The sequence below is a fragment of the Streptomyces sp. UC4497 genome, from assembly GCF_054871485.1.
Genome location: NZ_JBTYHB010000050.1, coordinates 1 through 54,738, shown reverse-complemented (window position 1 = coordinate 54,738; position 54,738 = coordinate 1). Strand labels below are relative to the sequence as shown.

Genomic DNA, 54,738 nt, shown 5'->3' with positions numbered 1-54,738 from the left:
GTACGACTCCGGTGCGAGTATTCGGGCATTGGCCGAGGAAACCGGTCGCTCGTATGGCTTTGTGCACCGGATGCTGAGCGAATCCGGGGTCACGCTGCGGGGTCGCGGCGGGGCCACGCGAGGCAAGAACAAGGCCGCGTCGGCCTGACCCTCGCAGGGCTCGTTGGGTTCAAAGGCTCCAACTGACCACCCGGTCGGTCCGCTGTCCGGCCGGGTGGTTACTGTGCAGTCACTTACGTCCCGTACGACTACGTGCCGTACGGCTGCGCAGACCCGGAGGTCCAGATGAACCTGCCCGCACCGCTGCTCGACAAGGACGGCGTCCGGCTCACCGTCGACGATGCGATCGCCACGGTCAGCCTGACCAACCCGGACAAGCGCAACGTCCAGAGTCCCGCTCTGTGGCGGGCGTTGGGCGAGGCCGGGCGTGCTCTGCCGGGGTCCGTGCGGGTCGTCGTGGTGCGCGCCGAGGGCAAGTCCTTCTCCGCGGGCCTCGACCGTCAGGCCTTCACGCCCGAGGGCTTCGACGGTGAGCCGTCCTTCATCGACCTGGCACGCGGCGACGACGACGTCCTCGACGCGACGATCGCCGAGTACCAGGACGCGTTCACCTGGCTGCGGCGCAGCGACATCCTGTCCGTCGCCGCGGTGCAGGGGCATGCCATCGGGGCCGGGTTCCAGCTCGCCCTCTCCTGCGATCTGCGCGTCGTCGCCGACGACGTGCAGTTCGCCATGCGCGAGACCAGCCTCGGCCTGGTGCCGGACCTGACGGGCACGCATCCGCTCGTCTCGCTGGTCGGCTACGCGCGCGCCCTCGAAATCTGCGTCACCGGCCGCTACGTCCACGCCGACGAGGCCGTCAGCAGCGGCCTGGCCAACGTGTCCGTCCCCGCGGGCGAACTCGCGGGCGCGACCCAGGACCTGGTCGCGGCCCTCGTCGCCGCGCCCCGCGACGCCGTGATCGAGACGAAGGCACTGCTCCAGGGCGTCACCGACCGCACCCTCGACGAGCAGCGCACCGCGGAACGAGCGGCGCAAGGCCGCCGCCTCCGCGACCTGGCGGGCCTCGGCGACTGAGAGCCACTCCAGCCCGCCCGGCGCCTTTCAGCCCGCCCGGCATCTTTCAGCCCGTCCGGCGTTTGAGGACAGGGGGGTCTGGGGGCGCAGCCCCCAGGGACGGGACGGGAAGGGGCGGCGGGGGCGATCTACGTCGTGAGCTCCGTGACCAGCACCGCAACAGTCGGATTGTTCGGGATCGCCCTGGCCACGGCCACCCGGACGGCCCCGGTCACCTCGATGGCGCGAGTGTCCGCCGCCACCGCCAGCTCCACACGTACATGGCGACGGGGGAGGGACGCCTCACCGGGCTGCTCCTCGATGTGGACCGCCCGCCCCAGACCACCGAGCGCCCCGGTCAACCGCGTCACCCCCGGCACCCCGAGCACCGCCTCCGCCACCCGTTCGGCGTCCCCGGAGCCACCGCCCGACTTCGGACCGGGCGCCGGCTCCGGCTCATCCGTGGAACCGGCCCCCGCTTCCACCACCTGATCGGCCTCATCGAGCAGCGCCGTGACCTGGAGGTCGACCTCCGCCACCACCAGGCCGACCCGCTCCGCCGCCCCCGCGAGCGCCTCCCTCAGCCGATCGGCGGCAACCGGCAGCGGTTCCTCGGCCGTCGCCGCACAGTCCGCCGTGAGCCGCAACGGCCCCGGCGGCAGCGCGCTCGGCGGGGCCGGCACCGAGGGCTCCTCCGCCGCGTCGGGGTCGGCGAGACCGAGGCGCAGCGCGCCGAGACGTACGCCGCGCACCCCTTGAACCGCACGGCGCAGCGCCTGTGTTGCTGCCGGTTCCGTGATCCACGCACCGTCACCGGGCCCGCCGAGCGGCAACAGCCTGCCGAGCCCCAGCTGCGTACGCACTGCCTGTGTCCATCGATCAGCCGTCATTGCCCCAGGCTGCCCCATACCGGGCGCGCCTTCGCGCAAGCGCACTTAATGTGGGCAAAAGAAAGCAGCACCCCACCGAGATCCCACCTCACCGAGGGGACGGCCCGATGAGTGACACCGCGCAGAAGCCGGGCGAGACGCCCGGTTCGACCGCAGCCAGGACCAATGTGACCAAGCGGGGCAGTGGCGACCCCGCCAGCAGGGGACGGACCACCATCGCCGACGGTGTCGTCGAGAAGATCGCGGGCCTCGCGGCGCGCGACGTCGACGGCGTCCACGCCATGGGCAGCGGCATCTCCCGCACGTTCGGCGCGGTGCGCGACCGGGTGCCCGGCGGTACCAAGTCCGTGTCGCGCGGCGTGAAGGCCGAGGTCGGCGAGGTGCAGACGGCGCTCGACCTGGAGATCGTCGTCGAGTACGGCGTGTCGATCGCGGACACCGCGCGCGGCGTGCGGGAAAACGTGATCACGGCCGTCGAGCGGATGACCGGGCTCGAGGTCGTCGAGGTCAACATCGCCGTCAGCGACGTGAAGCTGCCGGACGAGGAGGACGAAGAGCCGGAGTCACGGCTCCAATGAGATCTGTGGGCGTAGCTACGGGCTTCCCTAGGAGGAGCGCACGATGAATCTGGCCGTGGTCGGCATGATCGCCGGCATGGCCCTCGGATTCGCCGGTTACTTCGGCGGCTTCGGGGCCTTCCTGCTGGTGGCGGCGCTCGGCGCCATCGGTTTCGTCGCGGGCCGGTTCCTGGAAGGGGACCTGGAAGTCGGCGAGTTCTTCCGTTCGCGCGGCGATCGGCGGGGGTGACCGATGGCGGCACAGGTCGCGCCGGCCGAGCGCGGCGCGACCCGGATCGCCGACCGGGTCGTCGCGAAGATCGCCGCGCACGCGGCACGAGAGGCACTCGACCGGATCCCCGAGGACGGGGCGGCGCCGGGAGCCACGGTCACCGTGCGGCAGGACAGCGCGCGGGTCCGGATCAGCCTTGAGCTGGAGTACCCGACGGACATCGGCCGCCAGTGCGGTGCCGTGCGTCGTCAAGTGTCCGAGCGGGTAAGGGAGTTGGCGGGAATGGAAGTGCCCGAGGTGGCCGTCCAGGTCGAGCGGTTGCACTCGGCGCACACCCGTGGAACGGACCGGGGGAGGATCCGATGAGCGAACCCACCCGGCCGATTCCGGTGGTCGAGCGGGAGGAGAGCGAGCTCGACCAGTCGGCGTCCGCCGCGTCGTACGAGCCGCACCCCACGCTGGAGAGCGAACAGAAGGCGAGCCGCTTCTGGTCGGGGCGGCGCGTCCCCGCGGCGCTCGTGGCCCTGGTGATCCTGGCCGCCGCGGGGCTGCTGCTCTACGACGTGGCCGCCGTGCGGGCGGGACACGCGTCCATGCAGTGGCGGAAGACGCTCGCCGACGAGCTCTCCACGCGGCCCCTCGACGACACCGCCGTCCTCATCGGCGCGGGCGTCGCGGCCGCGCTCGGCCTGTGGCTGATCGTGCTCGCGGTGACGCCGGGACTGCGTGCCCTGCTGCCGATGCGCCACACCCATCCGGAGGTCCGCGCGGTGCTGCACCGCGACGCCGCCGCGATGGTGCTGCGCGACCGGGCCATGGAGGTGGCCGGCGTGCAGTCCGCACGGGTCCGTGTGAAGCGCCGCAAGGTGGATGTGCGGGCGCTCTCGCACTTCCGTGAACTCGACGACGTACGGGCCGACTTGGACGCCACACTCGGCGACGGGATCAAGCAGCTCGGGCTCGGCAGGGCCCCCGGCCTCTCCGTGCGTGTCGCGCGGCCGGGGAAGAAAGGGTGAGCGGCGTGCTCAGAACCGTCAACCGGATCGTGCTCGGGGTGCTCGGGCTCGTCCTCGTGGTCGGCGGCGGCTCGGTGCTCGCCGTCGGGCTCGGGGTGAAGCCGCCGTCGTGGTGGATCCACGACGGCCCCGACGACGTGCTGGTCAGCGATGCCGACCGGGCGCGCTGGCACGACGAGGGCTGGTTCTGGCCGACGGTGATCGCCGTGCTCGCCGTCGTCGTGCTGCTCGCCCTGTGGTGGCTGGTGGCCCAGCTGCGGCGCCGCAGGCTCGCCGAGGTGCTGGTCGACAGCGGCGACGGCGAGGGCGCGCTGCTGCGGGGCCGGGCCCTGGAGAACGTCCTCGCGAGCGGCGCGGAGTCCCTGGACGGGGTCGACCGGGCCGGTGTGCGGCTGACCGGCCGCCGCTCCGCTCCGCAGGCCCGCGCGAACCTCACCCTTGAGCCGCACGCGGTTCCCGGCGAGGCGCTGAGGCTGCTGAGCCAGGACTCCCTGAGGCAGGCGAGGGAGTCGGCGGGCCTGGAGGAACTCCCGACGGAGGTCCGCCTGCGGGCGGTCAAGCACCGTGCGGAACGGGTGAGTTGAGCCCGCTCAGCATGTGAGCACGAGCACAGTTCGAGCCCGTCCGGCGATCGACGCCGGACGGGCTCGATTTCTTCTTTCAGATGTCAGAACCCGTGCCGGAAGCCGCCGTCCACCGGCAGCATCACACCGGTGAGGTACGACGCGGCGGGCGAAAGGAAGAACGCCGCGGCCCGCCCGAACTCCGCCGGAGTCCCGTACCGCCGCAGCGGGATACGGGACTCCTGCGCCGTCCGCGCCGCCTCCGGATCCGCCGCGAGACCGTCCAGCTCGCGCACCCGGTCCGTGTCGATACGCGCGGGCAGCAGCCCCACGACCCGAATGCCCCGCGGTCCCAGCTCGTCCGCGAGGGACTTGGCGAAACCGGCCAGCCCGGGACGCAGCCCGTTCGAGATGGTCAGCCCAGGGATCGGCTCATGTACGGAGCCGGACAGCACGAATCCGATGACCCCGCCCTCGTCCAGCTGCGCCGCGGCCGCCCGCGCGAGCCGCACCGCCCCGAGGAACACGGACTCGAACGCGGCCGTCCACTGCTCGTCCGTGTTGTCGGCGACGAAGCCGGGCGCGGGCCCGCCGACGCTCACCAGAATCCCGTCGAAGCCGCCGAACTGCTCGCGGGCCGCCGCGATGAGCCGCTCGGCGACGTCCGGGTCGGCGTTGTCGGCGGCGACGCCGTAGGCGTTCGGCCCGAGTTCGGCCGCCGCCTCCTTGGCCTTCTGGTCGTCGCGTCCGCTGATGACGACCTTGGCGCCGTCGGCGACCAGCTCGCGCGCGGCCGCGTTGCCGAGGCCCCGCGTCGCGCCGGTGACTACGTACACACGGTTCTTCAGTCCAAGATCCATGGCCCTATCCTCCCTCTCCCTCGTCGGCCGTGCCGAACAGGGTCAGCGCCGTGCCCACGAGGCCGATATGGCTGAACGCCTGCGGAAAATTGCCGAGCTGCCGGCCGGCCACGGGGTCGTACTCCTCGGCGAGCAGCCCCACGTCGTTGCGGAGCGCCACGAGCCGTTCGAACAGCTCGCGCGCCTCCTTCGTGCGCCCCGTCATGTGCAGCGCGTCCGCGAGCCAGAACGAGCAGACGAGGAAGGCGCCCTCCTGGCCCGGCAGCCCGTCGACGACGGCCTCGTCCGCGCTGTAGCGGCGCACGAGACCGTCGTACGACAGCTCGTCGCGGACCGCGTCGACCGTGCCGAGCACGCGCGGGTCGTCCGGTGGCAGAAAGCCCACGCGCGGGATGAGCAGCAGCGCGGCGTCCAGTTCGGACGAGCCGTAGGACTGGGTGAACGTGCCGCGCTCCGCGTCGTAGCCGCGCTCGCACACCTCACGGTGGACGGCGTCGCGCAGCTTGCGCAGCCGGTCGATGTCGCCGGGCAGCCGCGGGTCGTCCTCCATGGCGCGCACGGTGCGGTCGGCGGCGACCCACACCATCACCTTCGAGTGCACGAAGTGCCGTCGCGGCCCGCGCACCTCCCACAGCCCCTCGTCGGGCTCGCGCCACGCCTCCTCCAGGAAGTCGAGCAGCGCCAACTGCAGCCGCCAGGCGTGCGAGCCGGCCTGAAGGCCCTCGCGGCGGGCGAGCGCGAGGGAGTCGACGACCTCGCCGTACACGTCCAGCTGGAGCTGGTGCGCGGCGTCGTTGCCCGCGCGCACGGGGCGGGAGTCGTGGTAGCCGCTCAGCCAGTCGAGCTCCTGCTCGGGAAGGCGCCGCTCACCCGCGAGTCCGTACATGATCTGCAGGTCGGCCGGGTCGCCCGCGGCGGCCCGCAGCAGCCAGTTGCGCCAGGCCTCGGCCTCGTCGAGATACCCGGCCGAGAGCAGCGCGCCGAGCGTCAGGGTCGAATCGCGCAGCCAGCAGTACCGGTAGTCCCAGTTCCGTACGCCGCCGATCTCCTCGGGCAGCGAGGAGGTGGGGGCGGCCACGATGCCGCCGGTCGGCGCGAAGATGAGGGCCTTCAGCGTGAGGAGGGAGCGGAGCACGGCCTCCCGATGCGGGCCTTCGTAGCGGCAGCGGTCCGCCCATGCCTGCCAGTCCTCCAGGCTGTGCCGCAGCGACTCGTGCGGGTCGATCAGCTGCGGGCGCTGCTCGTGCGAGGGATGCCAGGTCAGGACGAAGGCGACGGTCTCGCCGGCCTCGACCGTGAACTCCGAGTGGGTGCCGAAGTCCTCGCCCCACGTGTGGACGTCCGGTTCGCTGCGCAGCCATGCCGAGTCCGGGCCCGCGACGGCGACCCGGTGCCCGTCGCAGCGGCGCATCCACGGCACGACGGAGCCGTAGTCGAAGCGCAGGCGCAGCGTGCCGCGCAGGGTGACGCGTCCGCTGAGGCCCTCGACGATGCGGACGACGTCCGGGGCCTCGTCGCGCTGCGGCATGAAGTCGGTGACGCGGACGCTGCCGTCCGGCGTCTCCCACTCGGTGTCGAGCACGAGGGAACCGGGGCGGTACGCGCGCGTGGTGCAGTGTTCGGCCCCTTTGGGCGCGAGCCGCCAGTGGCCGTTCTCCTCGCTGCCGAGCAGCGCGGCGAAACAGGCGGGGGAGTCGAAGTGGGGCAGGCACAGCCAGTCGATCGACCCGTCCCTGCCGACGAGCGCGGCGGTCTGGTGGTCACCGATGAGGGCGTAATCCTCGATATGTGGGCGCACACGCCATGGGTTCCCCGTCATCGGCCCGGGGTTGCATCACATTTCGGGTGGGCCACTTTTCGGGTGGGGCCCGCGAGGCACTCGGTCAGGCGACGGCGGCCGGCGTCTCCGCCTCGGAGGTGGCCGCCTCTTCCTTGCGACGCCGTTCCCGCAGCTCGCGCCGCACCAGCACCACCCAGCCCACGGGCACCGCGGCGGCGAACAGCCACCACTGGATGGCGTACGCGTAGTTCAGCGCGGAGTCCTCCTTGCCGGGGGCTCCGACCAGCTCGGGGGTTCCGCTCTTCGATTCGGGCGCGGTCTGGGCGACGTAGCCGCCGAGCACCGTTTCGCCGAGGCGCTCGGCCTCCTGCTTGCTGTTGATCAGCATGACCTGCCGGTCGGGCAGGTCCTTGATGTCCTTGATGCCGCTGGCCTCGGTCGTCTCGTTGGGCATCAGACGGCCGGTGACGGTGGTCTCGCCGCGCGGCGGGGCGGGGACCTTCGGGAAGGAGGTCTGCGCCCCGTTCGCCGGGATCCAGCCGCGGTTGACCAGCACGACCTTGCCGTCCTTCAGGACGAACGGGGTCAGGACGTGGTAGCCGACCTCTTCGTTGGAGTTGACGCGGCGCCGCACCACGACCTCGTCGTCGGTGTCGAAGCGGCCCTTCGCGGTCACCGAGCGGTACCGCTCGTGGCTGTTGACGACGTGGCCGGGGGACGCCAGGTCCTCCACGGGTACGGGCTTCGCGTTGAGCGCGTCCGTGACCAGCTGATTCCTGGCATCGCGCTCGTGGTAGCGGTCCATCTGCCAGATGCCCAGCCGGATCATCGTGGGGATGAGGACGAGGGCGACCAGGGTGAGGATCACCCACTGCCGGGTCAACAGGAAGCGGTACACCCCATGACCGTACAGCGGCGGGCATGGGGTGCTTTCAGTGGGGTGCGCCCGATTGTGGCGGGCGTGTGCCGAAGGGTTCAGACGTTGTCGACGATGCCCACCTTCCCCTCCGCGCGGGAGCAGTGCGCCCCGCAGAACCAGTGCCCCTCGACCTCGACGCCCTGCCCGATGATGCGGCACCGGCAGTGCTCGCAGATCGGCGCCATGCGGTGAATGGCGCAGCTGAAGCAGTCGAAGACGTGGACCGCTCCCTGGGCATGGACCTCGAAGGACATGCCGTAGTCGTTTCCGCAGACTTCACAACGTGCCATGCGCCACAGGGTGGGTGCCCGAAGCGGCGCCGGGCGAGCGGTGCGGGGGCGAGTCGCCCCGCGTTCACCCGTCTGCCCGGACCGGTGGCCTACGCGACTGGCCCACGCGTGTGGCCTACGTGTGCGGTCTACGCGCCGTCCGCCGGCGCCACGTCCTGCAACAGCTGCCCGAACGCCGCCTCGTCCATGACCGGCGTCCCGAACTGCTTCGCCTTCACGACCTTCGACGTGTACGAGTCCGGGTCATTGGTCACCAGGAGGCTGGTGAGCCGGGACAGGCTCGTCGCCACATGGAGGCCCGCATCTACGGCCCGGTCCTCCAGGAGCTCACGGTCGACCGATGTGTCCCCAGAGAACGCCACCCGCATGCCCTGCTTGAGCGGCCTGCCCGGCTCGTAGCGACCCGGGTTCGGGTACGGGCAGGCCGGGCGCTTGCGCGAGGCGCGCCACGTGCCCCCGCCGCCTCCCCGGTAGGAGGAGGACCCGGGCTGACGCGGCACCGAACCCTCCGACCACTCGGTGAGCGGACGGCATTCGAGCAGCGGCAGCCGCACATTGTCCGCCGCGGCCGTGCGCAGGCTCGGGCGGAACGCCTCCGCGAGCACGCGCGCGTCGTCCAGCGCGTTGTGCGCTTGCTCCTGTACGACGCCGAAGTGCGCCGCGAGGGACTCCAGCTTGTGGTTGGGCAGCGGCAGGCCCAGCTCCTTGGAGAGCGCGATGGTGCACAGGCGCTGGCGGACCGGGGCGGTGCGCTCCGCGCGCGCGTACTCGCGGGCGATCATCGACCAGTCGAAGACCGCGTTGTGCGCGACCAGGACGCGGTCCGCGAGGCGTGCGGCGAACTCTTCGGCGATGTCCGAGAACAGCGGGGCGGACGTCAGCACGTCCGTCGTCAGGCCGTGGATCCACACGGGTCCCGGGTCGCGCTGCGGGTTGACCAGCGTGTACCAGTGGTCCTCGACATCGCCCCGCGCGTCCAGGCGGTAGACGGCGGCGGAGATGATCCGGTCGTCCCGGGACAGGCCGGTGGTCTCCACGTCGACGACCGCGTATCCCTGCGGATACGCGGCCGGCCAGGAGGCTGCGGACGCTGCGGTCGGATGGTCTTCGAGCATGGTCCCAGAGGATACGGGCCGTGACTGACACTCCGGTCGCCGCCTGCCCCGCGAGCCGTGTCGCGGATCACGTCGAGGCTCAAGTGGGCGGCTCCAGGAGCGACTTCACCAGGGCGCGTACCGAAGTTGTGAAGATCCGCTCCGGGTCGGCGGGCGCGGCGAGCGCGCGGGCCAGCACCCGGTCCTCCTCCGCCGTGCCCGCGCCCCAGAGTTCCTCCTCGCGCGGGTGCTGCGCCGGGGCGCGCTCCCGGTTCCGCTCGACGAGGACGTGGCCGACGACCTGGAAGAGGACCGCGCGCACGGCCTCCGCGGCGGGCGTCCCGCGCAGCCCTGCGGCGTGCACCTCGTGGACAAGCGCCTGCTGTGCGGGCAGGAACATCCGCTCGGTGAGGCCCCGTTCATGGACCATCGCGATCAGATGCGGGTGGGCGCGCAGCCGGCGGCGCAGCGTGCGCGCGACGGAGAGGACGCGGTCCTGTGGCGTGGCCCCGCGGGGTCGGAAGCCGCCGAGGTCGGCGACGGTCCGCTCCACGAGAGCGTCGAGCAGGGACTCGCGGTTGCCGACGTGCCAGTAGATCGACGTGACGGCCGTGCCCAGTTCGGCCGCGAGCTTGCGCATGGTGAGCGCCTGCGGGCCGTGCTGCTTGACGAGATCGGCGGCCACCGCGACGACCTCTTCGCGGGTGAGCGGCGCGCGTGCCGTCATGCCTCGCCCTCCCCGTCTCCCGCGGTCTCCATGTCATCGACCGGCCGGTGCATGTCTCTTTACCCTTCATCGCCGCCGGTGTAACTGTGTTACAGGCGCCTCGCGAACGACCGAACGACCCCCATCACGTCTCGTACGAAGGGTGGTACGACATGGCACGCGTACGGTACGGAGCGCGCAGTGAGGCGGAGATCGCCGCTTCGCGCTCGGCGAGCAGCAAGCTTCCCGACATCTGGTCCACGGGTGTGGTGGCCGTGTGGGAATCCGATCCGGACGCGGTGGCCGCGGTGCTGCCGCCGCCGCTGAAGCCCACGGGCCGGCCCCTGGTGCGGGCCAACATCAGCAAGGTCGACCTGCCGGGCTATCCGCTCGGCGCGGGCTCGGTGGCCGTCGCCGCCGAGCACGGGGGAGTGGAGGGCTGGTATCCGCTCGTCATGCCGATGACGCACGAGCGGGCGCTGATCGGAGGCCGCGAGGTCTTCGGCGAACCGAAGAAGCTCGGCGAGGTCACGGTGGAGCGCGACGGGCTCGTCGTGAAGGCGGCGCTCGCGCGGCACGGCATCGCGTTCGTGGAGGTGCGCGGCGCGGTGAGCGAGAGCCTGCCGCTGCCCGAGCCGTCGCAGAAGACGGACTTCTACTTCAAGTTCCTTCCAGGGGTGGACGGTTCGGGCTTCGACGCGGAGCCGGTCCTCGTGCACTGCCTGCGCAACGAGAAGGTCAGGAAGCTGGAGCGGATCACCGGGGACATTGTCCTGCGGGAGTCCATGTACGACCCGATCGTCGACCTCCCGGTGCGGTCCCTGGTGGAGATCACCATCGGCGAGAAGACCACCGACCAGAAGGGCAAGGTCGTCGAGCGGGTCAGCGCCGAGGCCCTGCTCCCGTACATCCACCAGCGCTACGACGACCCGCAGCAGATCCACGACGGCCCGCCCGAGGGGAGCGCCTGACATGGAGCTGCGATCGGGACAGGTCGCCGTCGTCACGGGCGCGGCGAGCGGGATCGGGCTCGCCATGGCGCGGCGGTTCGCGGCGGACGGCCTGAAGGTGGTTCTTGCCGACGTCGAGAAGGGCGCCCTGGAGAGCGCTGCCGAGGAGCTGCGCCGTGGGGGCGCGACCGTGCACGCGCGCGTGGTCGACGTCGGCGAGCGCGAGCAGGTCATGGACCTGGCGGCGGACACGTACGCGACGTTCGGCGCCTGCCATGTGCTGTGCAACAACGCGGGTGTCGGCTCGGGTGCCGAGGGCCGGATGTGGCAGCACGAACCGAACGACTGGAAGTGGGCGTTCAACGTCAATGTGTGGGGTGTCTTTCACGGCATCCAGGCCTTCGTGCCGCGCATGATCGAGGGTGGCGAGCCCGGCCACATCGTCAACACGTCCTCAGGGGACGGCGGCATCGCGCCGCTGCCGACGGCGTCCGTGTACGCGGTGACGAAGGCGGCCGTCGTGACCATGACCGAGTCGCTGTACGCGCATCTGAAGGCGGAGCACGCGCGCGTGGGCGCGTCCGTGCTGTTCCCCGGCCCCCACATGTTGCGCACGGGCCTGTGGGAGTCGCACCGCAACCGGCCCGACCGGTTCGCGAAGGAGCGTCCACGTAAGACGCCGTACCGCAGCCTCGACCAGTGGGAGGCCGCCATGAAGGAGGCCGGGAACGAGGTCGAGTTCACGCCCGTGGAGGAGGTCGCCGACTTCGTCGCGGAGGGCATCGCGGCGGACCGGTTCTGGCTGCTTCCCGAGAGCGAGCACAGCGACAAGCAGATCCGGGGGCGGTCCCAGTCGATGCTGGACCGGGCGAACCCGGCGTATCTGGAGAGCTTCATTCTCGATTGAGCACGGAGGGAAGTGTGATGACCGACCAAGACCCGTACCTGATCATCTCCTCCGACTGCCACGCCGGGCTGCCCACCGAGGAGTACCGGCCCTACTTGGACAGCCGTTTCCACCGCGACTTCGACGAATTCCTCGGCGAGCGGGACAAGCGCCGCGAGGAGGCGACCCGGCTCGGCATCCGCAACGACGCGTTCGCCGCCAAGTGGTTCGAGGACAACGAAGAGGGCCTGCGCGGCGGCTGGGACTCCGCGCAGCGCCTCAAGGAGCTCGACGGCGACGGGGTGGCCGCCGAGGTCGTCTTCCCCGACGCGGACGCCGTGGACAGCCAGACGGCGGCGCCCTTCGGTGTCGGCCTCGGCCTCTCCGGCGACCAGGACCCCGAGCTCGGCATGGCGGGCGCGCAGGCCCACAACCGCTGGCTCGCCGAGTTCGTCGGGCAGAACCCCGAACGGCACTGCGGCGTCGCCCTGCTGCCCGTCACCGCCGACCCGGACAAGGTCGTCGCCGAGATCCACCGCGCCAAGGAGTCGGGGCTCGGCGCCCTGATGATCCCCTCCATGTGGGTCGACCAGGACCCGTACCACGCGCGCCGCTACGACCCCGTGTGGGCGGCGGCGGCCGAGTGCGGGATGCCGGTGGTGACGCACTCGGGAGCGGCGCCGCGGCACGAGTACGGCGACCATCTCGGCATCTACGTAAGCGAAGTGACGTGGTGGCCGGCCCGGCCGCTCTGGTTCCTGCTGTGGTCGGGCGCCTTCGAGCGGCACCCGGGGCTGAAGTTCGGTGTCGCCGAGTCCGGCTGCTGGTGGCTGCCGAACCTGCTGTGGTTCATGGACCGCCTCTACCTGGGCGCGCACGGCGGCAAGAAGCTGTCCCCGTTCGCCGAGCTGAAGCGCTCCCCGGCGGAGTATCTGGACCGGCAGGTCTTCGTCTGCGCCACCAACACCAAGCGCCGCGAACTCGCCCAGCGCTACGAGATCGGCGTCGACAACATCCTGTGGGGCAGCGACTTCCCGCACCCCGAAGGGACCTGGCCCGACACGCGCGCGTGGTTGCAGAAGACGTTCCACGACATCCCGGTCTCCGAGACCCGGCGGATGCTCGGCCTGTCCGCCGCCGAGGTGTTCGGCTTCGACACCGCGAAGCTGGCGCCGCTCGCGGCCCGCATCGGCCCGACCCCGGCCGACCTCGGCCAGGACGCCGACCAGAGCGCCGTGGAGGCGTCCTGGGCGCGTTCGCGCGAGGTGGGCCGGCACTGGCTGACCGAGAACGACTTCCCGAACATCGGGGTGACCCCATGAGCCCTTCTCAGGACATGAGCCCTTCCGGCGACCGGTACACCGTCATCTCCGCCGACTGCCACGCGGGCGCCGATCTCCTCGACTACAAGCCGTACTTGGAGGCGCGCCACCACGACGCGTTCGACGCGTGGGCGGCCGGCTACGTGAACCCGTACGCGGACCTGCTCGCCGACACCGCCGATCGGAACTGGAACTCCGAGAGGCGCGTCGAGGAGCTGGAGCGGGACGGCATCGTCGCCGAGGTCGTCTTCCCGAACACCATCCCGCCGTTCTTCCCGTCCGCCTCGCTCATGGCACCGGCGCCCACGCGTGAGGAGTTCGAGCAGCGCTGGGCCGGCCTGCGCGCCCACAACCGGTGGCTTGCGGACTTCTGCGCCGCCGCTCCCGGCCGCAGGGCGGGGGTCTTCCAGATCCTGCTCAACGACGTCGACGAGGCCGTCAAGGAGATCCGCTGGGCGGCCGAAGCGGGCCTGAAGGGCGGCCTGTTGCTGCCCGGCACGCCGCCGGGCTCGGGCCTCCCGGAGCTCTACTCGTCGACGTACGACCCGATCTGGCGGACCTGCGCCGAACTCGGCGTCCCGGTCAACCACCACGCTGGTTCGGCGTCCCCGCCGCTCGGCGAGGAGCCGGCAGCCCGCGCGGTCTTCATGGTCGAGACGACGTGGTTCTCGCACCGCGCCCTGTGGCACCTCGTCTTCGGCGGCGCCTTCCGTAAGCACCCCGACCTGAGGCTCGTCCTCACCGAGCAGGGCTCGGGCTGGATCCCCGGCGTCCTGGACATGCTGGACTACTACCACGCACGTCTGGTCCGCGCGGCTACGAAGGCGAACACGGCCGAAGCCAAGTTCGGTGTCGGGCTCGCCGACTCGATGGGGGAACGCCCCTCTACTGTGTGGCGCGAGAACTGCTACGTAGGCGCGAGTTTCATGCGGCCCCACGAAGTGCCCCTGCGGGACCGGATCGGCCTCGACAAGATCATGTGGGGCAGCGACTACCCGCACGACGAGGGCACGCACCCGTACACGCGCGAAGGCCTGCGCATCGCCTACGCGGGGCTTCCGAAGGACGAGATCGCCGCGATGGTCGGCGGCAACGTGGCCCGCGTCTACGGGTTCGATCTCGGCCTCCTCGACCCCATCGCGGCGCGCGTGGGCCCCACGGTCGCGGAGATCGACGAACCGCTCAAGGAACCGCCCGCGGACGCGACGAGTCCGGTGTTCGCGCCGGGGGCGTCGGTACGCGTGTGGTGATCCGCCGGGTGGCATGCTCACCGCGTGACGGAACCCGGAGCGCAATCCACCCATGACGAGTCCCACGGCGGCGCGCTCGGCTCGCGGCTCAACTGGCTGCGCGCCGCCGTGCTCGGCGCCAACGACGGCGTGGTCTCCACCGCGGGCCTCGTCGTCGGCGTCGCCGGGGCCACCGACGACCGCTCCACGCTGCTCACGGCCGGGCTCGCCGGGCTGCTCGCCGGATCGATGTCCATGGCGGCCGGCGAGTACGTCTCCGTGTCCACACAGCGCGACTCCGAGAAGGCGGCCATCGCCATGGAGAAGCGCGAGCTGAAGGAACAGCCGGAGGCTGAACTGGAAGAACTCACCGACCTGTTGGAGGAGCGCGGGCTCAGCCGGGAGGTGGCCCGCGAGGCCGCCGAGCAGCTCACCGAACGGGACGCGCTGCGCGCCCACGCGCGCGTGGAACTCGGCATCGACCCCGACGACCTCACCAACCCGTGGCACGCGGCTTGGGCCAGCTTTCTTGCCTTCACGGCGGGCGCGCTGCTGCCGCTGCTCGCCATCGTCCTGCCGCCCTCCGCGTGGCGGCTGCCCGTCACGGTCGGCTCCGTACTCGTCGCGCTCGCCCTCACCGGCTACAGCAGCGCCCGGACGGGCAGCGCGGCGGTGCGGCCCGCGGTGTGGCGCAACGTGGGCGGGGGAGCGCTCGCGATGGCCGTCACGTATGCGGCGGGTTCTTTGTTGGGTGCGGCCGGAGTTTGATCCCTTACCGCCAGTAATACTTGTCGGTAACTACCTATAGCCGGGGGCAGGTCAGGGCACTTACGGTGCACGCATGCCGTCCCCGAACCTGCCCGATGCCGTGCTGTGGTCGATCCCCGCCTTCGTGCTGCTCACGATCGTGGAGATCATCAGCGTCCGGATCCACCCCGACGAGGATGCCGCCGGCTACGAGACCAAGGACGCGGCGACCAGCGTCACCATGGGGCTCGGAAGCCTGGTCTTCGACTTCCTGTGGAAGATCCCGATCGTCGCGATCTACACGGCGGTCTACGAACTGACACCGCTGCACGTGCCCGTCCTGTGGTGGACGATCCCGCTGATGCTGCTCGGCCAGGACTTCTTCTACTACTGGTCGCACCGCGGGCACCACGTGATCCGCATCCTGTGGGCGTGCCACGTGGTGCACCACTCCAGCCGTAGGTTCAACCTCACCACGGCGCTGCGGCAGCCCTGGACGAGCCTGACCGTGTGGCCGTTCTACCTGCCGCTCATCGCGCTCGGCGTGCACCCGGCGGCGCTCGCGTTCTGCTCCTCGGTCAACCTCGTGTACCAGTTCTGGATCCACACCGAGCGCATCGACAAGATGTGGCGGCCCTTCGAGTTCGTCTTCAACACGCCCTCCCACCACCGCGTCCACCACGCCTCCCAAGGCGGCTACCTGGACCGGAACTTCGGCGGGATCCTCATCGTCTGGGACCGGCTCTTCGGGTCGTGGGTGGCGGAGGTCGAGCGCCCCGAGTTCGGGCTCACCAAGAACATCGGCACGTACAACCCGCTGCGCGTCGCCACCCACGAGTACGCGGCCATCGCCAAGGACTTGAGGGCCGCGACCAGTTGGCGCGAGCGGGCCGGGAGGGTCTTCCGGGGGCCGGGATGGAAGCCGGAGCCCGTCGCCGCCACGAACGCCCCGCAGAAGGTCACCGAGGGCGCCGCGTGAGGCCTGCCGCCGCGATGTGGCGCGCCGGGTTCTTCGTGGCGTGCGCCGCCGACCTCGTCGCGCTGCTCGCGGGCGCGGAGGGCGCGCACGTCGTCCTCAAGCCCCTGCTCATGCCGCTGCTCGTGGCGTACGTGATCGCGTGCCGCGGCCCCCGGCTGCTGTGTGCCGCCCTGCTGCTGGGGTGGTGCGGCGACGTGCTGCTGCTGTTCGACCAGGACACCGTTTTCCTCGCCGGGATGGGCGCCTTCGCCGTCGGGCACGTCTGCTATCTGGTGCTGTTCAAGCGGCAGGGGACGGCACGCGCGCGTGGTGCGCTGCTCGGGGCCGCCTACGGCGTCGCGCTCGTCGTGACGGTGACCGCCCTGTGGCCCGATCTGCCGGCGGACATGCGCGTGCCGGTCGCCGCGTACAGCGTGCTGCTGACCTGTATGGCTTTCGCGTCCTCCCGGCTCGGGGTGGCGGCGGGCGTCGGTGGCGCGCTGTTCCTGCTCTCGGACTCGCTCATCGCCATGGGCGTCGCCGACTGGCCCGCCCTGCCGCGCCCCGACTTCTGGATCATGGGCACCTACGTAGCGGCCCAGTACCTGCTCGCCCGTGGCGTGCTCGGGGAGCGGGCCGCGGCCCCTTCGGCGTACCGTGAAAGGCGCGTCGAAACCCGGCGCGTCGCTCACTGACCTGCATCGATTGCAGGACCTGCACGAAGGAACACCCCATGCGCGCCACCACCATCCACGCCCCGTACGACATGCGCGTGGAGGACGTTCCGGACGCCGCCGTCGCGCTGCCCACGGACGCCGTGGTGCGGGTCCTGCGCGCCTGCATCTGCGGCAGCGACCTCTGGGCCTACCGGGGCGAGGCCGCGCGGCAGCCCGGGCAGCGCATCGGGCACGAGTTCCTCGGCGTCGTCGAGGAGACCGGCTCCGAGGTGTCCGTCTTCAAGCGCGGGGACCTGGTCGTCGCGCCCTTCATGTGGTCGGACGGGGTGTGCGACTACTGCCGCGAGGGCCTGACCACGTCGTGCGAGCACGGCGGGTTCTGGGGCGCGGTCGGCCATGACGGAGGCCAGGGCGAGGCCGTGCGCGTCCCCTTCGCCGACGGCACGCTTGTCGCGCTGCCCGCCGACGCCGCCTCCGACGACCGTCTGCTGACCGCCCTCCTGACGCTGTCCGACGTGCTGGGCACCGGCCACCACGCGGCGCTCGGCGCGGGCGTGCGCAAGGGCGCGACCGTCGCCGTCGTCGGGGACGGCGCCGTGGGCCTGTGCGGAGTCCTCGCGGCCCACCGGCTCGGCGCCGAGCGGATCATCGCGCTCGGCCGCCACCAGGTGCGTACGGACATCGCACGGCGCTTCGGCGCCACGGACGTCGTCGCGGAGCGCGGCGAGGCGGCGGTCGCTGCGGTCCGCGAACTCACCGGCGGCCAGGGCGCGCACTCCGTGATCGAAGCGGTCGGCACCGAGCAGTCCATGAACACCGCCGTGAACATCACCCGCGACGGCGGCGCCATCGGCTTCGTCGGCGTCCCGCACGGCAGCGGCAGCGGAGTCGACCTGCGCGTCATGTTCGACCACAACATCGCGCTGCGGGGCGGCGTCGCCCCCGTCCGCACGTACATCCCGGAGCTGCTGCCCGACGTCCTGGACGGGACCATCGACCCGTCGCCGGTCTTCGACATGACGGTCGACATGGAGGGTGTGCCGGGCGGCTACAAGGCGATGGACGAGCGCACCGCCCTGAAGGTGCTCGTCACCAACTAGGGCCTGTACGGGGCGCCTCCACGGAGGCGCCGGCTCACCAGCGGATCGGCACCGGCAGCGCCGTCAGCGCCGCCGACACCGCCACCACGACCGCCAGGACCACGACCTCCGCACGCGCGGGCGCGTAGGCCTTCGTGCGGTCCGGGGCGCGACGCAGGCGCAGCCGCGCCGCCAGGGCGAGGCCCGCGACGACGGCGACGAGGAGCACCTTAGCGAGCAGCACGCGCCCGTAGGCCGTCGTCGTCAGCTGGTCGACGACCGTGCTCGGCGGCATCCGGCGCAGCGTGCTGCACACGCCCGTCGCCGTGATGGCCGCGAGCAGTACCGCGGCCACGCGCGCGTAGAGGCCGAGCAGCGCCGTGCCCGCCTCGGGGGCGCTCGTGCGCCAGGCGTACGTCGTGCGCAGTACGTACAGCAGTCCGCCCACCCACAGGGCGGCGCAGATCAGATGGACCAGGGTGAGACCCGAGCCGAGCAGCGCGCTGTCCTCGGCCGCGGGGTGCGCCCGCAGCGCCTCCGCCACGGCCACGGCGGTCAGCGGGAGGAGCGCGGTCGTGGGACGCCGCCAGCGGGCGCACAGGGCCGCGAGCAGAAAGCCGTTGACCTCCACGAGCGCGAGCGTGCCGTCACGGGTGCCGCCCAGGCCGCCGATGTCCAGCGCCGCGACGCTGTGCGGGATCAGGTTCCCGGAGGCCACCACGGAGGCGAGCCCGAGCGCCGCCGCGAACCCCGCCCACGGCGCGTACGCCGACCAGGTGCGGGGCGGCTCCCGGTTCGGGTCCACCCTGCGCGCGAGGAACCCGGCGAACACCTCGCCCAGCTGGACGCACAACGCCGCGAACAGGACCGTGCGCAGGAGCGCGATCACGCCGACGCCGGGCGCCGATGCCTCCCCGGTGCCGTCGAGCGCGGCGCGCGGTCCGAGCAGCGGGATCAGTGCGGCCACGGCCACGAGTACGAGCACGGCGACGGCTCGCCCCGCGCCGGGTCTGCGCAGGGAGACGTCGGCCCCGACGGGAACGGGCGCCTCGGTGGGCGGCGGTATGGAACTCACCACTGGATCTTCACCAGGCGGCGCGGATCCCGGCAAGCGCAGACCTACAAGTGGGGCATGCGAATCCGGACCATGTGCGGACGGTGCCGCGTCCGGGTCCGGGCCCGGGTGGTCCGGGGCTGCGCTGCGTCGGTTCACGTCTACGTAGGACGCGATTTCGCGCCCCCGCGGTTCACCCCGCCGGCAGCCACCCGGCCCCGTCCGTGCCCCAGCACCCGGGAGGGCGCGCCCAGTTGGCCGGTCCTCCGTCGAACGACAGGGGCGGCAGGGCGTGCCGCAGGCGCCCGACCGGGCTGTCCGCCTCGGTCAGCCAGGCGGCCGGATCGTCCGCCACGTACGGCTCCGCGGGCTCGCCGTACCCACTCGGGTGCGCCCCCTGCACGAGCCAGGCCGCCGTCTGCGCGAGCGCGAGCCGCACCACCCGCGAACCGCCCTGCGCCGTCTGCTCGGTGAGCGCGCGCAGCACCGCTGCCGCGAGCAGATAGCCCGTACCGTGGTCGAGCGCCTGCGCGGGCAGCGCCCCGGGGCGCCCGGGGGAGCCCTCCGTCGCCGCGATGCCCGCCGCCACCTGGACGAGGCTGTCGAAGCCGCGCCGCCCGCTCCACGGCCCGTACCCGCCCCAGGCCGACAGCGCCGCCACCACGAGCCCCGGCCGCCGCTCGGCGAGCGCCTCCGGAGCGAGCCCGAACCGGTCGAGCGCGCCCGGCCGGTACCCCGTGACCACCACGTCCGCGCCCGCGAGCAGTTCGTCGAACGTCCGCCGGTCCGCCCCGTCCGTCAGGTCGAGCCGGGTCGAGCGCTTGCCGAAGCCGGTGTCGGCGTGCGCGTCCGCCGCCTCGGGCAGCTGCGGCGCGTCCACCCGCAGCACGTCCGCGCCGAGCAGCGCCAGGGTGCGCGTGGCGACAGGACCCGCGATGACGCGGGTGAGGTCGAGGACCCGGATCCCGGCCGCGGGCGAGAGCACTCCGCGCGACAGCACCCGGTCCTGCGCCGAGTCGACCCGGTCGAGCGTCAGGAGCGGACGAGAGGCCACCTGAGCGCCCTGCGGATGCGCTGCCCACTCCTCGGGCGTGCGCAGCGCGACGGCCAGCCCTCCGGCCGCGTAGACCGTCTCCTCGACCTCGGGCGCGGAGCGCTCCGCGAGCAGCGGCGCCACCTCGTCCACGGTCGCGTCCACGCCGACCCCGAGGGCCGCGCACAGCCGCGCCCGGTGGTGCGGATAGTTCGCGTGGGTGCGCAGCCAGCCGTCCCGCGTGCGCCAGAAGCGTGACAGCGGCGCGAAGTTCACCGGCGCGCGCCCGTCGATCAGCAGATGCCGCTCGCTGGTGAACGCCGTGGCCACCGCGCCGTCGTCGACCCGCACCCGGATGGCGCCGAGGGAGTGCCTCGCGCGCGTGGCGGCCAGTTCGGCGGCGGCGAGTGAGCAGCAGGCGACGACGGATCTCGCCAGGTCGACGGCGGGGAGGCGGGCGGGCAGCGCACCCGCGCGCGTGTGGTACGAGACGCGGGCGAGCAGGGCGGGGTCGCCGCCGAGCGCCGCCCACGCGGCCCGGGTGTCGACCGGTACATGGGGCGCATGTGTCATGTCCGCACTATCGCGCAGCACCTGGCCCCGGCACACGGGCGGCACACACAGGGGACGGGTGGCGTGCGCCACCCGTCCCCTGCCCGCCTCGCATGTTCCTTACGGATTACGTCACTTGACGGCCTTCAGCGCGTCGACGATCCCGTACCCGTAGAAGCCGTTGCGCCGCTCGGTGCCCTCGCAGACCGCGTCGACCGTGCCGTCGCCGTCACCGTCGTACGCGGTCGGGCACGCCTCCTTGTCGGCCTGCGCCTTCATCAGGGACTGGAGCTGCGCCGGAGTGGCCTTCGGGTGCGTCGACTTGAGGAGCGCGGCGACGCCCGCGGCGTGCGGCGATGCCATCGACGTGCCCTGAAGCCAGCCGTACTGGTTGCCCGGCATCGTCGACAGGATGCGGCCGTTCTTCGACGGGGTGTCCGCCGGGATCTGGTACTTGTCGCCGCCCGGCGCCGCGATGTCGATGACACCGTTGCCGTACGTCGAGTAGTACGACTTGGCCTTGTTCACGCCCGTCGCGCTCACCGTGACGACACCCGGCAGCTGGGTCGGGATGTCGAAGCAGGTGTGCGGGTCGATCGTGCGGTTCACCGGCGTCGAGTCGTCGGGGCTGGAGTCGTCCACGATCGCGTCGGAGTCGAGGTCGTGGTTGGAGTTGCCCGCCGACGCCAGGTTCAGGGTGCCCTTCTTCTGGGCGTACAGCTGGGCCCGGTTGACCGCGTCGACGATGGCCCGCTGGTCGGGGTCGTCCATGCAGTTGTAGAGCCAAGGGTCCACGTAGTAGCTGTTGTTGGTGACCTCGATGCCGTGGTCGGCCGCGAACACGAAGGCGCAGACCACGCTCTCCGGGTAGAACAGCTCGCTGACCGGGTCCGCCACCTTGATGCCCGCGACCTTCACGCCCGGCGCGACACCGGCGACACCGATCCCGTTGCGCGCGGCGGCGATCTCACCGGCGACGTGCGTGCCGTGGTAGTGGTCCGGGTTCGCGGGACGCCAGGCGCCCGGCGAGGCGTCCGCCTTGCCGCCGACGCAGTTCGCGGACTGCGAGGCGGAGAAGTTCGGGGCGAGGTCGGGGTGCGTGTCGTCCACGCCGGTGTCGATGACGCCGACGGTGACCTTCTTGCTGCCCGGGTTGATCTTCGCGGCCTTGTCGGCGCCCATCGCCCGCAGGTCCCACTGGTCGGCCTCGAGCGGCTCCTGGGCGGAAGTGGCCTGCGCGGCAACGGACTTGGCGTCCGCCTTCGACAGCTTCTGGACGGCGCCCTCTTCGGTGGTGCCGGCCGCGCTGAGCGGCGCGGTGCGGGTCGCACCCGCCGTGGCCACCCCCTTGACCGCGCGCATCTGCTTGCCGAAGTCGGGGTTCGAGGAGTGCACGACGAAGACGCCGATCTTCGCGTACGTCTCGACTATGGAGCCGTCCGCCGCGGATATCGCCTTGGTCACCGAGGAGATCGTGCGGGCATCGGTGCCGCGCGTGTTCACCACGTATGCGAGTGAGGAGGCCGAAGTGGCCGTCGCCGAAGGCGAGTCGGCGACAGGGGCCGCCGCCGCGGACGGCAGGAAGCCGAAGGAGGCCGTCAGCGCGATACCGACCGGCAGGGCGAGGGCCAGGCGGCGCCGGGACGTCGGGCGTCCGGCGGTCGGGCGTCTGGAAGGCAGATGAGCCATGGGGTCTCCACATCATCCGTCGTTTATGGAAATGCCCGGTACACGAGTGGGTTCCGGGCAGGTACATGACGCGTGGTGCGGTGTGAACGTATCCCTGGTTGCCGCAGGTCATCAACGAGTTCCGAAAGAAACAAGGTGAGTTGAACCGCGTCGACCGGGCTCCCGTGCCGTTGTGCAGGGGGTCGGGGAGCTCTACCATCGCGACCCGGCCCGCGTGATCCAGATCACGTTGAGGTTTGAGAGACAGCATCCATCGCGAGGAGAGTCCGTGGCCACCGACGCACCACCACCGCAGCAGGGCAGCCCGCACGACGGGCCCGCGCTGCCCTCCACCGAGAAGTTCATCGAGGTGCAGGAGGGCGCGGAGTTCGGTGAACTGCGCCGCGCGCACCGCTCGTTCGCCTTCCCGCTGACCTTCGCCTTCATCGCCTGGTACCTCGTGTACGTGCTGCTGTCGAACTACGCGGGCGACTTCATGGGCACCAAGGTGTTCGGCAACATCAACGTCGCCCTCATCCTCGGGCTCGCCCAGTTCCTCACCACGTTCCTCATCGCCTGGTGGTACTCGCGGTACTCCGCCGCGAAGCTCGACCCCAAGGCCGAGGCCATCAAGTCCCGTCTGGAGGGCGGCGCATGAGCCCCGCACTGCACGTACTCGCCGCCGGTGAGGCCAGCGAGCACCGGCCACTGATCATCAGCCTGTTCGCCGTGTTCGTCGTGGCGACGCTCGTCATCACCGTCTGGGCCGGCCGCCAGACCAAGAGCGCGTCCGACTTCTACGCGGGCGGCCGCCAGTTCACCGCCTTCCAGAACGGACTCGCGGTCTCCGGCGACTACATGTCCGCCGCGTCGTTCCTCGGCATCGCGGGCGCCATCGCCCTCTTCGGCTACGACGGCTTCCTCTACTCGATCGGCTTCCTGGTCGCCTGGCTCGTCGCGCTCCTCCTGGTCGCCGAACCGCTGCGCAACTCCGGCCGCTACACGATGGGCGACGTGCTCGCCTACCGGATGCGCCAGCGCCCGGTCCGCACGGCGGCCGGCACCTCGACGATCGTCGTCTCGATCTTCTACCTGCTCGCGCAGATGGCGGGCGCGGGCGTCCTCGTCTCGCTGCTGCTCGGCATCACCTCGGACGCGGGCAAGATCGGCATCGTCGCGCTCGTCGGCGTCCTGATGATCGTGTACGTCACCATCGGCGGCATGAAGGGCACCACCTGGGTGCAGATGGTCAAGGCGGTGCTCCTGATCGCGGGCACGCTGCTGCTCACCTTCCTGGTGCTCCTGAAGTTCGACTTCAACGTCTCGGACCTGCTCGGCACGGCCTCCGAGACCAGCGGCAAGGGATCGGCGTTCCTGGAGCCCGGCCTCAAGTACGGCCTCACCGCCACGTCGAAGATCGACTTCATCTCGCTCGGCATCGCGCTCGTGCTCGGCACGGCGGGCCTGCCGCACATCCTGATCCGCTTCTACACGGTGCCGACCGCCAAGGCGGCCCGTAAGTCGGTCAACTGGGCCATCGGCATCATCGGCGCCTTCTACCTGATGACGATCGCGCTCGGCTTCGGCGCGGCCGCGCTCATCAAACCGGAGGAGATCATCGCCTCCAACCCGGCGGGCAACACGGCGGCGCCACTGCTCGCGCTCCATCTGGGCGGCGTCGACTCCAGCTGGGGCGCGATCCTGCTCGCCTCGATCTCGGCGGTCGCCTTCGCCACGATCCTCGCGGTCGTCGCGGGCCTGACCCTCGCCTCGTCCTCCTCGTTCGCGCACGACATCTACGCGAACGTCATCAAGAAGGGGCAGGCCACCGAGAAGCAGGAGATGAAGGCGGCCCGCTGGGCCACCGTCTTCATCGGCATCGTCTCGATCGCCCTGGGCGCGCTCGCCCGCGACCTGAACGTGGCGGGCCTCGTCGCCCTGGCCTTCGCGGTCGCTGCCTCCGCGAACCTGCCGACGATCCTGTACTCGCTCTTCTGGAAGCGGTTCAACACCAACGGCGCGCTGTGGTCGATCTACGGCGGCCTGTTCACGGCGGTCTTCCTGGTCCTCTTCTCGCCCGTCGTCTCGGGCAACCCGAAGACCTCCATGTTCAAGGGCGTCGACTTCCACTGGTTCCCGCTGGAGAACCCCGGCATCATCTCGATCCCGGTCGGCTTCCTGCTGGGCATCATCGGCACCTACGTCGCCAAGGAGAAGGCCGACAAGGGCAAGTACGCGGAGCTCGAGGTCCGCTCCCTGACGGGCACCGGGGCCCACTGACCCGCTCCGTTCCCCGTGTGCCGTGCCCCGCGTCGTAGATCCCTACGACGCGGGGCACGGCACACTCGTCTGTTCGCAGGCCTGCCGCTGTCATACCTGTCACGTAGGCTCGGGATCAGTAGGGAAGTACACGCCGAGGGAGGGGGCCCACGTGCTCATCGACACATACGGCCGAGTGGCAACCGACCTGCGGGTCTCGCTGACCGACCGGTGCAATCTGCGGTGCACGTACTGCATGCCCGAGGAGGGTCTGCAGTGGCTGTCCAAGCCCGACCTGCTGACCGATGACGAGATCGTCCGCCTCATCCGCATCGCGGTCACCGACCTCGGCATCACCGACGTCCGCTTCACCGGCGGCGAGCCCCTGCTCAGGCCGGGCCTGGTCGGCATCGTCGAGCGGGTCGCGGCCCTGGAGCACCGCCCGAAGATGTCCCTGACGACGAACGGGATCGGGCTGAAGCGCACGGCGCAGGCGCTCAAGGAGGCGGGCCTCGACCGGGTCAACGTCTCGCTGGACACGCTCCGCCCCGACGTCTTCAAGACCCTGACCCGGCGCAACCGGCACAAGGACGTCATCGAGGGCCTCGAAGCGGCGCGCGACGCGGGCCTGACCCCGGTGAAGGTCAACTCGGTCCTGATGCCGGGGCTGAACGAGGACGAGGCCCCCGACCTTCTCGCCTGGGCCGTCGAGCACGACTACGAGCTGCGCTTCATCGAGCAGATGCCGCTCGACGCCCAGCACGGCTGGAAGCGCGAGGGCATGATCACCGCGGGCGACATCCTCACCTCGCTGCGTACGCGCTTCGAGCTCACCGAGGAAGGCGCCGGCGAGCGGGGCTCCGCGCCGGCCGAGCGCTGGATCGTGGACGGCGGACCGCACCGCGTCGGCGTCATCGCCTCGGTGACCCGCCCGTTCTGCTCGGCCTGCGACCGCACGCGGCTCACGGCGGACGGCCAGGTCCGCACGTGCCTGTTCGCCACGGAGGAGACGGATCTGCGGGCGGCCCTGCGCTCCGACATGCCGGACGAGGAGCTGGCCGACATCTGGAAGACCGCCATGTGGGGCAAGAAGGCGGGCTCGGGCCTCGACGACCCGACGTTCCTTCAGCCGGACCGCCCGATGTCGGCGATCGGCGGCTGAGGCCTCAGCCCTCGGCCCCGGTCCCGTTCTCGGCCCCGGAGGCCTCCCACTCCGCCAGCGTCACGACGTCCTTGAGGAACCCGCGTACGCCGAGGAACTTGGCCAGGTGTTCGCGGTGCTCCTCGCACGCCAGCCACGTCTTGCGGCGCTCAGGAGTGTGCAGCTTCGGGTTGTTCCACGCGAGCACCCACACCGCGTCGGCGCGACAGCCCTTGGCCGAGCACTGGGGAGTTTCGGGCGACGGTCCTGAGAGGTTCGCGAGGTTCACGCGTCAACCTTAAACGCCCTGGAAGGCGCCCTGAGAAGGCCCTGGAAGACCCCGGAAATGGCGACGCCGAGCAGCCACGGGGGGAGCTGCCCGGCGTCGGTCCGTCGCTCCGACGGGGGATGCGGAGCGCTCACGCAGTATGTCACGGGGGACCCGCCGCCCGGCACCGGAACAACATGATTGATCTGAGCTTTTCTTGAGCTTTGTCGACCGGTTGTGCGCCCGGCGCGAGCCTCGCTCAGGCCCGGTCCTCCGGGGCGGATTCCGCCGCGTCGGCGGCCGGCACCGGCGAGATCATGGGCCGCGAGGGCGCGGGCACGAAGGTCGACGGAAGCGAGGGCGCGTTCTCCCGGCCCGCGTTCGCGAAGACCACGGCGACGTAGGGGAGGAGTACGCCGAGCACCAGCGTCACGATGGCGACATGCCGCTCCACGTTCCACAGCACTGCGGTGAGGATGACGGAAATGGTGCGGACGGTCATCGAGATGATGTACCGGCGCTGTCGGCCGCGAACATCGTCGGCGAGCCCCTGCCGGGCGCCCGTGATCCGGAAAACCTCGGCCCCACCGTTGTCCTTGCGCTTCCGCATCACACTCCACCACCCGCCAGCTCGCCGGACTCTCCCCGGACCGGACTGCGTCCACGGTACGCCCGGTATGCGTCGGCTACGAGACCGGGGGCGGGCCTGTCCTGGGCGCGTGGCCTGCGCAGTACCACGTACGGAGCTGTCCGACATGCGCCGTATGGCGTACGCGGTGACACTGATCGTGTGGGTGGCCGCCAAGGCATCCCGCACCTCACGAGGAGGCGACGACATGACCTGGTTGTGGGCGATCATCGTGGGCCTGGTGCTCGGTCTGATCGCAAAGGCGATCTTGCCCGGCAAACAGCAGATCCCGCTGTGGCTGACGGTGGTCTTCGGCATCATCGGCAGCGTCCTGGGCAACTGGGCGGCCACCGGGATGGGGGTCAACGACACCGGGGGCATCGACTGGATCCGCCATCTGCTGCAGCTGATCGGAGCGGTGGTCGTGGTCGGCGTGGGCGACCGCTTGTGGGTGGCGCTGCGGGGGAACAAGAGCAGGGCGTAGCAACGGGAGCAAGGCCTAGCAGCGGGAGCAAGGCCCGGAAACGGCTGAAGGCCCGGCCCCGCCTGAGCGGCGGGCCGGGCCTTCCGGGTACTACGGGGTGCGAGAGCGCTACGCGCCCTTGACCTCCACGGCCGCGAGGTTCTTCTTGCCGCGCCGCAGCACCAGCCATCGCCCGTGCAGCAGCTCGTCCGCGCCCGGCACGAAGTCCTCGGCGGCGACCTTGACGTTGTTCACGTACGCGCCGCCCTCCTTCACGGTGCGGCGCGCGGCCGACTTGCTGGCGACGAGGCCGACCTCGGCGAACAGGTCGACGACCGGGCCGAGCTCGGCGACCTCGGCCCTCGGCAGCTCGGACAGCGCCGCGGCGAGCGTCGCCTCGTCCAGGTCCGCCAGGTTCCCGTCGCCCTGACCGAACAGCGCCTTCGACGCGGAGATCACGGCGGCCGTCTGGTCGGCGCCGTGCACCAGCGTCGTCAGCTCCTCGGCAAGCGCACGCTGCGCGGCACGGGCCTGCGGCCGCTCCTCCGTCTGCTTCTCCAGCTCTTCGAGCTCCTCGCGGGACTTGAAGGACAGGATCCGCATGTACGTCGAGATGTCCCGGTCGTCCACGTTCAACCAGAACTGGTAGAACGCGTACGGCGTCGTCATCTCCGGGTCGAGCCAGACGGCGCCGCCCTCGGTCTTGCCGAACTTGGTGCCGTCGGCCTTCACCATCAGCGGCGTCGCCACGCAGTGCGCCACGGCGTCGGGCTCCAGGCGGTGGATCAGGTCGAGCCCGGCCGTGAGGTTGCCCCACTGGTCGGAGCCGCCCTGCTGGAGCGTGCAGCCGTAGCGGCGGTACAGCTCAAGGAAGTCCATGCCCTGCAGCAGCTGGTAGCTGAACTCCGTGTAGCTGATGCCCTCCTGGGACTCCAGGCGGCGGGCCACGGAGTCCTTGGTCAGCATCTTGTTGACCCGGAAGTGCTTGCCGATGTCACGCAGGAACTCGATCGCGGACATCCCGGCGGTCCAGTCCAGGTTGTTCACCATCGTCGCCGCGTTCTCGCCCTCGAAGTCGAGGAACGGCTCGATCTGCGAGCGCAGGCGGGAGACCCACTGGGCGATCGTCTCCGGATCGTTCAGCGTGCGCTCCGCCGTCGGGCGCGGGTCGCCGATCTGACCCGTGGCGCCGCCCACCAGGGCGAGCGGGCGCAGGCCCGCCTGCTGGAGCCGGCGCATGGTGAGGACCTGCACCAGGTGTCCGACGTGCAGGGAGGCCGCGGTCGGGTCGAAGCCGCAATAGAACGTGACCGGACCGTCCGCGAGCGCCTTGCGCAGTGCGTCCTCGTCAGTGGACTGGGCCCACAGGCCACGCCACTTGAGCTCGTCGACGATGTCGGTCACGGTTCTGGTTCTCCTTGAACAGGTCTGCTGGAACCCTGCCAGTCTATGGGCGCCCACCGACAGCGCCGTACCGAGTTGTCCGGCGCCGGCTCAGACGCCCTGGCTGACCGAGCTCATATTGAAGTCCGGCACCCGCAGCGCGGGCATCGCGGCCCTGGTGAACCAGTCGCCCCACTCCCTGGGCAGCGTCTTCTCCGTCCGCCCTGCCTCCGTGGCCCGCCCGAGCAGGCCGACCGGCGACTCGTTGAACCGGAAGTTGTTCACCTCGCCCACGACCTCGCCGTTCTCCACGAGGTACACGCCGTCGCGGGTGAGGCCGGTGAGCAGCAGCGTCGCCGGGTCGACCTCGCGGATGTACCAGAGGCAGGTGAGCAGCAGGCCGCGCGTGGTGCCGGCGACCATCTCCTCCAGGGACTTCGTGCCGCCGCCGTCGAGGATCAGGTTGTCGATGGCGGGGGCGACCGGGTGCCCGGTGAGCGCGGCGCTGTGCCGGGTCGTGGTGAGGTGCTTGAGCTCGCCCTCGGAGATCCAGTCGGTGGCGCCCACCGGCAGCCCGTTGTCGAACACCGACGACGCGTCGCTGGAGGCGTGCGCGAGGACGAACGGGGCCGATTCGAGCCCCGGCTCCCGGGGGTCGCTGCGCAGGGTCAGCGGCAGCTCGCTGAGCCGCTCGCCCACCCGCGTACCGCCGCCCGGCTCGGAGAACACGGTGCGGCCCTCGGTCGCGTCCCGCGCCCCCGACGACCACATCTGGTAGATCAGCAGGTCCGCCACGGCGGTCGGCGGCAGCAGCGTCTCGTAGCGCCCTGCGGGCAGGTCGATACGCCGCTCCGCCCAGCCGAGCCGCGTGGCGAGCTCCGCGTCCATGGCCGCCGGGTCGACGTCCTTGAAGTCCCGCGTCGAGCGCCCCGCCCACGCGGAGCGCCTGCGCCCGTGCGACTTGGCGTTCAGCTCAAGCGTCCCGTTGGGCTGGTCGTGACGCAGCCGCAGCCCCGCGGACGTACCGAGGTAGCTGCTGGTCAGCTCGTGGTTGGCGAACCCGTACAGCTCCCGGCCGCCCGCCTTGGCCCGCGCGAACGCCTCGCCGAGCGCCGGCGCGAAGTCCGCGAAGACGGCGGAGGACGTCTCGGCGGGCGCGTCCGTGAAGTCGGGGGAGTGCGGTACGTCGCCGATCAGCGGCTGCGCGTCCTCGGCGGGCCCCGCCTTGGCCGCGGCCTCCTCGGCTGCGCGGACCAGCGGCTCCAGGTCGTCCGCGGTCACGGCCGACCGGGACACGACGCCGGACGCCGTGCCCTCCTTGCCGTCGACCGTCGCGACGACGGTGAGGGTGCGCCCGCGCGTGACGCCGTTCGTGGTGAGCGCGTTGCCCGCCCAGCGCAGATTGGCGGTGGACGTCTCGTCGGCGATGACCACACAGCCGTCGGCCCGCGACAGCTCGAGGGCGCGCTCGACGATCTCGTAGGGCTTGTTCGTACGAGGGCTCATCGACCGGCCTCCTGCGTGGTGTTGAGGATATTGACGCCCTTGAAGAGGGCCGACGGGCAGCCGTGCGAGACGGAGGCGACCTGGCCCGGCTGGGCCTTGCCGCAGTTGAAGGCGCCGCCGAGGACGTACGTCTGCGGGCCGCCGACCGCCGCCATGGAGCCCCAGAAGTCGGTCGTCGTCGCCTGGTACGCGAAGTCCCGCACCTGCCCGGCCAGCTTCCCGCCCCGGATCGCATAGGCGCGTTGCGCGGTAAATTGAAAATTGTAACGTTGCATGTCGATGGACCACGACCGGTCGCCCACCAGGTAGAGCCCCCTGTCGACCCCCGCGATCAGGTCGTCCGTCGCGAGCCCGCCCGGATCCGGCTGCAGCGACACATTCGCCATCCGCTGCACGGGGACGTGCCCGGGGGAGTCCGCGTAGGCGCACCCGTTGGAGCGCTCGAAGCCGGTCAACTTGGCGATGCGCCGGTCGAGTTGATACCCGGCAAGGGCCCCGTCCTTCACCAGGTCCCAGGACTGCCCCGCCACGCCCTCGTCGTCGTAGCCGATGGTCGCGAGCCCGTGCTCGGCCGTCCGGTCACCGGTCACGTTCATGATCTCGGAGCCGTACTTCAGCTTCCCGAGCTGGTCGAAGGTGGCGAAGGACGTGCCCGCGTACGCCGCCTCGTAGCCGAGCGCGCGGTCCAGCTCGGTGGCGTGCCCGATCGACTCGTGGATGGTCAGCCACAGGTTGGACGGATCCACCACCAGGTCGTACGCGCCCGCCTTCACGCTCGGCGCGCGCATCTTCTCGGCGAGCAGCTCGGGGATCTCGGCGAGCTCCCGGTCCCAGTCCCAGCCGGTCCCGGTCAGGTACTCCCAGCCGCGCCCCACCGGCGGCGCGATCGTGCGCATCGAGTCGAACTCGCCGCTGGAGTCGTCCACCGCGACCGCCGTCAGCTCCGGGTGCAGCCGCACGCGCTGCTGCGTCGTGACGGTCCCCGCCGTGTCCGCGTAGAACTTGTTCTCGTGGACGCAAGTCAAGGAGGCGTCCACGTGGGACACCCCGTCCGCCGAGAGCAGCCGCGCGCTCCAGTCGGCGAGCAGCCCGGCCCGCTCCTCCTCCGGGACGGTGAAGGGGTCGATCTCGTACGAGGAGATCCAGGTCTTGTCCGAGTGGACGGGCTCGTCCGCGAGCTCGACCCGCTCGTCTGATCCCGCCGCCTTGATGACCTGCGCGCTCAGCTTCGCCATCGCCACGGCCTGCGAGGCCACCTTCGCCGCGCCGCCCATCGTCAGATCGACACCGGAGGCGAACCCCCAGGTCCCGCCGTGCACCACGCGTACCGCATAGCCCAGGTCCGTACTGTCCGAGGAACCCGAGGGCCGCGCGTCCCGCAGCCGCACGGAAGCGCCGCGCACCCGCTCGAGGCGGAAGTCCGCATGGTCCGCTCCCAGCGCGCGTGCGCGCGCGAGGGCGGCGTCGGCGAGTGCCCTCAAGGGCAGTGCGAGGAACGACTGATCGATCTCGTGGGCCATGGGCGGCTTCCCCTTCTGTCGCGGCACAGTGCGTGTGAGTGAACCACGACACGTGCTGTCTGTGGGAACCCCACAGACAGCACCCCCTCGCCCTGTCGCCCCCGGATTCGGCACCCGGTGCCGCAGCCGGATAGGTTCAACGGGTACCTGACCGCCGAAACGAAAGGGTGATCCGTTGAGCCGCTCGGTTCTCGTCACCGGGGGAAACCGGGGCATCGGCCTCGCCATCGCCCGCGCCTACCTGGAGCAGGGCGACAAGGTGGCCTTCACCTACCGCTCCGGAGAGCCCCCGAAGGAGCTCGTCGACGCCGGCGCCCTCGGCGTCCACTGCGACATCACGGACTCCCAGCAGGTGGACGCCGCCTACAAGGAGATCGAGGAGAAGCACGGCAACGTCGAGGTCCTGGTCGCCAACGCGGGCGTCACCAAGGACCAGCTCCTCATGCGCATGTCCGAGGAGGACTTCACGTCCGTCCTCGACACCAACCTCACCGGCACCTTCCGTGTCGTGAAGCGTGCCAACCGCGGCATGCTGCGCGCCAAGAAGGGCCGCGTCGTGCTGATCTCCTCCGTGGTCGGCCTGCTCGGTTCGGCGGGGCAGGCGAACTACGCCGCTTCGAAGGCGGGTCTCGTCGGCTTCGCGCGCTCCCTCGCCCGTGAGCTCGGGTCGCGCAACATCACCTTCAACGTCGTCGCCCCCGGTTTTGTCGACACCGACATGACCCAGGCGCTCACCGACGAGCAGCGCAAGGGCATCGTGTCGCAGGTGCCGCTCGGCCGGTACGCGCAGGTCGAGGAGATCGCCGGAGTGGTGAAGTTCCTGACCTCCGACGACGCCGCGTACATCACTGGAGCCGTCATCCCGGTTGACGGCGGACTGGGAATGGGTCACTGACTGTCATGGCTGGAATTCTCGAGGGCAAGAAGATCCTCATCACCGGTGTGCTGATGGAGTCCTCCATCGCCTTCCACACCGCGAAGCTGGCCCAGGAGCAGGGTGCGGAGATCATCCTCACCGCCTGGCCGCGGCCGACGCTCACCGAGCGCATCGCCAAGAAGCTGCCGCAGCCCGACAAGGTCAAGGTCCTGGAGCTCGACGTCTCGAACGACGAGCACCTCGCCCGCCTGGAGGGCCAGGTCCGCGAGCACCTCGGCGGCCGCCTCGACGGCATCGTGCACTCCATCGGCTTCGCGCCGCAGGACGCGCTCGGCGGCAACTTCCTGAACACGCCGTTCGAGTCCGTGTCCACCGCCATGCACGTCTCCGCCTTCTCCCTGAAGTCGCTGACGATGGCGCTGCTGCCGCTGATGAACGAGGGCGGCTCCGTCGTCGGCCTCACCTTCGACGCGCAGTTCGCGTGGCCGCAGTACGACTGGATGGGCCCGGCCAAGGCCGCTCTCGAGGCGACGAACCGCTACATGGCGCGTTACCTGGGCGAGCACGACGTCCGCAGCAACCTGGTCTCGGCGGGCCCGCTCGGCTCCATGGCCGCCAAGTCCATCCCGGGCTTCAGCGACCTGGCCGCCGTGTGGGACTCGCGCTCCCCGCTGGAGTGGAAGCTGGACGACCCGGAGCCGGCCGGCAAGGCCATCGTCGCGCTGCTCTCGGACTGGTTCCCGAAGACGACGGGCGAGATCGTCCACGTCGACGGCGGTCTGCACGCCATCGGTGCCTGACCTCTGGTAGCTCACTCGTTCGGCCCACCGGCCGGGCGGGCCGTAGGGACCTCAACGCACGCTGGTGCGAGGAGGTCCCTACGTGCGTCCGCACCCCCGTTTCACCGCCGCCGTCGTCCTGTTGCTCTCGCTGCCGTACGTCTCCGCGTGCGCGCAGGCGCAGGGGGCGACAGCCGAAAAGGGCGACCATGCGCGCGTGGCAGAGGAAAAGCGGGAGCGTTCCGGTGCGGACTGCCGGATCGACATCGACCGGGACCTCGTGAGCGCGACCTGTCACAACCCGTATCCCACGATCGACCGCGTCGCCCTGCACATCGAGTGCGACGTGTGGTGGGACATCGACACCGATTCACGCCCGAAGGCGGTGTTCCCGGCCGAGACCCTGCGGCTGGACGGCCGGTGCTGGAAGAACGTGCGGACGGCCTGGGTCAGTCACCGGAAGCCGGCGCGGTGAGCCGCCCGGGGCGGCAGTCGAACGGATAGCGCGCGGCCTCCTTGGCTGCGGCCTCGGCGTCGCCCACCCGGATCGCGTCGACGAGCGTGGTGTGGTCCATGTGGTTCTCCGCGGTGAGCCGCTCGCCCACGTCCTCGCGCAGCCAGTCCCGCATGACCTCGCCGAGGTCCGCATACATCGCCGTCAGCACCTCGTTGTGGGACGCGGCCACCACGGCCAGGTGGAACGTCGAGTCCGCTGTCACGAACGCCTCCGTGTCCCCGGACGACCAGGCCTCCTCACGCCGTACGAGCAGCGCGTCGAGCTGCTTCAGGTCGCGCTCGGTGCGCCGCTCCGCCGCGAACTTCGCCGCGCTCGACTCCAGCGTGGCGCGCAGCTCGGCGATGTCCTGCGGGGCGGCCTCCGCGAACCGCCGCTGCATGACGCCCGCCAGCTCGCTCGTCGCCACGACGTACGTGCCCGAGCCCTGCCGGATGTCCAGCAGGCCGTTGTGCGCGAGGGCGCGCACCGCCTCTCGCACCGTGTTCCTGGCCACACCCAGCTGTTCCACGAGCTCGGGCTCCGTCGGGATACGGGAGCCCACCGGCCACTCGCCCGAGGAGATCTGGGCGCGCAGGGCGGAGATGACCTGCTCGGACAGGGCCGAGCGCTGGGGCGAGGTCAGCGGCATGACATTCCTTCGTGCGGCGGAGGTCGTACGGTAGCGAACCGATTGGACAACCAATCATCCCATGATTCTAAGATGGGTCTCATGGCTAGTGAGGAAACCCCGACGATGGCACCACCGAGCGCCGCCCACGAGACCCCCGTGCTGACCGAGCAGCCCGCCCCGCGCGCGTGGGTGGTCCGGCTCGTCGTGGTCGGCATCGTGCTCGCCGCGGTGAACCTGCGGCCCGCCATCACCAGCCTCGGCGCCCTCCTTGAAGAGGTCCGCGACGGGCTCGGGATGAGCGGCAGCGTCGCCGGGCTGCTCACCTCCGTACCGCCGCTCTGCTTCGCGATCTTCGGCGTGATGGCGCCCCGGCTCGCCAAGCGCTTCGGCCCGAGCGCCGTCGTCTGCGCCGGCATGTTCGCCATCGCCGCGGGCCTCATCATCCGCCCGTTCACCGGCGGCACCGCCGGCTTCCTCGTGGCCAGCGCGCTCGGCCTGATGGGCATCGCCGTCAGCAACGTGCTGATGCCGGTCATCGTCAAGCGCTGGTTCCCCGACAAGGTCGGCACCATGACCGGCCTCTACTCGATGGCCCTCGCGCTCGGCACCTCCACCGCGGCCGCCGCGACGGTGCCGGTGACCTCGGCGCTCGGCGGGAGCTGGCAGGCCGGGCTCGCGATCTGGGCGGTGCTCGCCGTCGCGGCGGCCCTGGCCTGGCTGCCGCTCGTGGGCAAGAAGGACACGGCCACCCTGGCGGCCGCCGCCTCACCCGCCGCCGAGTCCGCGGCGGCCTCCGAAGGAAGCGGTCTGCGCATCGTCCGCAGCCGTACCGCCTGGGCGCTCGCCGTCTTCTTCGGGCTCCAGGCCACGGCCGCGTACATCACCATGGGATGGATGGCGCAGATCTTCCGCGACTCGGGGGTCTCCGCGTCCACCGCGGGCGTGCTGCTCGCCGTCACCATGGCGATGGGCATCCCGCTCGGCTTCGTCATCCCGCGGATGGCCGCCCGGCTGCCCAGCCAGGGGCCGATGGTGATCGCCCTCGGCCTGTGCGGTCTCGCCGGTTACGCCGGCCTGTACTTCGCCCCGGCCTCCGGCGCCTGGGCGTGGGCGGTGCTGCTCGGCATCTCCAACTGCGCCTTCCCGTTGGCGCTCACCATGGTCGGGATGCGGGCCCGCACGGGCGCGGGTGTCGCCAAGCTGTCCGCCTTCGCGCAGTCCACCGGTTATCTGATCTCGATCCCCGGACCGTTGCTCGTCGGCGTCCTCAACCAGCACAGCGGCGGTTGGGGCGTCCCGATCGCGTTCATGGCCGCGCTGATGGTGCCGCAGATCGTGGTGGGCGTGTTCGCGGGCCGCAACCGCACCGTCGAGGACGAGGCGGGCGAGGCGCCCAAGGTCGCCCCGGCGTCCTGAGGGGCGCGGACAGGTGCGACACTTGGCGCATGTCGCCTGTGCTCGAGCCGAATCCCCAGAACGGCCAGAAGAAGCTCCTCCTCGTGCTCGGCGCGATGCTGGCCGTCACCGTCGTCGTCGGCATCATCGCGTCCATCGCCGCACCGTAGGACGGGTCCCCGGGAGCGTGGTGGGGTTAACTCCACCATCCCCTAGGGGGCCAGTGTCAGGGTGAAGTGGGTGGATCACCGGATGGGCCCGAGGCCCCCGGTTCCGTAGCTTCGAAGTGTCGCCGAGAGAGTCGGCGCACCGGACGAAGCGCACCCACGGAACACGGCCCTCGGAGGCAGCAGCCATGTCGATGTCAGCCCCCACGCACACCCGGCCCGACGTGGCAGCCACGGGTCGCGTCGACGTCCGGCTGCCGTGGTGGGCGATCGTGCTCCCGGCCGTGGCCTTCGTGGCACTGCTCCTGCTGATCCTCAACCCGGCGGACGCCCAGGCCGTCGCGGGCGACCCGAGCCTGGTCCACATACTGGACCGCGCGAAGGACCTGGTACTCCGATAGAGCCTCCCCACAGGCCGTTCACTCGTGCCGGGCGACCCCGTCAACTCCCTGCGCCCGGCCGAGGGTTTCATGCGAAGCTGGGAACCATGAGCGTCGCAGAACCCCGCAGGATTGTCCTTTTCCGGCATGCGAAGGCGGACTGGCCGCAGGTCTCCGATCATGAGCGGCCGCTCGCCGAGCGGGGCCGCAGGGATGCCCCCGTCGCCGGCCGCAAGCTGGCCGACGCAGGCATCTCCTTCGACCTGGCCCTGTGCTCGACCGCCACGCGTACCCGTGAGACCTGGAAGCTCGCCGTGCAGGAGATGCCGGAGCGACCGAAGACCGTGTACGAGGAGCGGATCTACGAAGCGTCGCCCGGCGAACTGATCGCCGTGCTGAACGAGACCCCGGACGACGTGCACAACGCCGTGCTGATCGGCCACAACCCCGGCGTGCAGGCCCTCTCCGAGATCCTCGCCACGGACGCCGAGGGCGACGCCCGGCAGCGGCTGAACCGACGCGGCTTCCCGACCGCCGCGTTCTCCGTGCTCACGTTCACCGGACCGTGGAAGAGCCTGGAGCCCGGCACCGCCACGCTCGCCGACTACTGGGCGCCGAGCGAGTAACCGCCACCGCCCGTCCGTCATACGTACGACGTGGGGCCCGGTACCGACGATCGGTACCGGGCCCCACGCACGACGTCCTACGCGCCCTGCGCGTCCGCGGCCTCGACCTCTTCACGCGTGACGCCCAGCAGGTACAGCACCGTGTCGAGGAACGGTACGTTCACCGCCGTGTGCGCGGCCTCGCGCACGACCGGCTTGGCGTTGAAGGCGACGCCGAGCCCGGCCGCGTTCAGCATGTCCAGGTCGTTCGCGCCGTCACCGATCGCCACGGTCTGCTCCAGCGGCACCCCCGCCTCGGTGGCGAACCGCCGCAGCAGGCGCGCCTTGCCCGCGCGGTCCACGATCTCGCCCGTGACCCTGCCGGTCAGCTTCCCGTCGACGATCTCCAGGGTGTTCGCCTGCGCGAAGTCGAGCCCGAGGCGCTCCTTCAGATCGTCCGTGACCTGCGTGAATCCGCCGGACACGACGCCCACTTGGTAACCGAGGCGCTTGAGCGTACGGATCAGGGTGCGCGCGCCCGACGTCAGCCGGACCTCGCTGCGCACCTTCTCCACGACCGAGGCGTCGAGGCCCGCGAGCAGCGCCACGCGCGCGTGCAGCGACTGCTCGAAGTCGAGCTCGCCGCGCATCGCCGCCGCCGTCACCTCGGCGACCTTGTCCTCGCAGCCCGCGTGCGCCGCGAACAGCTCGATCACCTCGTCCTGGATGAGCGTCGAGTCGACGTCCATCACGACGAGCCGCTGCGCGCGCCGGTGCAGTCCGGCCGAGACGACCGCCACGTCCACGCCCAGCTTCGCCGCCTCGGTGGCGAGGGCCGTGCGCAGCTGTTCCGTCGGGGTGCCGGACACCGCGAACTCGACCGCCGTCACGGGGTACTTCGCGAGCCGGAAGATACGGTCGATGTTGCCGCCGGTGCCGGTGATGGCGGCCGCTATCGACGCGGCCGACTCGGCGGTGAGCGGGTGACCGAGGACGGTGACGTGGGAGCGGCCCGTGCCGCGCGGACGGTTGTCGCCGATGCCGGAGATGATCTCCGCCTGCATCTTCATCGACTCGGCCCAGCTGTGGACGGTCGACCGGAGATCCCCCTCGAGCCCGGCCGGCGGCTGGGTCACCAGGGCACACAGGACGATGCGGCCGCGGGTGACGACCTGCTCGATGTCGACGACATCCACGGAGTAGGCGGCGAGGGTGTCGAAGAGCCCGGCGGTGATGCCGGGCCGGTCCTTGCCGAAGATCTTGACCAGGAGAGTGGGGACGTCCGCCGGAACGTCCACGGGAGGGGCATCAGCGGTGGGCTGGGGCTGCGAAGCGCTCATGATGGCGCCTACGTTATCGGGCCTGTGTACGGACCCCGCAATCACGCCCACCATGTAAGCCCCTGCCCTTCAAGCCCCTGCGGCGGATGGGCGGCGGGGTCCGGTTTTTCAAGCCCCGCCTTGTGGACGAGACTCGCGGGGTCCGGGGCAGAGCCCCGTGACCGCTCCACGGGCCACCGTCACGGGTCATACGGCCGTAGATACGGGTTCGTATCGGGGTTGGCGGGCCGATACGGGCTACTGGGCTGATACGGCCCCGCCGCCCCGCCGCCAGGGGACGGCGCGGGCCGAACCCGCCCGGTCGCATACGCCAGCACCGCGCCAAGCGCCCCCGCCCCCGCCCCCCACGCCGCCCCGAGCAGCACCGCCATCCCGATCTGCCCGTGCAGCTCGATGCCCGCCCCGAACGCGTCGAAGCCGAGGACCGAGAGCGAGGCGGTCGCCGATACGTCGGTGAGCCACACCAGGAGCGGCAGCGCGAGCGCCGTCACGCCCCCCAGTCGCAACGCGCACCGCCCCGCGAACCCCAGGACACCCCGTGTCACGGGCGAGCGCACGGCCGTCAGCACCCCGGCGAGCAGCATCATCACGGCCGCCGCGACCCCCAACAGCCACACCCTGCCGTCGAGTTCCGCGAGCCGCCCCAGCGTCACCGGCTCGTCGGACGCCACCCTGAGCAGTTCGTCCACCGGATCCGGCAGCAGCTTCGCCAGCTCACCCGTCGCCTCGCCGTCCCAGGGCACGAAGAGGCCGAGGGGGATGCCGAGCCACACCCCGTTGGGCGCCCCGAGCAGCGCGGCGCCCGCGATCCGCTTCGGATGGTCGTCGCCGATCGCCGCGTACGCCGCCGCTGCCAGGCCCGCGACGACCGCCATCAGCAGCACCGCCACGAGCGCCGACGCGGCCGGTCGGACCGTCCGGTTCAGCGGAGCGAGCGCGCGCGGCAGCGGAGCGCGCCGCGACGCGAGCAGGGCGATCACCAGGACACCCACCACGAACGCCGCGCCGCCGAGCAGCGAAGGGACCGTCTCCACGGTGAACCCGACGGAGGCCTTCGCGTCGACCAGGTCACCGATCCGGTCGGGCAGCGCGTCACCGATCCCGCCCGGCAGCTTGTCCGCGATGTCCCCCGGGAGCGCGTCCCCGCCGCCCGGAATCTTGTCGAGCCCCAGCTGCGAGCCGTCGATCGTGATGACGTCGTGACCGGCCCAGGCGAGGCCGCCCATCATCGCCACGAAGAGCGCCACCACGGCGCCCGCACGCGCGAGGAGTTCGCCCGGCGCCACCTCAACTCCGGCCGCGCGCAGGGAGCGTAGAAAGAACCAGCTGATTGCGAGCGCGCCCACCAGACCCACGCCGAGCGGCGCGATGTCGATCGCCGTCTCCGCCTGCGCGCCCTCGATCCCGAAGGCCGAGACGTCCCCGGAAGGCGTCACACGGCCACCCGCCGCGAGTGCCACCACGGCGGCCGTCATCGGCCCGAGCGAAGCGGCCGTGTCCGCCTCCAGCAAGTGCAGGCCGAGCGCCGCGACTCCGGCCATGGCGATGAACGCCCAGCTCACCGCGGCCACGGCGGACAGCAGGACATCGCCGACGGGCAGGCGCGCGCGCCGCTTCGCGTCGTGGCCGCTCTCCGCCAAGGACATGAAGGACCCCCCGATCCGCCCCGCCTCGCCCCCTGAGATCCCAATTGCGCATGATCCGTTGCGAGTTGTGGGCGCCTACCACTCTCCGGGGCCGCATCCGTACCGTCAACGGGGCGCGTGCCAAGGGCTGTGCGGGAGGTACGAACGGGCTTCGCGCAAGGCCCGCCTTTCGGTCACGGAGGGCTTCCTGAAATAGTTCCTCACGATGTTCGACATCCCTAGACTCCCCATGTCGGGGGAAAAACTCGGGGGACAACTCAGTGGGGCATGGAGTGCCTGATCTCGTACTGGAATTGAATGGCAGGACCTGGACGCTCGACGCGTCCAGGCCGTACACCCTCGGACGTGATCCGCAGGGTGACATCGTGCTCGACGACGCCCGGGTGTCCTGGCGTCACGCCACGATCAGCTGGGGCGGCCGCAGTTGGGTCATCGAGGACCACGGCTCGACCAACGGCACCTTCGTGCAGGGGCACCGGATCCACCAGATGGAGATCGGCCCCGGCTCGTCCGTGCACCTGGGCAACTCCACCGACGGCCCCTGCCTGACCGCGCAGGGCAGCGCCCGCACCGCCGCCGTGGCCTCGCCGCACCAGGCGCAGCAGCAGGCCGCGGGCCTCGCGCAGCAGCCGCCACCGCAGCAGTACCAGCAGCAACCGAGCTGGTCCCAACAGGCGCCCCAGCAGCGCGAGGCGCCACGGCAGCAACAGCCGCCGCAGGCGCAGTGGGTGCCGCAGCAGCAGGGCGCCGGCGGGGTCGCGGGGGCCCCGCCCGTGTACGGCGACCGCAGCCCCACCACGTTCCACCAGCTGGCACTCGGCCGCGTCATGCGCATCGGCCGCTCCCTGGAGAACGAGCTGGTCGTCTCCGACCTTCAGGTCTCGCGGCTGCACGCCGAGTTCCACGCGTCGCCCGACGGCCACTTCGAGATCCACGACCTCGGCTCGCACAACGGCACGTACGTCAACGGCCAGCCGATCCCCAAGGGCGGCACGACCCTCCTCGGCCCGAGCGACATCGTGGGCGTAGGACACTCCACGTTCCGCCTGGTTGGCGACCGGCTCGAGGAGTTCGTCGACACCGGTGACGTCTCCTTCTCCGCGCGCCATCTGACGGTCACCGTCGACGGCGGCAAGCAGATCCTCAAGGACGTCTCCTTCGGCGTCCCGGAGAAGTCGCTGATCGCGGTCATCGGCCCGTCGGGCTCCGGCAAGTCGACGCTCCTGAAGGCGCTCACGGGCTACCGCCCCGCCGACAAGGGCGATGTCCTCTACGACAACCGGAACCTCTACAAGCAGTTCGCCGAGCTGCGCCAGCGCATCGGTCTGGTCCCGCAGGACGACATCCTGCACAAGGAGCTGACCGTCAAGAAGGCGCTCAAGTACGCCGCCAAGCTGCGCTTCCCCGCGGACACCAGCGAGCAGGAGCGCCAGCAGCGCATCGACGAGGTGCTGCGCGAGCTCAAGCTGGACATCCACAAGGAGAAGAAGGTCACCTCCCTCTCCGGTGGCCAGCGCAAGCGCGTGTCGGTGGCCCTGGAGCTGCTCACCAAGCCGTCGCTGATCTTCCTGGACGAGCCGACCTCCGGCCTCGACCCGGGCATGGACCGCGACGTCATGCAGCTGCTGCGCGGACTCTCCGACGACGGGCGCACGGTCCTCGTCGTCACCCACTCGGTGGCCGAACTGGCGCTCTGCGACAAGCTCCTCGTGATGGGTCCCGGCGGCGCCGTCGCCTACTTCGGCCCGCCGGAGGAGGCCCTCAACTTCTTCGGCTACAAGACGTGGGCCGATGTGTTCTCGGCGTTCGAGAACTACCGCGACTACGACTGGGCGGGCCGCTGGAAGGGCTCTCAGCACTACCAGATGTACGCGGCCGACATCGACGCCGTCGCCGCGCAGTCGGACCCGGTGGCGCCGCCCTCCGCGATCAAGCCGCCCAAGACGCAGCCCTGGGGCTCCCAGCTGTTCACGCTGATCCGCCGCTATGTGTCGGTGATCGCCTCCGACCGGGGCTTCCTCGGCCTGATGGTGATCCTGCCTGCGGTCCTCGGCCTCGTCTCTGTGGTCATCCCGGCCGACTTTGGCCTGGGCCCGCCCAAGCCACCGGCCAAGTACAACGGGGACGCCGGCACGATCATGCTGATCATCGCGGTCGGCATGTGCTTCTCCGCGGCGGCCAACTCGGTCCGCGAGCTGATCAAGGAGCGGGTCATCTACGAGCGGGAACGGGCCACTGGCCTGTCCCGCTCCGCGTACCTGATGTCCAAGGTCATCGTCCTCGGCGTGATCACGGCGTTCCAGGGCGTCATCATCTGCGCCATCGGCTTCATCCCGCGCGAACTGCCGAAGGAAGGCCTCCTGCTGCCGCCGGCCGCCGAGCTGTGCATCTCGATCATCGCCCTCGGCTTCGCGTCGATGATGTTCGGCCTGGTGATCTCCGCGCTGGTGAAGACGTCCGAGAAGACGATGCCGCTGCTGGTCATGTTCGCGATCGTCCAGGTCGTGTTCACCGGTGTGCTCTTCCAGATCTACGGCACCGTGGGCCTCGAGCAGTTCGCCTGGCTGATGCCGTCCCGCTGGGCGGTGGGCGCCGCGGGCGCCACCCTGGACCTCAGCAAGCTGATGCCGCCGTGGGACCCGAAGAACCCGAACGACTTCGACCCGCTGTGGGAGCACTCGGTCACCCAGTGGGGCATCAACCTCACGGTCCTGCTCGTGCTCGCCGTCGTCTGCGGCTTCGCCGTCGCGCGCCTGCTGCGCCGCCACGAGCCCGAGGTCATGCGCAAGTAGGAGAGTCCGTAGGGACACACGAAGGGCGGCACCCTGTGGGTGCCGCCCTTCGTGCCGTGGGGGTTCAGCGTGTGCCGGACCTGGAGGTCCCGACTACAGGAATCAGTACGCGCTGTCCACGTTGTCGATGGAGCCGTACTTGTCGGCCGCGTAGTTGGCCGCGGCCACGATGTTGGCGACCGGGTCGGTCAGGCTGTTCGCGGTGCCGTCGACGTGGTAGGCGTCGAAGGTCGGCTGGATGACCTGCAGCAGGCCCTTGGACGGCGTGCCGTTCACGGCGTTGATGTCCGTGCCGTTGACCGCGTTCGGGTCGCCGCCCGACTCACGCATGATGTTGCGGTGCAGGCCCTCGTACGAACCCGGAATGCCCTTGTCCTTCATGATGGCGAGGGATTCCTTGATCCAGCCGTCCAGGTTGTTGGCGTAGACCGGCTTGCGGGCGGCGGCACGCGCGGCGGCCTGCTGGGCCTCGCGCTCCTTCTTCGCCTGCGCCTCGGCCTTCGCCTTGGCCTCGGCCTGGGCCTTCCGCTCGGCCTCGGCCTTCTTCTTCGCCGCGGCCTCCTTCTGGGCCTTCAGCTTCGCCTCGGCCTGCTTGGCCTTCTCGCTGGCGGCGGCCTGCTGGTCGGTGACGCTGGCGTGGACGTCCTTGATCTGCTTCGCACCGGCGTCGGTGGTGAACGCGACCGGGGCGGCGGCGACCGTCTCGTCCTTCGCCTGGGCCTGGGTGTCCTGACCCGGCACCAGCGTCACCGCGAGGGCGGCGGCGCCGAGAGCGGCGACACCGGCGAGCGAGAACTTGTGGGTGCGGGTCAGCTGACTATGGCCCGCGTTGGCGTGCTTGGACATGAGATGGGGACCTCTCTAAGAACGGAAGTCGCTCGCCGACCGGGGGACCGGACGGTCGTGTTTGGGACACGAACTCCACGGGTAGGACCGCGGGGCGCCGAACAACGATGGACATTCTTAGCGGCCGCAAAATGCCGAGGCAAAGGTGTGACCTACGAACCCGGGTAGTGGGCCGGGGAGGCGCAAAAAGGGGCAAGAAGCCAATGTCCGACTTCCTGCCCCAGTCCAGCAACGGACCAAAGTCCCGTACTCATCCACTACGGACCTTCGTACGTGACGTGGGCCCTATGCGCGGCGTCACACGCGCCCCCTCCCGAACTCACTCGTGGTTGCCACTGCAACGCACAGCGTGAGGCCTCTCCTCCGGGAGGATGAGGTGCACGTCGCCGAACTCGTGCCACAGGTAGCGCCCCCTCAGCGCCTCCTCATACGCACGGTCCACGGCGGCCCGCCCCGCCACCGCCTCCAGCATCAGAAGGTGGGAGGCCTCCGGCTCGTGCAGCCCCGTCAGCAGCCCGTCCACCACCCGCACCCCGCGCCCGGGCGTCACGACGAGCTCCGTCCAGCCACGGGCCGCCCGTACGACCCCGTCACCGTCGACGGCGGACTCGACGGCCCGCACGGCAGTGGTCCCCACGGCGATGACGTTCTGTCGCGCGGCCCGCGCGGCGTTGATCAGGCGGGCCGACGCCTCGGGCACCTCGAAACGTTCCGCATAAGGAGGCTCGTGCGACTCGGCGGACGCCACCCCCGTATGCAGCGTGATCGGCGCGAACTGCACACCCCGGCTCACGAGCCGCGACACGATCGACTCAGTGAATGGCCGCGCGGCACTCGGCATCTCCGCGCTGCCCGCCCCGGCGGCGTACGGCAGCGCGAACACCGTCTGGTAGGCGGCCAGCGGCTGATCCCGCTCCGTGTAGGAGTAGCGGATGGGCCTCCCGCGCCGGCCGAGCAGCGCGGGCACGTCCCCGGTCGCCCGCACCCACCACAGCCGCTCGCTCCCGGCCGCCAGCGGCTCCTCATAGGTGAGGCGTACGCCGCCGGGGAGCGCGACCACGGACCCCGCGGGCCCTCCGGCGCGCGGCCCCGTCGTGCCCCGGTCGTCCGGGTCCCGCAGCTCGACCGCCCAGCGCCCGTCGTCGCCGCGCGTCGAGAAATGCACGACTACGCGCGCGTGCCCCACCGCTCCGTCGACGGCGGCCGCCAACGTAGGAGACGTATTGACGACGAGCAGATCCCCGGCCCGCAGCACGGACGGCAGCTCGGGGAAGCGGTGATGGGCGGTTTCGGTGCCGCGCGACACCAGAAGGCGTACGGACGATCTGTCCCGGCCGGGCCCCCGCTGCTCGGCCGGGACCCGCGCCGACAGCTCCTCGGGCACCCGCAGCGCGAGCGCCATCACGACTCCAGAAGGGACGGGGCCGAGTAGCGCCCGCTCGCGGGGCGCCGGTCCAGGAGACCCAGGAAGGCGGGGACCACGTCCTCGGGGCGCGGCACCTCGCTCAGATCCTCGTCCGGCTCGGCCGCCGCCAGCATGTCCGTCCGCATCCCGCCCGGATCGACCGCCCACACGCGCAGCCCGGGCTCCTCCATCCCGAGCACGGCCACGAGCTGGTCGAGGGCCGCCTTCGTCGACCCGTAGCCGCCCCAGGTGGGGTACGCCTCCGTGGCCGCGTCCGAACTCATGCTGATCACCGTCCCGGCTGGCGCCTCACGCAGCAGCGGCAGCGCCTCCTGGAGCAGACCGAGCGGCGCCACCACGTTGACCTCGAGCGCCGACCTGAAGTCGTCCAGCGAGTGACGGTCGAGCGGCACCAGCGGCTCCGCGCCCAGCACGCTCGCGTTGTTCACCAGCAGATCGAGCCCGCCCAGCTCCCATGCCGCGGCGATCAGCTCCACCCGGTGCCCGCCGTCCGCGACATCGCCCGGCACGGCCGTCACCGCCCCACCGTGCTTGCGCAGCCGCTCCGCCACGTCCTCCAGCGGCCCGGCGTTGCGCGCGTCCAGGACCAGGTCCCAGCCCCGCTCGGCCAGAGCCGTCGCCAACGCCCTGCCGAACCCCCGCGAAGCCCCCGTGATGATCGCTACCGTCATGACACCGTCCCCTTGCGTACGTCATCCGTTGTGCGTCGTGTCCTCAACGTAGGAACGCGGCGGCCCTCGGCACCTCGTACGCGAGCAGCAACAACGCAGGGCCCTTCGCCCTACGCCGACCGACCTAGGCGGAGCGCTCCCTCGGTCCGATCCGGCTGTCACACCCCGCCGGTACGGTGAGCCCATGAGTCAGGGTCCACGTACAGGCTTGGCCGCGGTGAGCGCCGCGCTCCTCGCCATGAGCAGGCATCTCGAGGTGCGCGACGTCCTCAAGACGATCGTCGCCTCGGCCCGCGAGCTGCTCGACGCCGAGTACGCGGCGCTCGGAGTGCCGGACGACCACGGGGGCTTCGCCCAGTTCGTCGTCGACGGCGTCAGCGAGGAGCAGTGGAAGGCCATCGGCCCGCTGCCGCGCCAGCACGGCATCCTCGCCGCGATGCTGCGCGAAGCGAAGACCGAGCGCCTCGCCGACGTCCGCAAGGACCCCCGGTTCGAGGGCTGGCCCTCCGCCCACCCGGACATGTCCGACTTCCTCGGCCTGCCCATCAAGGACGGCGAGGAGACGATCGGCGCCCTCTTCCTCGCGAACAAGAACTGCCCCAAGCCGCAAGGCGGTTGCGGCTTCACGCAGGACGACGAGGAACTGCTCGGGATCCTCGCCCAGCACGCGGCCATCGCGCTCACGAACGCCCGGCTCTACGAGCGCAGCCGTGAGCTCACCATCGCCGAGGAGCGCTCCCGGATCGCCCACGAGCTGCACGACGCGGTGAGCCAGAAGCTCTTCTCGCTGCGCCTCACCGCACAGGCCGCGGCGACCCTGATGGACCGTGACCCGGACCGCGCCAAGGGAGAGTTGGGCCACGTCGCGGAGCTCGCCGCGGAGGCCGCCGACGAACTGCGCGCCGCCGTGGTCGAGTTGCGCCCCGCGGCCCTCGACGAGGACGGCCTGGTCGCCACCCTGCGCACCCAGATCCAGGTGCTCGACCGCGCCCACGCGGCGCACCTCACCTTCACCACCAGCGGCATAAAGGCGCTGCCCGCCGCCCAGGAGGAGGCGATGCTGCGCGTCGCCCAAGAGGCGCTGCACAACGCACTGCGCCACTCCGGAGCCGAGAAGGTCCGGGTCGCACTCGACAAGTGCGGCCAGGGCGCCGTGCTGCGCGTCACCGACGACGGGGCGGGCTTCGACCCGAAGGCGATCCGCAGCGCGGGCCGCCACCTGGGCCTTGTCTCCATGCGCGACCGGTCCGGCGGGGTCGGCGGCAGACTCACAGTGGAATCGGAGCCCGGCAAGGGCACCACGATCGAGATGGAGGTCCCCGGTGGCTGACCCGATCAAGGTACTGCTGGTCGACGATCACCAGGTCGTCCGCCGGGGCCTGCGCACCTTCCTGGAGGTGCAGGGCGACATCGAGGTCGTCGGCGAGGCGGCGGACGGCGCCGAAGGGGTCGCCCGCGCCGAGGAGTTGAAGCCCGACGTCGTCCTGATGGACGTCAAGATGCCGGTGATGGACGGAGTCGACGCGCTGCGCCGGCTCCGCGAACTCGACAACCCCGCCAAGGTGTTGATCGTCACCAGCTTCACCGAGCAGCGCACCGTCGTCCCCGCCCTGCGCGCGGGGGCCGCCGGTTACGTCTACAAGGACGTGGACCCCGACGCCCTGGCCGGCGCCATCCGTTCCGTCCACGCGGGCCACATCCTGCTGCAACCCGAGGTCGCGGGCGCCCTGTTGGCCCAGGAGGAGACCAACGGCGGTCAGGGGAGGGGCGGTTCCCTCACGGAGCGCGAGCGCGAGGTGCTCGGCCTGATCGCCGACGGCCGCTCGAACCGGGAGATCGCCCGCGCCCTCGTCCTCTCCGAGAAGACGGTGAAGACCCATGTCTCGAACATCCTGATGAAGCTCGATCTGTCGGACCGTACGCAGGCCGCCCTGTGGGCCGTGCGACACGGCATCGCGGGCTGAGACACGAGGTCGCGGGCCGAGAGGCACGCGCGGGCGCACGGACGCGACGGCAACACGGAGCGTCGCACTCCGTTCTGGAATTCATACCGTCGTGTAGATGTCCCTCGGACGGCGTATCCCTTTGAGGGGTGGCGCGTTCTCCAATGCGTGCTGCGGCGGTCATGTCGCGGCGACCGCTGAGGAGGATCCAGAAGTGAAGAACCTGAAGAAGGCCGCGGCCGTCACCCTCGTGGCCGGCGGCCTTGTCGCCGCCGGTGCGGGCCTCGCCTCCGCCACCGACGGTGCGCACGCCCACGGCCACGCCGTGAAGTCCCCGGGCGTCGGCTCGGGCAACCTGATCCAGGCCCCGGTCCACATCCCGGTGAACGCCGTGGGCAACACCGTCTCGGTGATCGGCGCCCTCAACCCGGCGTTCGCGAACGACGGCTACAACGGCTGACGTGTGCTCAGGGTTCGCCGGCCCCCGGGGTGTTTCCCCGCGGGGCCGGTCCGCTTTTTGGGGCGGCACTCCTGTTCGATAGCGCGGCTGGTCGATTCGTCGGCCTATTGATCCAATCGGGCGGATCGAACGTTCACCCCGTGTCCCTCACGCGCCCCGCGCGTTTCTCAGCGTGCGACCCCGCGGCTGGGGTCGGACCGCAATATCTGGAGGAACGCTTCTCATGAACATCGCCAAGAAGGCCGCCGTGGCCGTCGCTGTCGCCGGCATCGCCGCGGGTGCCTCCGCCGGTGCCGCCTTCGCCGACTCGAACGCCGACGGCGTGGCCGCGAACTCCCCGGGCGTCGGCTCGGGCAACAACGTGGGCGTTCCGGTTCACGTCCCGGTCAACGTCGACGGCAACTCCGTCAACGTCATCGGCCTGCTGAACCCGGCGTTCGGCAACACCGCGGCGAACAACTGAGGTTCGCTGCCCCCGAGGCACAGGAAGGCCCCCACGGACCCGGTCCGTGGGGGCCTTCCCCCGTTCCCGGCCCCGTGCTCAGCCCCGCTCCCGCTCCTCCACGAACGCGTTGTACGCGGCCACCTGCGCGCGCCGGGCCGTCCGCTCCACCGGGCGCAGCGCGAGCGCCCGCGCCCCCATCTCCGACGCGCTCACGGCGCCCCCGTGCCCGCTCTCGTACGCCACGGAGACCAGCAGCCCCACCCGCTGCGCCAGTTCGAGCACCCGCACCGCCCGTCCCGGATACCCCGGAGCCAGCGCCTCGCGCCCCCGCTCGGCCCGCGCCCGGTACGCGTCCACGGCGGCCTCGGACACCGGCCCCGACCCGGCCACGTCGAGCCGCGTCAACACCTCGGTCGCGTCCCGCAGCGCCTCCGCCAGCTCCCGCTCCGCCTCGCCGAGCGAGGGCACATCCGCCGGCGGCGCCTCCCGCACCGGCAGGCAGTGCCACATCACCGAGACGTGCACATCGCCCTCGGGACCGACCTCGTCCACCTCGGGCACGAGCCCGAGCGCGGCGCCGTGACAGACCACCGCCTCCTCGGCCTCCAGAGCCCGCGCGTTGAACTCCGGCGGCCCGCTGAGCCCCAGCGGATGGCCCGGCGCGGGCAGCGCCACGCGCAGGCCGCCGACGCCGAGCGCCCGCAGCCGGCCGAGTGCCAGCGTCAGACCGACGGGCCCGTCCTCGCCCGGAAGCCCCGCCACACGGTGCGATGTGTCCTCGCCGACAATCGCGAGCGCCGCGTCATCGGGCGCGACAAATCCACCAAGAAGGGCATTTCCCCAGGCCGCCAGGCGTCCGGAGCGTGGTTCAGTGAGCATGCGACCCACCTTAGAAGCCCGCAAAGCTGCCAAAAGCCCGACCGATGGAATGGACCGCGGGGGCGGTGGCGTAGGTTTTCCCTGGGGGCCGTGCCGAGCAGGAACTATGCGAAGGCATGACGGACGCGGCGAACAGACGAGACTGCAATGGGAGACAACGCGCTCATGAGCGATGTACTGGAGCTGGAGGACGTATCCGTGGTCCGCGAGGGCCGGGCTCTGGTGGACCAGGTCTCCTGGTCGGTGAAGGAGGGGGAGCGCTGGGTCATCCTCGGACCGAACGGCGCGGGCAAGACCACCCTCCTGAACCTCGCCTCGAGCTACCTCTACCCGAGCAGCGGCACCACCACGATCCTCGGCGAGACCCTCGGCAAGCCCGGCACGGACGTCTTCGAACTGCGCCCGCGCATCGGCGTCGCCGGCATCGCGCTCGCCGACAAGCTGCCCAAGCGGCAGACCGTCCTGCAGACCGTGCTCACCGCCGCGTACGGCATGACGGCCGGCTGGCAGGAGGAGTACGAGGAGATGGACGAGCGGCGCGCCCGCGCGTTCCTCGACCGGCTCGGCATGAGCGAGTACCTGGACCGCAAGTTCGGGACGCTCTCCGAAGGAGAGCGCAAGCGCACGCTGATCGCCCGCGCCCTGATGACCGACCCCGAGCTGCTGCTCCTCGACGAGCCCGCGGCGGGCCTCGACCTCGGCGGCCGCGAGGACCTGGTGCGCCGCCTCGGCCGCCTCGCCCGCGACCCGATCGCCCCCTCGATGATCATGGTGACGCACCACGTCGAGGAGATCGCCCCCGGCTTCACGCACGTCCTGATGATCCGCCAGGGTCAGGTCCTCGCCGCGGGCCCGATCGAGCTCGAGCTCACCTCCCGCAACCTCTCCAAGTGCTTCGGCCTCCCGCTGGTCGTCGAGGAGAGCAACGGGCGCTGGACCGCCACCGGCCTGCCCCTCAGCTGACCCTTCGCGCTCCCGCGCAGGCCGGACTGCCCCTGTCCGCGCGGGAGTTGCGGATCTACCATGGCCCTGTGGCAGACATCGACGCATGGGTGTGGTGGCTGATCGGGGCGGCCGCACTGGGAATCCCACTCGTCCTCACCGCCATGCCCGAACTGGGCATGCTGGCCGTCGGCGCCGTGGCGGGCGCCGTCACGGCAGGCCTCGGCGGCGGTGCCGTCCTCCAAGTGGTGGTCTTCGCCGCTGTGTCGTGCGCCCTCATCGTGGTCGTACGCCCCATCGCCAGGCGCCAGCGCGCGGAACCGCCCCAACTGGCCACCGGCGTGGACGCCTTGAAGGGCAAACAGGCCGTCGTCGTCGAGCGCGTCGACGGACAGGAGGGCGGCCGGATCAAGCTGGGCGGCGAGATCTGGTCCGCCCGCGCCCTCGACGCCGACGCGACGTTCGAGCCGGGCCGGCAGGTCGACGTGATCGACATCGAAGGCGCCACCGCGATCGTCATGTGATCCGACAGGTGATCCGAACCAGCCCCGCCACGTGGGCAGTTCTGACACACTCGACTGCGTAAGACCTCATGATCTTCCGGCGCGAGGGCGCCGGAACCACGACGGTACGAACGGTACGAGGGGCACGGGAGACTCGATGTCAGCGATCATCATCGTCCTGATCATTCTGGTGGTGTTGGTCTTCATCGCGCTGATCAAGACCATCCAGGTCATCCCGCAGGCGAGCGCCGCCATCGTCGAGCGCTTCGGCCGCTACACACGCACGCTGAACGCGGGCCTGAACATCGTCGTCCCGTTCATCGACTCGATCCGCAACCGCATCGACCTCCGCGAGCAGGTCGTGCCGTTCCCGCCGCAGCCGGTGATCACCCAGGACAACCTGGTCGTCAACATCGACACCGTCATCTACTACCAGGTGACGGACGCGAGGGCGGCCACGTACGAGGTCGCCAGCTACATCCAGGCCATCGAGCAGCTCACGGTCACCACCCTGCGAAACATCATCGGTGGCATGGACCTGGAGCGGACCCTGACCTCCCGCGAGGAGATCAACGCGGCGCTGCGCGGCGTCCTCGACGAGGCCACCGGCAAGTGGGGCATCCGCGTCAACCGCGTCGAGCTCAAGGCGATCGAGCCGCCCACCTCCATCCAGGACTCGATGGAGAAGCAGATGCGCGCCGACCGTGACAAGCGCGCCGCGATCCTCACCGCCGAAGGTATCCGCCAGTCCCAGATCCTCACCGCCGAAGGTGAGAAGCAGTCCGCGATCCTCAGGGCCGAGGGTGAGGCGAAGGCCGCGGCCCTGCGCGCGGAGGGCGAGGCCCAGGCCATCCGTACGGTCTTCGAGTCCATCCACGCCGGAGACCCGGACCAGAAGCTGCTCTCGTACCAGTACCTGCAGATGCTCCCGAAGATCGCCGAGGGCGACGCCAACAAGCTCTGGATCGTCCCCAGCGAGATCGGCGACGCCCTCAAGGGCCTCTCGGGCGCGTTCGGCAACTTCGGCGGCTCCATGCCGGGCAGCGACGCCAAGACACCGCCGGTCATGCCGACGCCGCCCCAGCCGCGCCGCGAGCAGCCGCCGATCGACTAGGACATCGACCAGTACGTCGAACAACGCGAGGGCCCGCCGACCGTATGGTCGGCGGGCCCTCGCGTCATGTCCCTACGCGGCGGTCTGCGACAGCCACTCCGGCAGCCCGACCCGACCACCGGCACCGAGCGACAGCAGCATCGCATCGGCGGGAGTCGGCTCGAACGGCTGCCGCAGCAGCGGCATCCCCGCCTGCTCGGGCGTCCGGTTCGCCTTGCGGTGATTGTCGGCGGCGCAGGACGCCACCGTGTTCAGCCACGAATCAGCACCGCCGTGCGACCGCGGCACCACGTGGTCGACGGTCGTCGCCCGCTTGCCGCAGTACGCGCACCGGTGCTGATCCCGTACGAGTACACCCCGCCTGGACCACGGCGCGCGTCTTCGGAACGGCACCCGGACATACCTGCACAGCCTGATCACCCGGGGCACCGGAATATCGATCGCGGCACCACGCATGCGCAGCTCGGGATGGACCTGCTCGACAACGGCCTTGTCCTGCAGCACCAACACGACGGCTCGATTGAGCGTCACTGTGGAGAGCGGCTCGAAGCTCGCGTTCAGCACCAGTGTGTCCCGCACCCTGCCCACCTCCCGTACACATACGCACCGGATCACCCCTCGGCGTCCGTGCGTCAACTCTGGCCGTGCACGCCGAGATGGACAACGCAATATCTGCCCTACGCAAAAAATGCCCGCCCCTGATCAATTCCATGACCAGAGGCGGGCAAACGTTCCATGAACGCGGGGTTTGGCTCAGCCCTCGGCGGGCGCCCCGTACTCGGCGACGACCTGGGCCCGAGCGATCGTGTGGAACCGCAGGTTGAACCCGACGAAGGCCGGCGTGGCATCGGAGTCCGGGCCGAGCTTCTCCTGGTCGACCGCGTACACGGTGAACACATAACGGTGGGCGGGGTCCCCGGGAGGCGGCGCCGCGCCCCCGAACTCCTTCGTCCCATAGTCGTTGCGCACCTGCACGGCGCCCTCGGGAAGCCCCTCGAACTTGCCGCTGCCGGCACCCACCGGCAGTTCGGTCACCGAGGCCGGGATGTCGAACACGCTCCAGTGCCAGAACCCGCTGCCGGTCGGCGCGTCCGGGTCGAAGCACGACACGGCGAAGCTCTTGGTCTCCGCCGGGAAGCCCTCCCAGCGCAGGTGCGGCGAGGTGTTCCCGGCCGCGTACACCTGCGCGTCGTCCAGCGTCCCGCCCGGCTCGAAGTCCTGGCTCACGACGGTGAACGACGGCACCTGCGGATGAAAGTCATGAGGAAGCGAAGCCCTCTGGGGCTGCTCGGTCACAACGACACCTCCTGGATCTACGGAAACACTGGTCCCACAGGGCCTGTCGACCCTGCTCCTGAAACCCTAGAACCAGTTCCTCTTGCTGCCGACCTCGGACAGCCACTGGTGCAGATACGCGGACCAGTCCGTGCCCTGGAAGTCCTGGTGCCCGACGACGAACGACCGGAACGTGTCGCGGCCCTCGCTGAACAGCCCCGGCTTCTTGTCCATCTCCAGTACGACGTCCATCTCCCGGTCGTCGGCCACGAAGCTCAGCTCCACCTGGTTGAGCCCCCGGTACTGCTGCGGCGGGTGGAACTCGATCTCCTGGTAGAACGGCAGCTTCTGCCGCGTACCCCGGATGTGGCCGCGCTCCATGTCCGCGCTCTTGAACCGGAAGCCGATGCGGATGAACGCGTCGAGAAGCGCCTGCTGCGACGGCAGGGGGTGCACATTGATCGGGTCGAGGTCACCCGAGTCGACGGCCCGGGCGATCTCCAGCTCGGTCGTCACCCCGATGTTCATGCCGCGCAGCTGCTGCCCGTCGATCATCGTGACGGGCGTCTCCCACGGAATCTCGAGCCCGAACGGAACGGCGTGCACGGCCTGCGCCTTCAGCTCGAACGCGCCCCCGAGCCGCACCTTGGTGAACTCGATGTCCTGCTTCGTCTCCTGGTCGTTCCCCTCGACCTCGACCCGCGCCTGCAGACCGACGGAAAGCCCCTCGATCTCCTGGTCGACGGACCCGCCCTGGATCCGCACCTCACCCTGGACGACACCACCGGGCACGACATTGACCTCGGTGAGCACCGTCTCCACGGACGCCCCGCCCGCGCCCAGACTCGCCAACAGCCGCTTGAACCCCATGCCTCGATCTCCTCCGTGTGCGAACCACTGCTGATACTGCTGACTACAAACGCGGGACACCCGCGCCCGGTTCCGCGAGCGCGTGTCCCACCCCGCTCCACTACCCTCGGAGGGCATGATCGCGGCCCCTGACCGTACGCCCCTCGCACGTGAGTTCTTCGACCGACCTGTACTGGACGTCGCCCCCGACCTACTCGGACGCACGCTGGTCCGCTCCACCCCGGACGGACCGATCGAGCTCCGCCTGACCGAGGTCGAGGCCTACGACGGCGCGAACGATCCCGGGTCCCACGCCTTCAGAGGCCAAACCGCCCGCAACAGCGTGATGTTCGGGCGCCCCGGACACGTGTACGTCTACTTCACCTACGGCATGTGGCACTGCATGAACCTCGTCTGCGGCGAGGAGGGCAGGGCGAGCGCCGTGCTGCTCCGCGCCGGCGAGATCATCGAAGGCGCCGAACTGGCCCGCAAGCGTCGACTATCGGCCCGGCACGACAAGGAACTGGCCAAAGGCCCGGCCCGCATGGCCACGGCCCTCGGCGTGGACCGATCCCTGGACGGCACCGACGCCTGCGCCCGAGCGGGCTCCCCACTGAGAGTCCTGCACGGCACCCCCGTCCCCGCTGACCAGGTACGCAACGGCCCACGCACCGGCGTGTCCGGCGAGGGTGGCGTCCACCCCTGGCGCTTCTGGATCGCCAACGACCCGACGGTGAGCCCCTATCGGGCCCATACTCCCCGCCGCCGCTCAACTTGACGCGCCCCTACGGGATCCGTAATGTGGCCCGAGCCGCTGAAGCCGGATCTGGCGCTCAGCCAACCCCCGGAAGCGGCCAAACCACTCATTACGACTTCCCTCTGCGGGGTCTTTTCGGCGTGCTCGCATGCCGAAATTCGAACTCGCGAAACTCGATTATGAGTTGCCGGGAGATTCGGCTAATGTGGTGGACACGCCGAAAGGCAGAGGCCC

At 70.8% G+C, this 54,738-nt stretch carries 58 protein-coding genes and 2 pseudogenes (1 of these 60 only partly in view); 35 read left to right on the top strand and 25 right to left on the bottom strand.

Annotation, left to right across the window (positions count from 1 at the left end):
- On the top strand, positions 1-148 hold the 3' portion of the coding sequence (locus ACYSUO_RS39060) for a helix-turn-helix domain-containing protein (protein WP_426904397.1). Its footprint begins 77 nt before the window's first position; the window shows 148 of its 225 coding nt (coding positions 78-225); the start codon falls outside the window, past its left edge; it ends in the stop codon at positions 146-148.
- A gap of 137 nt (positions 149-285) precedes the next feature.
- On the top strand, positions 286-1,077 hold the full coding sequence (locus ACYSUO_RS39055; RefSeq protein WP_461780953.1) for an enoyl-CoA hydratase/isomerase family protein: 792 nt from the start codon (positions 286-288) through the stop codon (positions 1,075-1,077).
- Between the two features lie 128 nt (positions 1,078-1,205).
- Here the strand turns inward: ACYSUO_RS39055 and ACYSUO_RS39050 are convergent, their stop codons facing one another.
- Positions 1,206-1,946: a nucleopolyhedrovirus P10 family protein gene (locus ACYSUO_RS39050; protein WP_461780952.1), complete on the bottom strand. Its 741-nt coding sequence runs from the start codon at positions 1,944-1,946 to the stop codon at positions 1,206-1,208.
- Positions 1,947-2,053: 107 nt separating this feature from the next.
- Between ACYSUO_RS39050 and ACYSUO_RS39045 the strand changes: the two genes are divergently transcribed.
- The 5 genes from ACYSUO_RS39045 to amaP are packed head-to-tail and all read left to right on the top strand — an operon-like array spanning position 2,054 to position 4,335.
- The gene (locus tag ACYSUO_RS39045; RefSeq protein ID WP_461780951.1) at positions 2,054-2,524 is read left to right on the top strand and encodes an Asp23/Gls24 family envelope stress response protein; all 471 of its coding nucleotides are present in this window, start codon (positions 2,054-2,056) and stop codon (positions 2,522-2,524) included.
- A gap of 43 nt (positions 2,525-2,567) precedes the next feature.
- Positions 2,568-2,753, top strand: coding sequence for a hypothetical protein (locus tag ACYSUO_RS39040; protein WP_266721070.1), 186 nt, complete (start codon positions 2,568-2,570; stop codon positions 2,751-2,753).
- Between the two features lie 3 nt (positions 2,754-2,756).
- Entirely contained in the window at positions 2,757-3,101 is a 345-nt protein-coding gene (locus tag ACYSUO_RS39035) for an Asp23/Gls24 family envelope stress response protein (protein ID WP_461780950.1), read from the top strand.
- The gene (locus ACYSUO_RS39030; RefSeq protein WP_461780949.1) at positions 3,098-3,751 is read left to right on the top strand and encodes a DUF6286 domain-containing protein; all 654 of its coding nucleotides are present in this window, start codon (positions 3,098-3,100) and stop codon (positions 3,749-3,751) included. The genes ACYSUO_RS39035 and ACYSUO_RS39030 overlap by 4 nt, the downstream gene beginning before the upstream one ends.
- 5 nt (positions 3,752-3,756) lie before the next feature.
- Positions 3,757-4,335, top strand: a complete 579-nt coding sequence (amaP, locus tag ACYSUO_RS39025; protein ID WP_461780948.1) for an alkaline shock response membrane anchor protein AmaP — start codon at positions 3,757-3,759, stop codon at positions 4,333-4,335.
- 83 nt (positions 4,336-4,418) lie between these two features.
- Here amaP and ACYSUO_RS39020 read toward each other — a convergent pair whose 3' ends face one another.
- The 6 genes from ACYSUO_RS39020 to ACYSUO_RS38995 form a co-directional block, all read right to left on the bottom strand.
- The gene (locus ACYSUO_RS39020) at positions 4,419-5,174 is read right to left on the bottom strand and encodes an SDR family oxidoreductase (RefSeq protein WP_461780947.1); all 756 of its coding nucleotides are present in this window, start codon (positions 5,172-5,174) and stop codon (positions 4,419-4,421) included.
- A gap of 4 nt (positions 5,175-5,178) precedes the next feature.
- Positions 5,179-6,972 (bottom strand): glycoside hydrolase family 15 protein, encoded by a 1,794-nt coding sequence (locus tag ACYSUO_RS39015; protein WP_461780946.1) that lies wholly within the window; start codon positions 6,970-6,972, stop codon positions 5,179-5,181.
- A gap of 85 nt (positions 6,973-7,057) precedes the next feature.
- A complete protein-coding gene (locus ACYSUO_RS39010) occupies positions 7,058-7,852 on the bottom strand; it encodes an SURF1 family cytochrome oxidase biogenesis protein (protein WP_461780945.1) in 795 nt (264 codons plus the stop codon).
- A 77-nt stretch (positions 7,853-7,929) separates the two neighbouring features.
- On the bottom strand, positions 7,930-8,163 hold the full coding sequence (locus ACYSUO_RS39005) for a hypothetical protein (RefSeq protein WP_461780944.1): 234 nt from the start codon (positions 8,161-8,163) through the stop codon (positions 7,930-7,932).
- Between the two features lie 128 nt (positions 8,164-8,291).
- On the bottom strand, positions 8,292-9,278 hold the full coding sequence (locus tag ACYSUO_RS39000) for a DEDDh family exonuclease (protein ID WP_461780943.1): 987 nt from the start codon (positions 9,276-9,278) through the stop codon (positions 8,292-8,294).
- A 79-nt stretch (positions 9,279-9,357) separates the two neighbouring features.
- A complete protein-coding gene (locus tag ACYSUO_RS38995; RefSeq protein ID WP_461780942.1) occupies positions 9,358-9,984 on the bottom strand; it encodes a TetR/AcrR family transcriptional regulator in 627 nt (208 codons plus the stop codon).
- A gap of 152 nt (positions 9,985-10,136) precedes the next feature.
- On the opposite strand from ACYSUO_RS38995, the gene ACYSUO_RS38990 reads away from it, so the two are divergent.
- The 8 genes from ACYSUO_RS38990 to ACYSUO_RS38955 all read left to right on the top strand — a co-directional run bounded on the left by ACYSUO_RS38990 (position 10,137) and on the right by ACYSUO_RS38955 (position 17,832).
- On the top strand, positions 10,137-10,934 hold the full coding sequence (locus ACYSUO_RS38990) for an acetoacetate decarboxylase family protein (protein WP_461780941.1): 798 nt from the start codon (positions 10,137-10,139) through the stop codon (positions 10,932-10,934).
- A 1-nt stretch (position 10,935) separates the two neighbouring features.
- A complete protein-coding gene (locus tag ACYSUO_RS38985) occupies positions 10,936-11,820 on the top strand; it encodes an SDR family NAD(P)-dependent oxidoreductase (RefSeq protein ID WP_461780940.1) in 885 nt (294 codons plus the stop codon).
- A 17-nt stretch (positions 11,821-11,837) separates the two neighbouring features.
- The gene (locus ACYSUO_RS38980; RefSeq protein ID WP_461780939.1) at positions 11,838-13,121 is read left to right on the top strand and encodes an amidohydrolase family protein; all 1,284 of its coding nucleotides are present in this window, start codon (positions 11,838-11,840) and stop codon (positions 13,119-13,121) included.
- The gene (locus tag ACYSUO_RS38975) at positions 13,118-14,371 is read left to right on the top strand and encodes an amidohydrolase family protein (protein ID WP_461780938.1); all 1,254 of its coding nucleotides are present in this window, start codon (positions 13,118-13,120) and stop codon (positions 14,369-14,371) included. Before ACYSUO_RS38980 ends, ACYSUO_RS38975 begins: the two co-directional genes overlap by 4 nt.
- Positions 14,372-14,395: 24 nt before the next feature.
- Positions 14,396-15,118 carry a VIT1/CCC1 transporter family protein gene (locus ACYSUO_RS38970; protein WP_461780937.1) on the top strand — a complete coding sequence of 241 codons (723 nt, stop codon included), beginning with the start codon at positions 14,396-14,398 and terminating at the stop codon, positions 15,116-15,118.
- Positions 15,119-15,191: 73 nt separating this feature from the next.
- Positions 15,192-16,076: a sterol desaturase family protein gene (locus tag ACYSUO_RS38965; protein WP_461780936.1), complete on the top strand. Its 885-nt coding sequence runs from the start codon at positions 15,192-15,194 to the stop codon at positions 16,074-16,076.
- Positions 16,077-16,090: 14 nt separating this feature from the next.
- Positions 16,091-16,750: a lysoplasmalogenase gene (locus tag ACYSUO_RS38960; RefSeq protein WP_461780962.1), complete on the top strand. Its 660-nt coding sequence runs from the start codon at positions 16,091-16,093 to the stop codon at positions 16,748-16,750.
- 38 nt (positions 16,751-16,788) lie between these two features.
- Positions 16,789-17,832 carry a zinc-dependent alcohol dehydrogenase family protein gene (locus ACYSUO_RS38955; RefSeq protein WP_461780935.1) on the top strand — a complete coding sequence of 348 codons (1,044 nt, stop codon included), beginning with the start codon at positions 16,789-16,791 and terminating at the stop codon, positions 17,830-17,832.
- A gap of 34 nt (positions 17,833-17,866) precedes the next feature.
- Here ACYSUO_RS38955 and ACYSUO_RS38950 read toward each other — a convergent pair whose 3' ends face one another.
- The 3 genes from ACYSUO_RS38950 to ACYSUO_RS38940 form a co-directional block, all read right to left on the bottom strand.
- Positions 17,867-18,886 carry a CopD family protein gene (locus ACYSUO_RS38950; RefSeq protein WP_461780934.1) on the bottom strand — a complete coding sequence of 340 codons (1,020 nt, stop codon included), beginning with the start codon at positions 18,884-18,886 and terminating at the stop codon, positions 17,867-17,869.
- Positions 18,887-19,058: 172 nt separating this feature from the next.
- The gene (locus ACYSUO_RS38945; RefSeq protein WP_461780933.1) at positions 19,059-20,471 is read right to left on the bottom strand and encodes a CoA transferase; all 1,413 of its coding nucleotides are present in this window, start codon (positions 20,469-20,471) and stop codon (positions 19,059-19,061) included.
- A 111-nt stretch (positions 20,472-20,582) separates the two neighbouring features.
- Entirely contained in the window at positions 20,583-22,139 is a 1,557-nt protein-coding gene (locus ACYSUO_RS38940) for a S8 family serine peptidase (protein WP_461780932.1), read from the bottom strand.
- 268 nt (positions 22,140-22,407) lie between these two features.
- Between ACYSUO_RS38940 and ACYSUO_RS38935 the strand changes: the two genes are divergently transcribed.
- The 3 genes from ACYSUO_RS38935 to moaA all read left to right on the top strand — a co-directional run bounded on the left by ACYSUO_RS38935 (position 22,408) and on the right by moaA (position 25,539).
- Positions 22,408-22,776 (top strand): DUF485 domain-containing protein, encoded by a 369-nt coding sequence (locus ACYSUO_RS38935; protein WP_461780931.1) that lies wholly within the window; start codon positions 22,408-22,410, stop codon positions 22,774-22,776.
- Entirely contained in the window at positions 22,773-24,398 is a 1,626-nt protein-coding gene (locus ACYSUO_RS38930) for a solute symporter family protein (RefSeq protein WP_461780930.1), read from the top strand. Before ACYSUO_RS38935 ends, ACYSUO_RS38930 begins: the two co-directional genes overlap by 4 nt.
- Before the next feature lie 151 nt (positions 24,399-24,549).
- Positions 24,550-25,539, top strand: coding sequence for a GTP 3',8-cyclase MoaA (gene moaA / locus ACYSUO_RS38925; RefSeq protein ID WP_461780929.1), 990 nt, complete (start codon positions 24,550-24,552; stop codon positions 25,537-25,539).
- A 4-nt stretch (positions 25,540-25,543) separates the two neighbouring features.
- Here the strand turns inward: moaA and ACYSUO_RS38920 are convergent, their stop codons facing one another.
- Together ACYSUO_RS38920 and ACYSUO_RS38915 are read right to left on the bottom strand one after the other, a co-directional pair.
- Complete coding sequence (locus tag ACYSUO_RS38920; protein ID WP_461780928.1) at positions 25,544-25,807, bottom strand: hypothetical protein; 264 nt, start codon at positions 25,805-25,807, stop codon at positions 25,544-25,546.
- 238 nt (positions 25,808-26,045) lie between these two features.
- Positions 26,046-26,396: a DUF3099 domain-containing protein gene (locus tag ACYSUO_RS38915; RefSeq protein WP_426904450.1), complete on the bottom strand. Its 351-nt coding sequence runs from the start codon at positions 26,394-26,396 to the stop codon at positions 26,046-26,048.
- Positions 26,397-26,622: 226 nt separating this feature from the next.
- Here ACYSUO_RS38915 and ACYSUO_RS38910 point away from each other — a divergent pair, with 226 nt between their 5' ends.
- Entirely contained in the window at positions 26,623-26,898 is a 276-nt protein-coding gene (locus ACYSUO_RS38910; RefSeq protein WP_461780961.1) for a GlsB/YeaQ/YmgE family stress response membrane protein, read from the top strand.
- 108 nt (positions 26,899-27,006) lie between these two features.
- On the opposite strand, the gene tyrS is transcribed toward ACYSUO_RS38910, so the two are convergent.
- The 3 genes from tyrS to ACYSUO_RS38895 all read right to left on the bottom strand — a co-directional run bounded on the left by tyrS (position 27,007) and on the right by ACYSUO_RS38895 (position 31,286).
- On the bottom strand, positions 27,007-28,281 hold the full coding sequence (gene tyrS, locus ACYSUO_RS38905) for a tyrosine--tRNA ligase (RefSeq protein WP_461780927.1): 1,275 nt from the start codon (positions 28,279-28,281) through the stop codon (positions 27,007-27,009).
- Positions 28,282-28,371: 90 nt separating this feature from the next.
- Positions 28,372-29,766, bottom strand: coding sequence for a metallopeptidase TldD-related protein (locus tag ACYSUO_RS38900; protein ID WP_461780926.1), 1,395 nt, complete (start codon positions 29,764-29,766; stop codon positions 28,372-28,374).
- Entirely contained in the window at positions 29,763-31,286 is a 1,524-nt protein-coding gene (locus ACYSUO_RS38895) for a TldD/PmbA family protein (RefSeq protein ID WP_461780925.1), read from the bottom strand. Before ACYSUO_RS38895 ends, ACYSUO_RS38900 begins: the two co-directional genes overlap by 4 nt.
- A gap of 175 nt (positions 31,287-31,461) precedes the next feature.
- On the opposite strand from ACYSUO_RS38895, the gene fabG reads away from it, so the two are divergent.
- From fabG to ACYSUO_RS38880, 3 genes are all read left to right on the top strand, one after another.
- Positions 31,462-32,181, top strand: a complete 720-nt coding sequence (gene fabG, locus ACYSUO_RS38890; protein WP_426904460.1) for a 3-oxoacyl-[acyl-carrier-protein] reductase — start codon at positions 31,462-31,464, stop codon at positions 32,179-32,181.
- Between the two features lie 5 nt (positions 32,182-32,186).
- Positions 32,187-32,963, top strand: a complete 777-nt coding sequence (gene fabI / locus ACYSUO_RS38885) for an enoyl-ACP reductase FabI (RefSeq protein WP_461780924.1) — start codon at positions 32,187-32,189, stop codon at positions 32,961-32,963.
- Positions 32,964-33,045: 82 nt separating this feature from the next.
- Positions 33,046-33,417, top strand: a complete 372-nt coding sequence (locus tag ACYSUO_RS38880) for a hypothetical protein (RefSeq protein WP_461780923.1) — start codon at positions 33,046-33,048, stop codon at positions 33,415-33,417.
- On the opposite strand, the gene ACYSUO_RS38875 is transcribed toward ACYSUO_RS38880, so the two are convergent.
- On the bottom strand, positions 33,392-34,087 hold the full coding sequence (locus ACYSUO_RS38875; RefSeq protein WP_461780922.1) for a FadR/GntR family transcriptional regulator: 696 nt from the start codon (positions 34,085-34,087) through the stop codon (positions 33,392-33,394). The two genes, ACYSUO_RS38880 and ACYSUO_RS38875, sit on opposite strands and share 26 nt — an antisense overlap.
- 81 nt (positions 34,088-34,168) lie before the next feature.
- Between ACYSUO_RS38875 and ACYSUO_RS38870 the strand changes: the two genes are divergently transcribed.
- From ACYSUO_RS38870 to ACYSUO_RS38855, 4 genes are all read left to right on the top strand, one after another.
- Complete coding sequence (locus ACYSUO_RS38870; RefSeq protein ID WP_461780921.1) at positions 34,169-35,485, top strand: CynX/NimT family MFS transporter; 1,317 nt, start codon at positions 34,169-34,171, stop codon at positions 35,483-35,485.
- A 38-nt stretch (positions 35,486-35,523) separates the two neighbouring features.
- A complete protein-coding gene (locus ACYSUO_RS38865) occupies positions 35,524-35,634 on the top strand; it encodes an SGM_5486 family transporter-associated protein (protein WP_266725572.1) in 111 nt (36 codons plus the stop codon).
- A gap of 191 nt (positions 35,635-35,825) precedes the next feature.
- The gene (locus ACYSUO_RS38860; RefSeq protein WP_461780960.1) at positions 35,826-36,032 is read left to right on the top strand and encodes a hypothetical protein; all 207 of its coding nucleotides are present in this window, start codon (positions 35,826-35,828) and stop codon (positions 36,030-36,032) included.
- Positions 36,033-36,118: 86 nt separating this feature from the next.
- Complete coding sequence (locus ACYSUO_RS38855) at positions 36,119-36,637, top strand: SixA phosphatase family protein (RefSeq protein WP_461780920.1); 519 nt, start codon at positions 36,119-36,121, stop codon at positions 36,635-36,637.
- 77 nt (positions 36,638-36,714) lie between these two features.
- Here ACYSUO_RS38855 and serB read toward each other — a convergent pair whose 3' ends face one another.
- On the bottom strand, positions 36,715-37,956 hold the full coding sequence (gene serB, locus ACYSUO_RS38850) for a phosphoserine phosphatase SerB (protein WP_266721136.1): 1,242 nt from the start codon (positions 37,954-37,956) through the stop codon (positions 36,715-36,717).
- A 194-nt stretch (positions 37,957-38,150) separates the two neighbouring features.
- Positions 38,151-39,602: pseudogene (locus ACYSUO_RS38845) on the bottom strand (streptophobe family protein); the annotation flags it as partial.
- Positions 39,603-39,874: 272 nt separating this feature from the next.
- On the opposite strand from ACYSUO_RS38845, the gene ACYSUO_RS38840 reads away from it, so the two are divergent.
- Positions 39,875-42,394 carry an ABC transporter ATP-binding protein/permease gene (locus tag ACYSUO_RS38840; RefSeq protein ID WP_461780919.1) on the top strand — a complete coding sequence of 840 codons (2,520 nt, stop codon included), beginning with the start codon at positions 39,875-39,877 and terminating at the stop codon, positions 42,392-42,394.
- A gap of 102 nt (positions 42,395-42,496) precedes the next feature.
- Here the strand turns inward: ACYSUO_RS38840 and ACYSUO_RS38835 are convergent, their stop codons facing one another.
- The 3 genes from ACYSUO_RS38835 to ACYSUO_RS38825 all read right to left on the bottom strand — a co-directional run bounded on the left by ACYSUO_RS38835 (position 42,497) and on the right by ACYSUO_RS38825 (position 45,337).
- Complete coding sequence (locus tag ACYSUO_RS38835; RefSeq protein ID WP_461780918.1) at positions 42,497-43,240, bottom strand: transglycosylase SLT domain-containing protein; 744 nt, start codon at positions 43,238-43,240, stop codon at positions 42,497-42,499.
- Positions 43,241-43,559: 319 nt separating this feature from the next.
- Positions 43,560-44,642 (bottom strand): S-adenosylmethionine:tRNA ribosyltransferase-isomerase, encoded by a 1,083-nt coding sequence (locus ACYSUO_RS38830; protein WP_461780917.1) that lies wholly within the window; start codon positions 44,640-44,642, stop codon positions 43,560-43,562.
- Positions 44,642-45,337, bottom strand: coding sequence for an SDR family NAD(P)-dependent oxidoreductase (locus ACYSUO_RS38825; protein ID WP_461780916.1), 696 nt, complete (start codon positions 45,335-45,337; stop codon positions 44,642-44,644). Before ACYSUO_RS38825 ends, ACYSUO_RS38830 begins: the two co-directional genes overlap by 1 nt.
- Positions 45,338-45,521: 184 nt before the next feature.
- On the opposite strand from ACYSUO_RS38825, the gene ACYSUO_RS38820 reads away from it, so the two are divergent.
- From ACYSUO_RS38820 to ACYSUO_RS38805, 4 genes are all read left to right on the top strand, one after another.
- On the top strand, positions 45,522-46,667 hold the full coding sequence (locus tag ACYSUO_RS38820; protein WP_461780915.1) for a GAF domain-containing sensor histidine kinase: 1,146 nt from the start codon (positions 45,522-45,524) through the stop codon (positions 46,665-46,667).
- The gene (locus ACYSUO_RS38815) at positions 46,660-47,301 is read left to right on the top strand and encodes a response regulator (protein WP_461780914.1); all 642 of its coding nucleotides are present in this window, start codon (positions 46,660-46,662) and stop codon (positions 47,299-47,301) included. The genes ACYSUO_RS38820 and ACYSUO_RS38815 overlap by 8 nt, the downstream gene beginning before the upstream one ends.
- Before the next feature lie 193 nt (positions 47,302-47,494).
- Entirely contained in the window at positions 47,495-47,740 is a 246-nt protein-coding gene (locus ACYSUO_RS38810) for a chaplin (RefSeq protein ID WP_461780913.1), read from the top strand.
- 223 nt (positions 47,741-47,963) lie between these two features.
- Positions 47,964-48,203 carry a chaplin gene (locus ACYSUO_RS38805; RefSeq protein ID WP_385766661.1) on the top strand — a complete coding sequence of 80 codons (240 nt, stop codon included), beginning with the start codon at positions 47,964-47,966 and terminating at the stop codon, positions 48,201-48,203.
- Between the two features lie 78 nt (positions 48,204-48,281).
- On the opposite strand, the gene ACYSUO_RS38800 is transcribed toward ACYSUO_RS38805, so the two are convergent.
- Positions 48,282-49,064, bottom strand: a complete 783-nt coding sequence (locus ACYSUO_RS38800) for a hypothetical protein (protein ID WP_426904488.1) — start codon at positions 49,062-49,064, stop codon at positions 48,282-48,284.
- A 147-nt stretch (positions 49,065-49,211) separates the two neighbouring features.
- On the opposite strand from ACYSUO_RS38800, the pseudogene ACYSUO_RS38795 reads away from it, so the two are divergent.
- From ACYSUO_RS38795 to ACYSUO_RS38785, 3 genes and pseudogenes are all read left to right on the top strand, one after another.
- Positions 49,212-49,760 (top strand): annotated as a pseudogene (locus ACYSUO_RS38795) (ABC transporter ATP-binding protein); the annotation flags it as partial.
- 335 nt (positions 49,761-50,095) lie between these two features.
- Complete coding sequence (locus ACYSUO_RS38790) at positions 50,096-50,530, top strand: NfeD family protein (RefSeq protein ID WP_404081278.1); 435 nt, start codon at positions 50,096-50,098, stop codon at positions 50,528-50,530.
- Between the two features lie 136 nt (positions 50,531-50,666).
- On the top strand, positions 50,667-51,623 hold the full coding sequence (locus ACYSUO_RS38785; protein ID WP_461780912.1) for an SPFH domain-containing protein: 957 nt from the start codon (positions 50,667-50,669) through the stop codon (positions 51,621-51,623).
- A 72-nt stretch (positions 51,624-51,695) separates the two neighbouring features.
- Here the strand turns inward: ACYSUO_RS38785 and ACYSUO_RS38780 are convergent, their stop codons facing one another.
- From ACYSUO_RS38780 to ACYSUO_RS38770, 3 genes are all read right to left on the bottom strand, one after another.
- Positions 51,696-52,202, bottom strand: coding sequence for an HNH endonuclease (locus tag ACYSUO_RS38780; protein WP_461780911.1), 507 nt, complete (start codon positions 52,200-52,202; stop codon positions 51,696-51,698).
- Between the two features lie 174 nt (positions 52,203-52,376).
- Entirely contained in the window at positions 52,377-52,919 is a 543-nt protein-coding gene (locus tag ACYSUO_RS38775; protein ID WP_461780910.1) for a YbhB/YbcL family Raf kinase inhibitor-like protein, read from the bottom strand.
- A 66-nt stretch (positions 52,920-52,985) separates the two neighbouring features.
- The gene (locus ACYSUO_RS38770; protein ID WP_461780909.1) at positions 52,986-53,768 is read right to left on the bottom strand and encodes a sporulation protein; all 783 of its coding nucleotides are present in this window, start codon (positions 53,766-53,768) and stop codon (positions 52,986-52,988) included.
- A 115-nt stretch (positions 53,769-53,883) separates the two neighbouring features.
- Here ACYSUO_RS38770 and ACYSUO_RS38765 point away from each other — a divergent pair, with 115 nt between their 5' ends.
- Positions 53,884-54,525 carry a DNA-3-methyladenine glycosylase gene (locus ACYSUO_RS38765; protein ID WP_461780908.1) on the top strand — a complete coding sequence of 214 codons (642 nt, stop codon included), beginning with the start codon at positions 53,884-53,886 and terminating at the stop codon, positions 54,523-54,525.
- Positions 54,526-54,738: the final 213 nt, after the last annotated feature.

Bases quoted from the DNA above. Each gene is read 5' to 3' on its own strand.
- ACYSUO_RS38945 (WP_461780933.1), bottom strand. From the start codon at position 20,471: ATGACACATGCGCCCCATGTACCGGTCGACACCCGGGCCGCGTGGGCG.
- ACYSUO_RS38765 (WP_461780908.1), top strand. From the start codon at position 53,884: ATGATCGCGGCCCCTGACCGTACGCCCCTCGCACGTGAGTTCTTCGAC.
- ACYSUO_RS38895 (WP_461780925.1), bottom strand. From the start codon at position 31,286: ATGGCCCACGAGATCGATCAGTCGTTCCTCGCACTGCCCTTGAGGGCA.
- ACYSUO_RS38975 (WP_461780938.1), top strand. From the start codon at position 13,118: ATGAGCCCTTCTCAGGACATGAGCCCTTCCGGCGACCGGTACACCGTC.
- ACYSUO_RS38960 (WP_461780962.1), top strand. From the start codon at position 16,091: ATGTGGCGCGCCGGGTTCTTCGTGGCGTGCGCCGCCGACCTCGTCGCG.
- ACYSUO_RS38940 (WP_461780932.1), bottom strand. From the start codon at position 22,139: ATGGCTCATCTGCCTTCCAGACGCCCGACCGCCGGACGCCCGACGTCC.
- ACYSUO_RS38990 (WP_461780941.1), top strand. From the start codon at position 10,137: ATGGCACGCGTACGGTACGGAGCGCGCAGTGAGGCGGAGATCGCCGCT.
- ACYSUO_RS38820 (WP_461780915.1), top strand. From the start codon at position 45,522: ATGAGTCAGGGTCCACGTACAGGCTTGGCCGCGGTGAGCGCCGCGCTC.
- ACYSUO_RS39005 (WP_461780944.1), bottom strand. From the start codon at position 8,163: ATGGCACGTTGTGAAGTCTGCGGAAACGACTACGGCATGTCCTTCGAG.
- ACYSUO_RS39030 (WP_461780949.1), top strand. From the start codon at position 3,098: ATGAGCGAACCCACCCGGCCGATTCCGGTGGTCGAGCGGGAGGAGAGC.
- ACYSUO_RS38870 (WP_461780921.1), top strand. From the start codon at position 34,169: ATGGCTAGTGAGGAAACCCCGACGATGGCACCACCGAGCGCCGCCCAC.
- ACYSUO_RS38770 (WP_461780909.1), bottom strand. From the start codon at position 53,768: ATGGGGTTCAAGCGGCTGTTGGCGAGTCTGGGCGCGGGCGGGGCGTCC.
- ACYSUO_RS38910 (WP_461780961.1), top strand. From the start codon at position 26,623: ATGACCTGGTTGTGGGCGATCATCGTGGGCCTGGTGCTCGGTCTGATC.
- ACYSUO_RS38875 (WP_461780922.1), bottom strand. From the start codon at position 34,087: ATGCCGCTGACCTCGCCCCAGCGCTCGGCCCTGTCCGAGCAGGTCATC.
- ACYSUO_RS38785 (WP_461780912.1), top strand. From the start codon at position 50,667: ATGTCAGCGATCATCATCGTCCTGATCATTCTGGTGGTGTTGGTCTTC.
- ACYSUO_RS38915 (WP_426904450.1), bottom strand. From the start codon at position 26,396: ATGCGGAAGCGCAAGGACAACGGTGGGGCCGAGGTTTTCCGGATCACG.
- ACYSUO_RS39035 (WP_461780950.1), top strand. From the start codon at position 2,757: ATGGCGGCACAGGTCGCGCCGGCCGAGCGCGGCGCGACCCGGATCGCC.
- fabI (WP_461780924.1), top strand. From the start codon at position 32,187: ATGGCTGGAATTCTCGAGGGCAAGAAGATCCTCATCACCGGTGTGCTG.
- ACYSUO_RS38805 (WP_385766661.1), top strand. From the start codon at position 47,964: ATGAACATCGCCAAGAAGGCCGCCGTGGCCGTCGCTGTCGCCGGCATC.
- ACYSUO_RS38800 (WP_426904488.1), bottom strand. From the start codon at position 49,064: ATGCTCACTGAACCACGCTCCGGACGCCTGGCGGCCTGGGGAAATGCC.
- ACYSUO_RS38930 (WP_461780930.1), top strand. From the start codon at position 22,773: ATGAGCCCCGCACTGCACGTACTCGCCGCCGGTGAGGCCAGCGAGCAC.
- ACYSUO_RS38825 (WP_461780916.1), bottom strand. From the start codon at position 45,337: ATGACGGTAGCGATCATCACGGGGGCTTCGCGGGGGTTCGGCAGGGCG.
- ACYSUO_RS38900 (WP_461780926.1), bottom strand. From the start codon at position 29,766: ATGAGCCCTCGTACGAACAAGCCCTACGAGATCGTCGAGCGCGCCCTC.
- ACYSUO_RS39040 (WP_266721070.1), top strand. From the start codon at position 2,568: ATGAATCTGGCCGTGGTCGGCATGATCGCCGGCATGGCCCTCGGATTC.
- ACYSUO_RS39045 (WP_461780951.1), top strand. From the start codon at position 2,054: ATGAGTGACACCGCGCAGAAGCCGGGCGAGACGCCCGGTTCGACCGCA.
- ACYSUO_RS38980 (WP_461780939.1), top strand. From the start codon at position 11,838: ATGACCGACCAAGACCCGTACCTGATCATCTCCTCCGACTGCCACGCC.
- ACYSUO_RS38860 (WP_461780960.1), top strand. From the start codon at position 35,826: ATGTCAGCCCCCACGCACACCCGGCCCGACGTGGCAGCCACGGGTCGC.
- ACYSUO_RS38955 (WP_461780935.1), top strand. From the start codon at position 16,789: ATGCGCGCCACCACCATCCACGCCCCGTACGACATGCGCGTGGAGGAC.
- ACYSUO_RS38995 (WP_461780942.1), bottom strand. From the start codon at position 9,984: ATGACGGCACGCGCGCCGCTCACCCGCGAAGAGGTCGTCGCGGTGGCC.
- ACYSUO_RS39055 (WP_461780953.1), top strand. From the start codon at position 286: ATGAACCTGCCCGCACCGCTGCTCGACAAGGACGGCGTCCGGCTCACC.
- ACYSUO_RS39050 (WP_461780952.1), bottom strand. From the start codon at position 1,946: ATGACGGCTGATCGATGGACACAGGCAGTGCGTACGCAGCTGGGGCTC.
- serB (WP_266721136.1), bottom strand. From the start codon at position 37,956: ATGAGCGCTTCGCAGCCCCAGCCCACCGCTGATGCCCCTCCCGTGGAC.
- ACYSUO_RS38830 (WP_461780917.1), bottom strand. From the start codon at position 44,642: ATGGCGCTCGCGCTGCGGGTGCCCGAGGAGCTGTCGGCGCGGGTCCCG.
- ACYSUO_RS38985 (WP_461780940.1), top strand. From the start codon at position 10,936: ATGGAGCTGCGATCGGGACAGGTCGCCGTCGTCACGGGCGCGGCGAGC.
- ACYSUO_RS38835 (WP_461780918.1), bottom strand. From the start codon at position 43,240: ATGTCCAAGCACGCCAACGCGGGCCATAGTCAGCTGACCCGCACCCAC.
- ACYSUO_RS39000 (WP_461780943.1), bottom strand. From the start codon at position 9,278: ATGCTCGAAGACCATCCGACCGCAGCGTCCGCAGCCTCCTGGCCGGCC.
- ACYSUO_RS38855 (WP_461780920.1), top strand. From the start codon at position 36,119: ATGAGCGTCGCAGAACCCCGCAGGATTGTCCTTTTCCGGCATGCGAAG.
- ACYSUO_RS39020 (WP_461780947.1), bottom strand. From the start codon at position 5,174: ATGGATCTTGGACTGAAGAACCGTGTGTACGTAGTCACCGGCGCGACG.
- ACYSUO_RS38965 (WP_461780936.1), top strand. From the start codon at position 15,192: ATGCCGTCCCCGAACCTGCCCGATGCCGTGCTGTGGTCGATCCCCGCC.